We start from the raw sequence: 57,671 nt of genomic DNA on the forward strand, positions 1-57,671 counted from the left end.
CGGACGCACCCGTTGTCATTAGAGTTGATTCGCTGGTTAAGCGCTTTGTCTTAAGGCATACCCGCTCCATGAAGGAGGCCTTTATTTGGCTGATTAAGGGGCGCAAAGGGGACCTCAACGAGAAGTTTAATGCTCTCAACGGGGTTTCGCTGGAGGTCCGTGAGGGTGAGCGCATAGCTTTGCTGGGCTATAACGGTTCGGGTAAGTCTACTCTGCTCAAGCTGATCTCTGGGGTGATGCACCCCGATGAGGGTAGCATCTTGGCTGGGGGACGTATTGCTGGCCTGATTGAGGTAGGTGCTGGTTTCCACCCGGATCTGACCGGGCGAGATAACGTCTACCTGAACGCAGCTATCCTGGGCATGAGTAAGCAAGAGATTGAAGAGAAATTCGATCAGATTGTTGCTTTCTCAGAGATTGGTGACTTTATTGATACCGAGGTGAAGTTCTATTCTTCGGGTATGTATCTGCGCCTAGCTTTTGCTGTGGCTGTGCATACGGACCCTGAGATTTTCTTGGTTGATGAGATTCTTGCGGTGGGTGATGAGCCTTTCCAGAAGAAGTGTATTGCCAAGATTAAGGAGCTCAGTGCCGAGGGTAAGACCCTGGTGGTTGTCAGCCATGACCTTGATTTGGTGGCTAAGATTTGTGAGCGCGGTGTCGTGCTGGATCACGGTACTAAGGAGTTTGACGGCCCGATTGATCAGGCTATTGAGTTCATGAGAGCCAAGAACCAGTAGCTCGATTGCCCTGGTAAAGGTGCCCGCAGGATCTATGTCCTGCGGGCACCTTTCTGTGTTGTTACTAGTGAGTAATATATTGTGTGCCAAAATGTTACGTCACACACAAGGGAGGGCGTGAAAGAGGTGCTTGACTAGCTAAGCCGTGAGTATCACCTAGTCAGCTACGTCTTACAAATTTTAATTGCTTTCCTAGGAGTGTGCCTGATGCGGGTTATCCACAGGTGAGCTGAAAAATGCTTTGGTTGTTTACACTGATCAACTGTATCTTGTTGATGAATGTAGCAGCGAGTTGCAAGGAAGCGCAGGTGATGGCTCATGGGTCTCACAGAAGCCGAGCGTCTGATTGAGTCTGATGTGCGTGAGCTAATCCGCAAGAGCAGTATCGACCCGCTAGCCCAGCAGAATGAAGCGAAAGAGCTTATCTACAAGGCGCTGCGGTCTTATGAGCAACAGATGGTGCGTGGGCTGGTTCCCCGGATTGAAGGAACTGACCAGCTTGTTAATACCCTGTTTGACCGTGTCTGCGGTTTTGGTGAAATTCAGCAGTATCTTGATGATCCGTCCATTGAGGAGATTTGGATTAACTCACCAACTGAGGTCTTTGTAGCCCGTGCCGGCGAATCGGAGCTCACCGGGTTGATCCTCAGCGAAGAACAGATTAGGGCTTTGGTTGAGCGGATGCTTAAAACTTCTGGTCGCCGCCTAGACCTTAGTACTCCGTTTGTTGATAGCTCTTTACCAGATGGCTCCCGTTTGCATGTTGCTATTCCTGATGTCACCAGAAAACACTGGTCTATCAACATCCGGAAATTTATTGCCCGGGCGACTAGATTGACTGACCTGGTTAAGCTGGGGTCTTTGAGCCCTGACGCTGCTAAGTTTCTTGATGCGGCAGTTGCTAGCGGCCTTAATGTCCTGGTCTCTGGTGCTACCCAGTCTGGGAAAACGACCATGCTGAACTGCCTGGCTGCTTCGATTGGTATGCGCGAGCGCGTTATTACTTGTGAGGAAATCTTTGAGCTAAAGATTCCGTTACGCGATGTTGTGAATATGCAATGCCGCCAGCCAAACCTCGAAGGCCAAGGGGAGATTCCGCTCAGACGTTTGGTTAAGGAAGCACTGCGTATGCGACCTGACCGGCTGATTATTGGTGAAGTCCGTGAAGCCGAATCACTCGATATGCTCATAGCATTGAACTCAGGTCTACCGGGCCTGTGCACGATTCACGCAAATTCAGCACGCGATGCAATTACCAAGATGTGTACGTTACCTCTTCTTGCGGGGGAGAACATCTCAAGTTCCTTTGTCGTTCCGACCGTTGCATCCTGCTTTGACCTCGTTGTTCACTGTACCCGAGACCTGCATGGTAAAAGGCAGGTCCGGGAAATTATCGCAATTGGTAACCGTGTTGAGAACGGGGTTATCGAAACAACTACTCTGTTCAAACGTGATGGTGACAGACTGATATGCGTGGCCTCTGAGGTTCCTTCACCCGAGAAGTTCCACTATGCGGGTTTTGTGCCTGACCAGCTTCTTAACTTTGAGGAGGCAGACTGATGGGTGTTCTTCTCGGTATCTGCCTTGGGTTTGGCGGCTTGCTAACCTATATGTCGTTTTGGGACCTGCCGCCCAAAGCTAAAAAGCCTCGTCCAATCCCAGCTCTCGTGCAGCTCCTACGGCAGGCTGATCTTGAAAAGGTAACGGTGAGCATGTTCTACTCGCTCTCCACCTGTTCAGGATTTCTAGGTCTTGTTCTTATCTTTGCGCTCACCTCACTGATTCCCTTGTCTCTCTTGGCAGGGCTTATGGGATTTTTTGCACCTCGCATGATGGTCAAGCACCGGGCAAATAAGCGCCAGGCCCAGCTCCGTGATCTCTGGCCCGACGCTGTGGATCATCTCCGGTCCGCTATTCGCGCCGGTATGTCACTACCAGATGCCCTTATGCAGCTTCAGTATCGAGGCCCAGAACCTTTGCGTCCAGCATTTGCTTCTTTTGCCTCTGACTATCGTGCAAGTGGTGAATTCCTGCCAGCTCTCAACCGTTTGAAAGACCGGCTGAGTGACCCAACAGCTGACAATATTATCGAGGCACTCAAAGTAACGCGTGAGGTGGGCGGTACCGACCTGGGTAGATTGCTTGGAACTTTATCTAGCTTCTTACGTGAGAATAGTAGGACGCGTTCTGAGCTTGAAGCTAGGCAATCGTGGACAATCAATGCGGCGCGTCTAGCCTGTGTTGCTCCGTGGGTGATTCTTTGTCTGATGGCAACCCAGCCCAGCACTATCCGTATCTATAACAGCTTTGCCGGTTTTGCGGTGCTGGGTGGGGGCCTGGCTCTGACAGTTATTGCCTATCGCTTGATGATGAGGATTGGCGCTCTGCCTGAAGAAAAGAGGGTTCTACTATGAACTCCGCACTGCTTCTAGCTATGCTGCTCGCTACCGGAATGTGGCTTGTGTATTCAAGCGTTACTAGGCACCGAACTGAAGATTTTTCTGATCGTATTGCGCCACAACTTCGGGCTGCCGAGCTACGCAATAACCGGGGCTCTGAACCCTATGCGACATTACCTGAGGGGCTGTACGGTGCAAGCATGAGCTTGCTGGGGCCTTGGGTTGAGAAAGCCTATAAAGCTGTCGGCAGCTCAAGCTTTGACCTGGCCGGTCTTGAAAAGCGAATAGATCAGCTCGGGGATGGCCTTACTATCGCTGAATACCGGGTTCAGCAGGTACTTTGGTGCCTTTCTGCTCTCATGATGGGCACATGTCTTGTGGCCTTGGGGGCAGCACAGGGGAAAATCGGACTTATCCCCGGTCTTATTCTTATTGCTTTGGCAGGAATGAGTGGCTATCTTGGCCGGGACTACTGGCTAAGTCAGCAAATTAAGAAAAGGGAAAAAGCGATGCTGGCCGAATTCCCAGCACTTGCTGAACTTATGGCCCTCTCCGTTACTGCCGGTGAATCAGCACTAGGATCACTTGAAAGAGTGGTGAGGAGTTCCAACGGAGAACTTGCCCAGGAGTTTAAAGAGATTCTTGCCATGACTCGTACGGGGGAGCCTCTAGTCTCTGCACTACAAAACTTTTCTCAAAGAACCTCAGTAGCCGCTCTTGCCCGTTTTGTAGATGGGTTGGTTGTCGCTATCGAGAGAGGCACGCCGCTTGCCGATGTGCTGAGAGCCCAGGCTCAAGATGTCCGCGATAATGCCAAGCGGGAGCTCATGGAGACAGCTGGGAAAAAAGAAATCGGCATGATGGCCCCAGTTGTTTTCCTTATCCTCCCCCTCACTGTACTCTTTGCCATGTTCCCGGGGATATCACTCCTGAACCTTAATTTTTAGACCTTATCCACCAGTTGCCTATTAGGGCAGACCCATAGAGGAGAAACACTATGAAGAAGCTACTCACCGACACCTACATCAAGGCTCTGCTTGCAGTATTTGCGCCCCTTGACACCAAGGATGACACTGAACGCGGCGACGTTCCGGGCTGGGTCATGGTTACCATGATGACCGCAATTTTAGTTGCAGCTATCCTGGTCGTCGCTCAGGATGCCTTGATCAGCATGTTTAATAATGCTATGGCCATGATGAATCGCTAAGGCCGCGCCTACCATGCCATCACTAGCTCGAGAGAAGGAAAGAGGGAACGCCCCTGCTGAATTCGTGATGGTTTCAGCTATGGTGCTCATGCTCTTTTTGGGTGTTCTGCAAATAGCTTTTGCAATGTTTACCAAAAACGTGGTGCAGGACGCCGCCTCTCAGGGCGCACGGTATGGTGCCATGCTAGACCGCACCCCAGGTGATGGTGAAGAAAGAACTCGCGAGCTTCTCTATAGCGTTTTACCGGAGAGCTATTCCACAAGCGTGACTAGCTCTGTGACCCAGTGGCAGGGGGCAGAGGCTGTAGAAATCAGAGTTGCTGCGCCAATTCCTGTGATTGGACCTTTCGGTTTGGGCGGGACATGGGAGGTGACCGGACATGCTGTTCTTCAAGGTGACTGAATGTAGGCGCCGTGTGGAGCAAAGGTTAGGCCTGCTAAGAGAGGGCTGCTGTGCTTCTGGAACTGAGCGCTCCCATGAAGCCGGCAATGCACTGATCGAGTTCATCATGCTCGGTGCCCTGCTCATGGTTCCTACCGTGTATTTTCTACTGTCCGTTTTTGCCATGCAGTCAGCAGCTTTTGCGGCCTCTAATGCCAGCGCCCAAGCACTTCAGGTCATTCAGCAACTGCCTCCTGACCAAAGAAGTCAGGGCACCGCTAGCTCAGTTGCCGTCATGGCAGCAAGTGACTTTGGGCTGGACGGTAACCACATCACTACTAGGCTGGGCTGCGAAAACACCTGTGCGCAGGGCGAACGAGTCACGGTTGATGTTACGGTTCAAGTTGACCTGCCCTTGATTCCTTGGGCAGGGGCACCGACTATGGCTAATATGACCTCTCGGGCCATTAGCTGGGGAGGAAACTACTCATGATCGCTCTGCGCACTGTCAAAGTCTTGACCAGGGCAGCTTTCTGCTCAGGTAAGACCGGGGGCTTAGAAGAGGGGCCTAGGGCACTAGCTCAGTATTTTCCATTTGTCAGAAGCACCAAATCGGAATCTGAGCGGGGGAGTGTTCTCATCTTTATCGTGGGTTTATGCTTGGTTCTGCTCCTGGTGGCCTCGACTGTGGTGGGGGTAAGTTCTGTCTATTTGGAGCGGCATAGACTTCAGTCTTTGGCAGATCAGGCTGCAACGTCGGCGGCTCAGAGGGTTGAAGGGATCTCTGCGGCCTCGGAATCCGAGGCGCTTATCCACCTTAACAGCGCTACTGTCACCAGCACTACTCAGACCTTCCTCACCGAGAGCGGAGCGGCCGGTGATTTTTCTAATCTGGCGCTGAGCCCCGGTACCGGTGTATCGGGTAACAACACAGCTGTGGTGGTTCTCTCCGCAAGTGCCCACCCACCCTTGCTCTCCATTGTTGTACCCGACGGAGTGAATATAACGGTAACTGGTAAAGCGCGGGCAAGAGCTACCCAAGGGCAATAATCTATGAGGACTACTCACAAGGTATACCGGGCTTATGCTCTTTCTTGACCCTCTCCTCTGGTACGCTGGTGCTCACAAGGCACACTAGTCCTAAGCCAGCAACTTGGCTGTGTGACTGTCTGACCTACCCTGATGAATAAGCACCAATAAGTAGTAGACCGGGAGATAAATACCATCTGACCCCGCCGGCAGATATGCAGGATAAATTCATTCTCATATCATGTCTTAGAGAGAGATTATGGTTAAGGAAAATAATCCAATCCCATACAAGCTCAGGCTCAAGGAACTATTTTTCGACTATTTATTGATAGTTACTTACCTAGCCTTACTGTTGGCTGTGGCAATGACAGGCTACCTGCTGGTGTCTGGGGGCTTGCCCAGTAGGGGAGAGCTTGCATCTCAAGTCATCGCCTTTTTGAGCTCGGTTCTCCCGCTGATCCTCATTTTTTCCTACCTTGACTATTCCTCAGCTGGCAGCTGTGGTAAGCGAAAAGTCGGATTAAAGCTGGTTTACCGTAAAAAATCATTCAAGGCCAGTCTTATAAGGAACAGCGTGAAATTTCTACCCTGGCAAGTTGCCCATATGGGCATAATTCACGGAACATATTCAGAATTTGATGCTTTATCAATCATCCTCATGGAGGCCAGCATAATTGGGGCGGCGGTGCTGTTCTTTATGGCCCTGTTCAGAAAAGATAAACGGCATCTGGGAGATTTTCTGGCAAAAACACAAGTTCAAATGGGCGTTGAATAAGCTTTGGCTCACCCTACCTAACAGCAGATAAATTCTAGGAACAGTGATCAAGTTCGGGGGCGGTATGACAGTCAGCTGGGGTTGTGACTTTTGGTATAAGCCTCGTACTACTGAGCCAAAGCAAGGGCAAAGAACCAAAAGCCTAGTTGAACACCCAGACTGGTTAAGGCAATGGAAAAGGAGCCGGAAGGTTCAGAGTAGCTGATAAGAGGTAGCAGCTGATAGGTTTTAGATTCTGAGAAAGCTAGCCTTTTGCTACAAACTAGCCCCAAACCAAGCACCCGTTCAGGGTTTCCGATATTGTTAATAGCCATGGCTACTTTAGACTTCTCTGCCCAGATCAAAACCTTGCGCTCAACATACGCCTCCATCGAAGAGGTCAGCGATGTTGAGCACTTGCGTGCAAGCATCGCAGAACTCTCCCAAGCCGCCGGCGCACCCGAACTCTGGGACAACCCAGAAAGCGCCCAAAAAATCACCTCAGCCCTATCCCACAAACAGGCCGAACTCGATAAACTCATCAACCTCAAACAAGCCATTGACGACCTAGAAATCATGGTCGGCCTAGGCCAAGACGAAGAAGACGCTGAAGTCCTGGCCGAAGCCGAAACAGAGCTGCGCGCCATTGAAAAGAAGCTCAAAGAGCTCGAAGTTATCACCCTGCTATCGGGGGAGTACGACCAGCGCGAAGCCGTTATTACAATCCGCGCAGGAGCTGGCGGAGTTGATGCCGCAGACTTCGCTGAAATGCTCATGCGCATGTACCTGCGCTGGGCGGAGAAGAACGGCTTTGAAACAGCAATCATGGATACCTCCTACGCTGAAGAAGCCGGCCTGAAATCAGCGACCTTTGAGGTCAAAGCTCCCTACGCTTTTGGGCGGCTATCGGTTGAGGCAGGAACCCACCGACTGGTTCGTATCTCGCCCTTTAATAGCCAGGGCAAGCGTATGACTTCCTTTGCCGCTGTTGAGGTTATCCCGCTGATTGCCCAGACCGACCACATCGACATCCCTGACTCTGAAATCAAGGTTGATGTGTTCCGGTCATCGGGCCCAGGCGGCCAATCGGTGAACACCACAGACTCGGCTGTGCGCCTGACACACATTCCCACCGGAATCGTGGTCTCTATGCAGAATGAAAAATCACAGCTCCAAAACAGAGCCGCGGCTCTACGGGTGCTGCAGTCCCGCTTGCTCCTGCTCCGCAAAGAGCAAGAAGACGCCCAGAAAAAAGAAATGGCAGGGGATGTGAAAGCAAGCTGGGGCGACCAGATGCGCTCCTATGTGCTCAACCCCTACCAGATGGTCAAAGACCTCCGCACCAGCTACGAAGAAGGCAACCCCAGCGCTGTTTTTGATGGTGCCTTAGACGGTTTTATCGATGCCGGAGTGCGCTGGCGCGCCGGGCAACGACAGACACGAAAGAACGAAGAGTAAGACGTGGCAAAAAAGAAAAAAGTAACCAAAGAAGACCCCAATAACCATACCGTTGCCTCCAACCGCCGGGCCCGCCATAACTACAACATTCTAGAAACCTGGGAAGCCGGCCTGGTGCTCATGGGCACCGAGGTCAAATCTCTACGCGATGGCGGCGCATCAATCACCGACGGCTTTTGCCAGATGTACGGTGATGAGCTGTGGCTTGAAGGCATCCATATTGCCGAGTACGGGCGGGGCTCTTGGACCAATCACGCAGCCCGCCGCCGCCGCAAGCTCCTGCTTCACCGCAGCGAGATTAACAAGATTGCCCAAAAATTGCGCGAGAGCGGCTATACCGTGGTACCCCTCAAACTCTATTTCAGCAAGGGGCGGGCTAAAGTAGAAATAGCTCTAGCCACCGGTAAGCGAGACTACGACAAGCGCCAGGCTCTCAAGGAACGCCAGGATAACCTGGAAGCCCAGCGGGCTATGCGCTATAAAAACCTCGGCTAAAGAAAACATATTGGAGAGAACACCATGACAACCGGAAACAACAACAATTACAACCCCTACGGCCAGTACGGCAACAGCCAAGGCACCAACGGAGCTGACGCTGAACTCAATCAGCAAGCTACCAGCCAGCCCGCAACTGACTATGGTCAGCAAGCCAGTGGGGGGCAAACCTCCTCAGATAGTTATGGCCAAGCTCAGGCCAATGCACAGGGGGATACCGGCTACGGATCATCCCAGCCCCAGTACGGTAATACCTCGGCAGCCAACCAGCAGCAGCCCAATTATTCTGCTCCGGGATATGGCTATTCACAGTACCCTGCCGGTGGCTATCCTACGTACGCTGCTGCTGAGACCAATAAGCCAAAAGGGCTAGCTATCGCCTCTATGGTGCTGGGTATCATAGGCTTTATCTCAGGGTGGGCAGTAATCGGTGGCATTTTTGCTTTGGTGGCTATTGTCTTGGGTATTGTGGCCTTGGTCAAAACCAAGACCGGGGGTGGAGGAAAAGGGTTTGCAATTACCGGTATTGTTACCGGAGCCCTAGGTCTTCTCATCTCTATTCTCATGCTTATTCTTTTTGGGTGGATGTTCGCTGCCATCGGACCAGCTATGGAGAATTGCTCGCAGTACACAGATAATGAGACCCAGCTAGAGCAATGCCTCAATGAACAGCTGGGTCTTGAATTCGACTATTCTAGCGGTGAATATCAGAACTCCTAGCATCTATCGAACCTTTACAGCCAGGTAATACCAGTGATAGTATGAGGACCCTGAGATTGGTGGCCTGTCATCGCTCGTATGGGTTGCGGCCCGAGCGAGGAGCGGGAACATCAAACTTAGGGTTCTTTGATAAAAGAATATGGGGATGATCGGTTTCGACGATGTGAGTTGAGATGGATGAAGCGTGCCGAGGATGCAGGGTTATCTCGTAAACGCCCTCTGCAAAAAAATAAGTGCAGAATCTAAGCGCACTGACTTCGCACTCGCTGCCTAATTAACCCAGCGATGCAGTCTGGTAGCCTGAGCCTGCCTTTAGCTCAGCCCCTACCATCAGTTTAAAAGGCCACTGCTGGTAACTCTCTTCGTAGGGGTTGCCGGGACTTTTATACGAATAGGTTAGGCCTTGTAAGTGTTTGCGCAAGCAAGGTAGCCGAAAACACCGATTTCACAAACTGCGCACGGAGAAGACCCGTTGACGCCACATCGGACCGGGGTTCGATTCCCCGCATCTCCACCATTTGTACTACAAGCAAAAAAGTTTGGGTACAGCTGAAGCCCTTGAGCTAGGTTTTATGCTGACAAGCATTTGCCTAGCTTGAGGGCTTTTCTGCCCTGTGCTAGCGCCTCGGTGCTAGATTTTTACCTTCATTTCTAAACTGTCTTGATAGCCAGGGTCTCAGCCTAGCTGGCCGCTACAAAAGACCGCTGTCATAAACTGCAGAGCTGATAAGCTAAGTATGCCGGTATAACCAACCCGCGAAAGCGAGAAGCAAGCTGTGACTACTCAGAACCCTGCACCGAACTTGCCCCCTCAGCCGGGAGCAGTAGGGAACCTTCCTCCACAGGTACCGCTTGTGCCCGCTTTCGATATTGTGACCCCCGGCGAACCTCAAGAGTTTTTGGTACCACCCCAATTCCGCAAGCCCTACGGTGCTCTCGTCCGGGACAAGAGAGGCAAAGGCTACTACCTTGCGGTGATGTCTTTTTCTGCTGCCGTTACCAGCTATCTGGTTGTTTTCCTTGCCGGGATCCTGGCTCTTGCTGCCCTGATTCCGGCTGTGGGCGCTATCGTCCTGGGGATCCAGGCCCTGCGGTCTAAATCCCGCTCACCCCAGACGCAGTTAGCGGGCCAGACCTCCGGGTTTGCATGGGGCGGTATCGCCCTGGGTGCTCTTTGCCTGCCACTTACCGTGGGCATGTTCCTGCTTAATTCCTGGTTCCTGAGCTCAGCTGAGGCCGCTAACTGTGAATACATCTACCGAGGCGACGAAGCAGCTATCCAGCGTTGTATAGAAGCTAACACCTATTAGAGGTTAAGCCATCTTGACAAGGGCCTGCGCGGTCCATTGCCCCAGGGGCGCTAGGGAAAAGATTTGAGCCTGTGTGATAGAACTCATTCGGGTTAGTATAGGAGATAAGCTGGCCCTATGACAGCGGGGCTAGAAGCTGACATGTACCCACCAGGAGCGCCCCATGACTACCAGCAGTGGCTTTACCCCTCTTGACCCTGAGCACCCTACCACCGATGAGATCCCCTTCATCTACCCGGCACACTGGGAAGCGGATGTGGTGTTGCGGGACGGTGCCACAGCTAACCTCCGGCCCGTGCTACCCACAGACCGTGATGCCCTTGAGAAGATGTACGCAGGGCAGTCTGAGCGTACCATCTACCTTCGCTTCTTTACCCATAAGCCCAAACTCAGCGACAAAGAACTTACCCGCTTCACCACGGTAGATCACAATAACCGGGTCGCTTTTGTGATGATGCTGGGCGAGGAGATGATAGGTATCGGGCGGTACGACCGCACTAACGACCCAGCTGAGGCTGAAGTTGCCTTTATGATTTCCGACGCTCACCAAGGCCGGGGGATCGGGTCAATCCTCTTGGAACACCTGGCCGCTGCGGCCCACGAACGCGGGATTGATAGGTTCAGCGCGGAGGTCTTGCCACAAAACCGTAAGATGCTTAACGTCTTTACGGATGCTGGTTACGAGATTACCCGCGAGTTTGAAGATGGCCTGGTCATGGTTCACTTCAATATTGACCCCACAGACCGTTCACGAGGTGTCATGGAAGCCCGTGAACACCGTGCAGAAGCCAAATCCATTGCTGAGCTTTTAGCACCCCAAGTTCTTGCTGTTGTGGGTTCTGCCGATAACTGGGAAAGAACCGGGCACAAAGTTCTTAAGACGCTGGTCAAAGGGGGCTTCAAGGGCAAAATTTACGGGGTCAACGAAGCCGCACACCCCGCCGGAGATCTCCCTGTTCTGGAGAGCATCACCCAGGTACCTGAGCACGTGGACCTAGCCATTATTGCTGTGCCCATCAAAGATGTTCCGGCCGTAGTTGAGGCCTGTGGCCAGGCAGGAGCCAGGGGCGTACTCATCTACACTACCGGCTATGCAGATGATGGCGTGCGTGGCCGTGCCCGCCAAAAAGCCCTGGTCAAACTGGCTAGGAGCCACGGGATGCGGGTTATTGGCCCTGCTTCATTTGGTCTGCTCAACAACAACCCCGCTGTTCAGCTAGATGCCACTATCAGTTCACAAGATCCTGGCCCGGGGAGCCTGGGGCTCTTCAGCCAGTCCTCAGCTATCGGTGCCGTTCTTTCTAACTCCGCAGTGCGGCGTAACATCGGTGTCTCGTCACTGATTTCTGCAGGCAACCGGGCAGATGTTTCTGGCAATGACATTATGCAGTACTGGGAAGATGACGACGCCACCGGCGTATGTGCGCTCTACCTTGAATCCATTGGCAACCCCCGAAAGTTCTCGCGTATTGCCCGAAGGCTCTCACGGGCCAAGCCGGTTGTGCTCGCCAAAAATGCGGTAACCGGCCAGCAACTGCCGCCCGGTCACTCCGGACGCACCGCCATAACACCACCCTCCGCCTTGGACTCTATGTTCAAGCAGGCCGGTGTTATCCGCGCTGAAACCATTGAGCGGGCGCTCGACGTCACCCAGATTCTGGTCTCTCAGCCTTTACCTGCTGGCAGGCGGCTAGCTATTCTTTCGAATGCCTCAGCCCTGGGGCAGATTGTCGCTGACCGGGCCGAAGAGCTGCGTATCGAGGTTACTCTCACCGAAACTATGCTCAGGCTAACCGATGAGGCAGAGGATGGCCTTGAGATTTTGGAGGCCGTGGCAACCAGCGCCCTTGAATCTGCTGAGGTTGATGCTGTCATCGGCGTGTTTATTACGGGTGAATCAATTGACCCGCAGGACGTGGCGAGAGTACTTCATCGGGCAGGTCAGCAGAGCGGTAAACCTATCCTGGCTTCTTTCCCTGGAGCACTGAGCGATCAATCGACGCTACGCGGCATTTGGAGTGAAACAGCCCACAGCCAAGAGCAAGAGTCCGAAGGGGAGGGTGCCGCCTGCCTGCAGGAAGGGCTTGCCTGCTTTGAATCACCGGGTGAATCAATTCTGGCGCTCGGTGCGGTTATGGATTATGTGGAATGGCGAGATAAAGAAACCGGTGCTCTGGCGGTGCCCGAAGGTATCAGCCCCAAAGCCGCCGCCGCAGATATTGCCACCCACCTACAAGCTGAAGCTGGGGCAGGCAGCTCCGGACCGGTAACACTTGATGACCTTGCTGTTACCCGTTTACTCGGGCACTACGGGATTAGCGTTCTTCCGGAATACCGCTTTGATACCCCAGAGCAAGCAATTGCTGCTGCGGCCCAAGCCGGCGGCTACCCCGTAGTCCTCAAAACAACCGATAGCTTCCTGCGCCACCGGATTGACCTGGGAGGGGTAAGACTCGGCATAGAAAGCGACGAAGACCTGGTAAGCGAAATCGCCCAGATGCACAGAACACTTGAACCCTACGGACATTTTGACCTAGCCCTCCAAAAGCAGGTACCCGCAGGCCAAACTGCCGTCCTCAAAGCTGTGGAAGACCCGCTGATTGGCCCGGTTGTTTCTTTTGGTATGGCTGGTGATGCCACCGCCCTTCTCGATGACTGGGCCCACCGTATCCCACCTTTGACCGAGCGGGACGTCTACAAGATGGTTCGATCGCCCAAAGCCGCCAGTAAGCTATTTGACCCCGAGAACAGGCACACCGCGAGAACCGACTTGCTAGAGGACCTATGCGCACGGGTAGCGCTACTCAAAGACAACCACCCAGAAATTGCGCACCTTGAACTCAACCCAATTCTGCTGTCACCCGATACGATGACGGTAGTGGGTGCCAGCATACAGCTTGCCCAGTCCGCCCAGCGTACCGACTCAGTACGGCGTGCCATGAGTAGCTAAAAACGGTCAGCCCTCCGACGACTGTATAGCTGGCATACCCTAGAATAGGGGGAGCAGGAACTAGGCTCACTGGAATAAGGACCACCGTGAATGATATGAGGGGTGCAACCGCGCTCACCCAAGATATTCAGAAGGCAGGGTTTTACCCCGAGCTTGTACTCGATACTGTTTCTGAAGCACTTGACGGACTAGAACCTACCGCCCACCTGGTGCAGGTGGAAACCCACTTCGATCAGAACGAAGTCCACCGGCATATTACGGTCTTAGTGGTTGCGGGGGAGCACCTACTTGTTGCGCATCTTGATGATCAAAACCTCGATGATGAGGGGCAACAGGTACTCGCCCACGTTTCGGTTGAGACCCTTCACATTAGCAAACTGACCACCTTGACGGTCAGCTACAGCTACCCCCAGCCCCAAGACTATGCACCTGGGCACCCTGTCTCGGAGGTATCACTCTTAATTGCATGGACGGGGTCGCACAGGCTGGATATCCAACCCGCCGAATGCGCCGAGCCGAGCTGCGACGCTAACCACGGCTACACAGGTTTAGTGCCTCGAGAAGATATGCTCATCCGCATCAGCACTTCAGCAGATGGGGCAGAAGCCACCGAAAAGGCTCGGCGCTTCGCGCGTACCCTGCGTTCAGCCCACCTGAACCTGGGAAGGGGGCGCTAAGGTGAAAGATTTTTGCGGCTATGAGTTACCCCCCACACCGGGCTACAAAAGCCACAACGTGGGCGACCTTTTCGAATCATGCGGCAGCCTCACAGGCCAGGGCTCCTTCCAACCTGATGACCACCCCCTCTACGGTCCGGGACGTCATGACTTATTGGGCCTTGCTGACCGCCTCAAAGCTGCAGGGGCAGACCCAAACCGTTACCGGAGCGTCTGCCTGGTTATGGTTGATGGGTTGGGGCAATCCCTGCTGAACCGGTATGGTTCTTACGCCCCCTTCCTTAAAAGTGCTAGGCAACTTGGGCCTCTTCACTCGGCGGTTCCCTCAACAACGGTGGCTTCGCTGACCAGCTTAGGCACCGCATGCCCACCTGGCTACCACGGTATGGCAGGCTATGAGGTCAAGAACCCCGCAACCGGAAGGGTGATGAACCAGCTTTCTGGCTGGGATAAAGCTGTTTCACCCCGCGACTGGCAACCTTACCCCACAGTTTTTGAGCGCTACCAGAACCACCTTGACGTTGCTACGGTATCACTCAGCAAATACGCCGGATCGGGCCTGAGTGAGGCGGGGCTACGCGGTGGGCGCTTTGTGCATGCCGCCGGTTACGCGGCCCGCACCACCCTAGCGGCAAGCCTGCTGAACTCTCGTAAGCCGTCCTTGGTCTATCTCTACTGGGGAGAAATTGACCAGGCCGGTCACAAATACGGTACAGACTCTACCCAATGGCTTGAACAGCTTGAAGAGCTGAATCTAGCACTCAAATCCTTAGCCCGCCGCCTGCCACCCCACGTCCTGCTCTTACTCACAGCAGATCACGGCATGGTTGATATAGCACCAGAAGCGCGCATCGATTACTCGGGGGACAGCCAGCTCCTTGAGAATATTGAACTGACGGCGGGGGAGCCTCGCATGGTTCAGCTCTATCTCAAAGATAAGAGCCCAGCTGCAATCCAAGATACACTCGGGCGTTGGGGGGAATCTTGGGGAGAAAAAGCCTGGGTGGTTGAGACAGAAGAGATGTTCCAAGCCGGTTACTTTGGGGAGACTATCAGCGACACCGCGCGGGCACGTATTGGGGATATTGTGGTAGCAGCCCGGGAGCCCATTGCTCTCTACGATATGCGGCACTATAAGCCACACGCCCTGCAGATGGTAGGGCAACACGGGTCACTTACAGCAGAGGAAACACAGGTGCCTCTGCTTATGCTCCCCACCGGCTAAAGCTCCTACCAGAGCGCAGTAAAGCCCCGTCCAGCCCTAGCGAGAGGACGGGGCTTAATTCTTTTGGCTTGACACACTAAGGACTAGCAATCACAGTAGGTTCTTCCAAAGACGCCGCTGCAGTGGGGGCTTCAATAGGTGCGGTGGAGGGAGGCGGTAGCGGTGTCTCATCAATGACCTTGCCAGCGTCTGGGCCCGGCACCGTGGTCTCGATGGGGCGTTTGGGCTCATCGATAGGCGAAGCGTCGGCCGGAGGAGTAATCTCCGCTGGATCACTGGGGGACTCAGTAGGCTCTAAGGTAGCCTCTTCCGCCTCGGTGGGAGCTGGCTCAAGCGTAACAGGGGGTTCAGGCGCGGTCTCCTGCACTGTAGCCTCGGCTACAGGCTCGGTTGTTGCGTACTGGACGGTACCGGGAGGGACAGCGTTTTCCTGAGCTTGCTGCTCAGTGACGGTTGGTTCCTGAGTATTAAAACTGGGGGTCGGTGCCGGGTAAGTACTGGTAGGAGTTGCGGGTGCCGAGGTCGTGGGGCTGTCACCGCTGGGGGCAATCGAGGTGCCTGAAGCCGGCTGCGAGCTGCTACCCTGGCCTGGCAACAGCAAAGCAAAAGCAAGGACCGCGGCGGCAGCGGTGAGAACCGCAGAAGCTACAAAGAAAACCTTGGAACCAAGCTTTCGCTGAGCGGGCTCCTGAATCAGAGGACCCACCGGGGCTAAACGGTCCCGCTCGGCGGCAAAGGCAAGCTTCTGCTGTTCCTTCTCAGCCTGCTCAAGGGCCGCTGCGCGCTCAGCAGAGCGGTCAGCACGGCGCTCGCGCCGGGTTAGCTTCTCGAACTCATCACCGTTCTTCATGAGGCCGAGGGCCAGTGAGTCGTCTTCAATATCAATTTCTGTACGCTGTGAGCCGCTGTCGGCCGTGACGTATTCGTAGCCATTGGCTAGGGTCAAGACATCAGTAGCGTCACCCGATGCAGCTGGCGGCTCAGAATCAAGACTCGGGGTAGTCTCACCAGGGTTTTCAACCTTGGGCAGAGGTTCGGTGATGCTATCGGGCTCACCGGCAGTGCTGGAATCTTTAGGATATGAGTTAGGCAAATTTTCCTCATCAAATATTTATGCCCCACCGAGCGCCTAAGTTGGGGTATGGGTGGCGTCGGGCGAACTCTGGGTACGGGTGTCTGTATAAGTCTACGTTGTCTTACGGGTTTTTGGGGCAGTGGCGCTTGTAACCCTTCACGAGCCATGCCGGGATGGAAACTATAAGTCAGCACAAAAAAGTCCTTGTGCCCTGATATTTAGGGCACAAGGACCGTGCAAGATAAGGGTGACCTGGGCTAGCGGCGCTGGTTACCGAAGATAATGTCATCCCAGCTTGGAACGCTGGTCCTCTTACCGCGTGCAGGCTTAGCCTTAGGGCCAGAATCTGCATCGCTTTCATCGCTTGATTGCTCCGAACCTTCAGGGAGCGCCTGAGGGTCATCGCTTACTGCCTGAGAAGCATGGTCGGTATCTTCTGAATCAGCATTAGATTGGTGCTCGGAGGTAGCGCTCAGATCCGCCTCAGCCGATTGTTCTTCAGCAGCTGTATCCTGCTCCAAAGCTTCAAGATTCTCCTGCCCGTTTTCTTCTGGGGCACCGTTTTGAGGCTCAGCCACAGACTCATCTGCTATAGAAACTGCAGTGTGGTCTTTAGGTACCTTAGTTTCAGCGGCTTCCTGGGTATCGGGGGCAGGCAGGTCATGGAGCTCACCTACCGACTGAGAACCGCGTCGGGCTCGTTCCAACAAGTCTGCCAGCTTGCGCTCACTGGCTGGGTCAAAGGAACGGACACCACGGCGCGACGATAGCTCGTCAAGGAGCTCGTTCTGCTCCTTGTTCTGGGGCACACGAACAGGGGTGACCTTAGGAGGTGCTACCTGAACACCCAAACCGGGAGCCTTCTTCTCGTCTTCCTGAGCTGTAGTAGCGTCCGGTGCCTGAGGTGAAGAAGGGGTGAGTCCGGGAATGGGGGAGTCGTGCGAGTGGTCACGGCCCATGAGGAAGTAAGCGGCCTCGTTGGAGGCATAGATACTCTGGTTAGCAGGGTTAAAGTTCCAGCGTGCCGGGAACATAACGGCCCTCGGAAGCTCAGGCAAAATATCATCGCTGAGTGAAATATCGAGGGAGACAGTCCACTGACCTGATTCCTGCTGCCAGGTGGACCAATCCATGGGTGCTTCTTCAAAGCCAAAGCGTGCCGAGACTTCTTCAATGTGCTGGTTAAGGCTCTGAGCGTTCTTGCCCTGGCCCGGAGCCGGCGAAATCATGACAGAGCGGGCTGTATGAATGATATTGGCACGTTCAGCCACAATAGGCCACTCGTAACGACGAACCCTGTTAGGTTCCCATCCTGATTCTGCGGCGATTTCTTCGACCGTTGCACCCTGGCGGAAACGGGTCTGAATCTCTCGGGGTCCGAAGGTGCCCTTGCTGCCCCCTCGGAGGGGATTAATACGGCGGGCGCGGGCAATGCTCTGGCGTAGGTTTTGATCAATAGGCAACAGATAGGTTGTGCCATCTGCTGATTCGAGGACCAGATTTTCTCCATCGTCGTGGATGCCAGTTAGGCGCAGTTCGGGCACTACACGGTCTCCTTTATGGGCAACTGGCGTTACCAGAGGGGTAACGCGCTTCTTCAATCTTTACACTTACTTGAAAGATTACCGTCTCAAGCTGTGCTTGAGGCAGAAAGTGGCCTTTCATGGGGCGGAAGATTGAAAAAACAGCCATATCTCAGGATTATTCTCTTAATCTCAAGCACAACTTGAGATGCCCTGAATGATGCGCCTGGCGCTTCGAGCCAGTTTGTGACTCGCTGGGCCAGAACATGAACGTTCTACTTGCAATCTGAGAACTAATGGTGAACAATTCTACCCGTCACCTCATCAACTCTGAGGGCCTATGGGATTTGCCTAGACCGGCGCTAACGGAGTGACCTAACGAGGTGCAGGTACCTCACCGACCCTGGGGTATCTACCCTTCGCACAGTTTACGGAGAAAATATGGCAACCGATTACGATGCACCTCGCAAGCAGGATGAAGACAGCAAAGACCAGTCTTTTGAGGAATTGCGATCACGCCCCTCAGAAATGCAGTCAGGCGCTGTTGATGAGGATGAGAACGCAGCAGCCGAAAGTTTTGAGCTCCCCGGCGCTGACCTCTCTAACGAGGAACTGAACGTGGTAGTTCTGCCCGCGCAGGAGGACGAGTTCACCTGCGGCTCCTGCTTCCTAGTGCGTCACCGTTCGCAGATTGCCCGCGAAGAGGGCGATTTCAAGTTCTGCATCGAATGCGAGAGCTAACCCTTAGCCTAAGAACGAGTAACTAAAGAGCCGAATGCGCTGATTGCATCCGGCTCTTTCTGTATCTATTGACCTAGAAAGGTTAGTGCCTTGCATAACCCCAGACACGCGCAGCTGAGCACTTATGAGGCGTCTTGGTCAGCGGCTAGGCCCTGGTTCAGGATTTCTGCAATTTTTTCGGGGTGACGGCTTGAAGCGATCCAGTAGGGGGTGGGGTCAGCAGGATCGGTAATTTCCACCCGGATGACGGAAGTAATCCAGCCCCTGAAGCACATGTAGGCGCGGCCATCAAGCGCAGGGCCAGTGGCAACTCGCGCGTCTTCACCTCTGAAAGCCTCAGCGCGTCCTACAAATTCGCGTTCAATACGGGCACGGCCAAAGCGAACAGCCGACTCAGTAATTTCTAGAGTTGGCGAGGTCCCATAGAGTAGGGCACCTACCGACAGGGCAACAATGATACCCGCTACAATACCGGCGGCGATATTGATGGGAGCGCCCACCAGGAAGGAAGCAAGGCCAGCTCCTAGGCATCCCAGCCAGAGACCTACCCCGGGAGCAAGACGTTCTTTATAAAGCACGGTAGCGGGGCTAGCAGACATGGTTTCCTTTGCTAAATATTCGGTGGGGAGTCACCTATCCTGATGAATAAGTGCCGTTCACAAGTCTACGAGATAGAAGAGGAACTTGGGCTGATGTGCTGTTTTCAACCTGAAACCGGTCAAACCAATTTCTTGGTCAGTTAAGTCCTTGATCTCTGGGGAGAATCACTTTTAGCTCTATGCCGGGTACAGTATAGGGGTGATGAATCAGATACATGTTGAAATCAAGATGCTCGATGAAGGGCTTGAGCCTCCAGCCTATGCGCAGCCGGGAGATGCCGGAGCAGACCTGCGTTCGCGCATTGACCTGACCCTTGCCCCTGGGGAACGCGCCCTGGTCCCTACCGGTGTGGCTATCGCCCTGCCCGAGGGATATGTAGGGCTAGTGCACCCCCGCTCAGGGCTGGCTGCTAAGCACGGAATCACCATTGTGAATGCGCCCGGCACAGTCGATTCAGGGTACCGGGGTGAGCTGATGGTAAGCCTGCTCAACACCGACCGTGAGAAGAGCTTTGCGGTTAAGCGTGGTGACCGTATTGCCCAGCTGGTCATCCAGCGTTTTGAGACAGCCATCTTCAGCCTGGTTGATGAGCTTGATGAAACTGAACGCGGTTCTTCGGGCTTTGGCTCAACCGGCGTACAGTAGTTATCAGTAAAACTTTTACCCAGGAGAGTCAATGTTTGGTTTTGGCAAGAAAAAGCAGGAAGAGGTCGCGAGGGCAGATGCCGAGAAGGTAGAAGAGCCTGAGAACCCTTCACCCGAGCAGGAGGCTGCACTCGACGAGTCAGCTGACAAGGCTACCGGCCCGACGAGTGACGATACCCCTGTTGTTTTTAGCCGTGAGGACGGCCCCTGGGATATCTCCGAAAAGTCTACTGGCCATCAGTACATTGACTTAGGTGGCCTGTTCATCAAGAGCAACCCCGGTTTGAACCTGCGTCTTGAAGCAGATACAAAATCTCAGCAGGTGATCGCGGTGACCCTGCAGATGGGCGAAGGCTCACTCCAGGTCCAGGCATTCGCTGCCCCCAAGAGTCGCGGTATTTGGGAGGATATCCGTCATGAGCTCTCCGAGAGTGTTCGGCAACAGGGCGGCCAGGTAGAATTTTCCGACGGTGCTTTTGGGCGTCAGCTCATCACACGTGTACCTGCCGAACTGCCCGACGGTCGCAAGGGCTTTAGAATTGCCCGCTTTGTAGGCATCGATGGCCCCCGCTGGTTTGTTCGCGGTGTTTTCTCAGGCAAGGCTGTACTTCCTGGGCAGGACGCTAGCGCGCTTGAAGAAGTGCTCCGGAATATTGTTGTTAACCGTGGCTCCAAACCCATGGCTCCCCGCGACCTGCTCCCCATGCGCGTTCCCCAGAATATTCAGGAAGCCGCAGCCCAACAGCAGGCGGCTGCCCATGAAGGGGACTCATCTAAGCCTTCATTGGAAGTTCCCCGCCGCGGCCCTGAAATCACCGAGATCGGTTAAGCACTGTGGGCGAGACTGAACACCAGGGCACGGTGACCCGTCTTGAAGACTACCCGGAGCGGTTCAGAGCACGCGTTGCTGGCCGGGTAGAACTCGTTCGCATATCCCATGCCGGGATGAGCCCCCGGTTTGAGGTGACGCTAGGCGTTGAACGTTCTAAGCCGCTTCCTCCGGCAAAAACACACCCTATGACGGGTATGCCCATTGCAGAAACCGGTGAAGACCTGGATGACACTGCCGATGTCAGCACCACAGAGGATACCCCAACCGGTGAGATTTCGGTGCTGGATGCCGAAACAGGCTTTACTAGTCGTTTTAGTGTGACTAAGGCTGTTTCACGTGTCCTTTTTCCTGATTTTCCGCCGCTGAAACCGGGGGTGAGGCTGACCCTGATTTGGCTGGGCCAGCACCAGGTCCCGGGTATCGAAGCGGGTGGCTATCTGCGGGTCTCCGGCATGCTTAGCACCAGAGAAGATACACCCACCATGTATAACCCTCGCTACGAGATTGTGCCCAACATGTAGGGCAAGTCCCCAAGCCAAAGGCCCCCGATCTGACAGAGAACGGGGGCCTTACTGGTAAGAGAAACTGCCTCTAGCTGAAGAGGGCGCGGATGTCGTCCTCACCGGCAGGGGTGGTCACAAAGAAGAGCTCGTCACCTGCTTCTAGGACATCATCGCCGCTGGGCGCTATGGGGGAACCATCGCGGAGAATAGCGGTCAGGGTGGCTTCGTAGGGCCACTGTACGTTGTTAACGGTGTGCCCGATAATGGGATGATTGGCAGGTACGGTGTATTCGACCAGGGTGGCACTGCCTGATTTGAGGGTCAGCAGGCGGATCACGTCACCAACCTCTACGGCCTCTTCTACTAGGGCGGTCATCAGACGCGGGGTGGATACCGCAACATCCACACCCCAGGAATCGTCAAAAAGCCACTCATTCTTGGGGTTATTGACGCGGGCTACGGTACGGGGAACCCCGAATTCACTGCGAACAAGTAGGGAAACTACCAGGTTAGTTTTATCGTCGCCAGAAGCCGCGACCACTACGTCGGCGTTCTCTGGCTTGGCCTGACGCAGAACCGATAGCTCACAGGCATCACCGATAACCCAGTGGGCGTGCTGAATATCGCTCCGGCTAATGGCCTCGGGCTTAATATCTATAACAGTAACCGAGTGCCCGTGCGAAAGAAGTTCTCGGGCGCTCGATGAACCAACGGAACCTGCACCAATAACTATTACTTCCACTGCAGATCACCTTCGCTGTCTTGGGCAGGGGGCTCGCTTAAGATCCTCACGATATCGTTGATGTCTTCGGTGCGCATCATAGCGTGCAGAGTGTCACCCTGCTGGTAGGAGCTTTCTGGGGTGGGAAGCATACCCTCCCCAAAGCGGGTAATGTAGGCCATTCGCACGCCAGCTGCTTGTTCAATCTCGGTAATGGCATGACCAGCCCAGGCCTCGTGGAGCTGGAGCTCACCCAGCATGAGGCGGCCTGAGGCTTCACGGAAGTCACCAGCCATAGCCTGCTCCGGCAAGATACGGCGGAGCACCTGATCAGTGGACCACCGAACAGCTGCCACCGTGGGAACACCTAGACGCTGATAAAACTCTGCACGGTTGGGGTCATAGATGCGGGCAACAACGTGCCGAACGCCGAAGGTCTCACGAGCCACACGCGAGGCAATGATATTGGAGTTATCTCCAGAGGACACAGCCGCAAAAGCGTAGGCATGTTCAATTCCAGCTCGCTTGAGGGTTTCTCGATCAAAGCCGACACCGGTAACTTTCTTGCCCGCAAAATCTTTGCGCAGGCGGCGGAAAGAGCGGTCGTCTTGGTCGATAACAGCCACCGAGTGACCGGCGTCTTCCAAAGTATGGGCTAGCATGACTCCAACACGCCCCGCGCCCATAATTACAAAATGGGGCACACCGCACCTCATCACATCGTATAGGGAACACAAACTGGCTCCGCCACATGCCGAAGCCTCACCCTAGTCTACGCCCCTCAGAGCACCGAACCCATGGGCTAAGGGCTGTTCGCGGGCAATCGAGCTACTGTGTGCACAGAAAATGTGGTGTGTACGGCTGTTCTTTGAGGCGCCAAACGACTACGGTTACTACCTGTGAAGAATATTCGGAGTGTGTTCAGCCACCTAGTGCTTGGTGCGCCCGTCACCAGTAGACACGCAAAAAAAGGCAATCTGCCTAAGCGCCGCGCCCTGCCGCTCTTTGGTGCAGATGGGCTATCGTCTGTTGCTTACGCACCCGATGAAATCTTGCTCACTCTGCTCATTGCCGGTCACGGTGCCCTCGTCTACTCACCCTTTGTGGGACTGGGAATTGCTCTGATCCTCCTGATCGTGGTGGGAACCTACCGATACAACATCAATAGGGTAGGGGAGAAAGGCGACTTTGCCCTGGTTCACCAGAATTTGGGAACTGGTGCGGCAATGCTTCTGGGCGCGGCCCTCATGGTGGACTTTATCCTCACGGTCGCGGTATCTCTCTCATCGGCAGCCCAATACCTCGAGTCCATCACCCCCGCAATTCTGGGGCACCAAAGGCTTATTGCCTGCTCACTCATTGCGCTAGTAACCCTTCTGTGCTTGCGCGGGCTTAAATTTATGCTGGGAATCTCGCACCTCCCCTCCTATTTCTTCTTGATTCTTCTGACCGGCCTTATTGCTTGCGGCATCATTGCCGATAGCTCAGGTGACTTGGGCCTAGCTTCCTCAGCCTCCTACCGGCTAGTTAGCGATAAGGACGCAATGAACACTCTTACGACCCAAACCGGTATGGGGCTACTGCTGCTCCGGGCTTTTGCCTCCGGCTCTGTGGCTCTTACCGGTGTTAACACCATCAGTAATGCGGTGAACGCTTTTGCACCGCCACGCCAGCGCAATGCCGCAACCAGCTTGATGATTGTCGGTGGGCTTTCAGCGGTCTCTCTGCTTGGGGTGCTCTATCTAGCCCAAAAAACAGGTGTAGTTTTTGCGATTGACCCCAACCTCCTGATAATTGACGGTCAACCAGCAGGGGACGATTTCCACCAGGTCCCTGTTCTGCTCCAGATTACCCAAGCAATTTTTGCCCACCAGCTGGCAAGCGTCCTGATGGGTATTGCAACGGTAGGGGTCTTGATTGTGGCCGCTATGACAGCCTTTACCGGCTTCCCCATGCTGGCAACAACTATCGCAGCCAAACAGTACCTACCGGTGCAACTTTCAGCTCGCAGTTCCAGCTCGCTTTACGCCAACGGTGTGCTTGCCCTAGGCCTTAGCGCTATGTTCCTGGTAGCGGTGGTCGGGCCCGATGTCCACACGCTTGTACAGATGTACATCGTAGGTGTCTTTACTGCCATGACACTGACCCAGTACGCTGTGCTACGGAACAGGTGGAAAGCCCAACGTATCACCCTGGACCGTAAAAAACGACAGCATATCTGGCGGGACATAGCTATCACAGCAATTGGCGCTAGCGCATCTGTCATCGTTCTTACCGTCATTATCCTGACTAAATTCACGCACGGAGCCTGGGTTACCACCCTTCTCATACTTTTCTTGACTTGGACTATGAGCAAAATCAACAAACACTACACGCGTATCGACCAGCAGCTAGACCTGGACGGTAACCTGCAAGAACTAGCGCGTGACTGCGCCCTACCATCCCGCGTCCACGCCCTGGTGTATGTTGAGCGGGTACGCAAGCCCGTTTTGCGGGCTCTGGCCTATGCACGGGCCTCGCGCCCGTCGTCTGTTGAAGCCCTGCTCGTCAATGTTGATGAGGCCCGAACCCGCGAGAACATCGATACCTGGAACGCTCTGCAACTACCGGTGAACCTGACCGTTCTTGATTCGCCCTACCGCGATCCCGTAGCAAGTGTGCTCGACTACATCCATCATCGGAGGCAAAAATCACCCCGCGATGTTGTGGTGATTTACCTGCCTGAATATGTGGTGGCACACCGCTGGCAAAGGTTCCTGCACCGCCGAACAGCTCACAAACTCAGGGGTCGGCTACGCCATGAGCCCGGAGTAGTGGTAGCGTCAGTCCCATGGCAACTCGAACAATAAATGACTGAGCCTGCCTTCCCCTTTTCTGGCTTACTGGCCACCTGCCATGAGCCCTATTCCTGATACGAGAACATATGAACACGCAAAATCCCACCACAGACACCGCCAGCTTCGACATAGGTAGCCTCGTGCAGGTAACACCCGAGCGGCCGGCACACGGCGGTGCCATGGTGGCTAGAGTTGGTGAGCGTGTTGTCTTTGTGCGCCACGCTGTTGTAGGCGAGACCGCGCTGGCGCGGATTACCGGGCGCGGTCCCAAGGGGCGGTACTTCTTCGCTGATGTTATCGCTGTTGACCAGCCCTCACCCCACCGCCGCCCCCACCCCTGGGAACCAGCCGATGCGCTCGCCCAGGAGAACCCTCTGGGAGGAATGGAATACGGGCACCTGCTACCCGCTACCCAGCGAGACTACAAGCGCCAGGTACTGGCTGAACAGCTGGTACGATTGGGCGGTCTTTCGGCTGAGCATCCACTCATCACCCAGCTTCAGGTGCAGGAGTTACCCCTTGAGGGTGAGGGCCCAGCAGACCTCGGTTGGCGGACCCGCGTTCACTACACCGTTGAACGGGAGAGCGGGAAAATCGCCATGTTTAGGCACTCGTCCTCCGAACCTGTCCCCCTTGAGAGTTTCCCCCTGGCCGATATGCGTCTGCAAGAGCTTGAGCTTCACAAGCTCACCCTGGAGGGCCTTGCTCGGCTCGATGCAGCAGTTTCCGCCAGCAACATGGTGACCCTGGTTTTCTGGGTATCTGCTCAGACAAGACCTACCGACGTCGCCCCTGCAATCGAAGACCAGTGTCGCAAGCTGTGGGGCTCGCTGGAAGACCGCCAAATTACTCTCATCTTCCGCCCCGAAAAGCAGGGTGGACGCAAACGCGGCACCAAGCCCCAGGAGGTAGTTCTGGGTGCTGGGAACACCGAGCTGCTTGAAACGGCAACTGTCTATGCCCAAGATTTCTATTGGCTGGTTGATGCCACCGGCTTCTGGCAGATTCACCGTTCTGCCCCGGAGGTACTGGGGAATGCGGTACTTGAAGCTACCAAGCTGAAAAAGGGCATGACAGTCTACGACCTCTACGCAGGAGCTGGCCTCTTCACCGCCCTAGCGGCTGATGCGGTAGGGGATAAGGGCACGGTTCTTTCAGTAGAAGGGTCAGCTACCACTCACCGTAACGCCCTCACCAACTTTGCTGCCCAAGGTCCCTCCCGAACCCACCGATCAGAACGTACCAGTGTGCGACTTGAACGCGGTGACGTCTCAGCCGTCTTGGGCAAGCTCGGCCCTCAGGCGCTGGCCGGACGTTTTCCCACACCCGATCTTGTCATCTGCGACCCCTCCCGCGAGGGCGCAGGTAAAAAGGTCATGGAGCAGGTGAACGAGCTCAACCCCGCCACCATTGTTTATGTGGCCTGTGATCCTGCTGCTTTGGGGCGAGACACCGGCTACCTAGGCCAGGCTGGGTGGAAGCTGGCCTCTGTGCAAGGGTTCGATATGTACCCCAACACCCACCATGTGGAAGCTCTTGCTGTCTTTACTCGCAAGTAAACTTATGGCGGGTATATATCTCACCTTTTGAAGATAAGAAGATACATACCCGCCATAGGTACTTGGCTGGGGTGCGATACTGGTTCTCAAGGGATTGATCCACTTTCAGGCCAGCAAAATAAGCAGCTTCATGGGCACTTATCTGATTCTGCTTGTGGAACCTTACCTGAGGCGCTCGGTCTGGTCGTCCCACTCTCTAGCTAACTCGCGCAGAGCATCTTCTTTCTGACGGGCATGATGGCCGCAGAAGAGAAGGTCGTTGCCCGATGCCAGTACTACTCGCAGATAAGCCTGGGCACCGCAAGCATCGCAACGGTCGGCAGTGGTGAGTTCACGGGCTTCAAGAGTAGTAGCCATCGATAGCTCCTTTTCAATATAAGTTGGTTTACTCCCATACAACCACTTTCGGTGCCTTAAAGCTTGTCCTTTCGCCCACAGCACTTAAACGACACCCGCCCCGAAGCCAGCCCGCCCTTACCTGGGCGTGTACTAAACTAAATAGGCACGCCCCACCCGTAATCCCAGGAGAGTTCCGTGGCCGCAAACACCTATACCGCGCGCAACCTATCTGTGCTCGAAGGCCTTGAAGCTGTTCGTAAGCGCCCCGGCATGTACATTGGCTCTACCGATTCCCGTGGCCTGATGCACTGTCTCTGGGAGATTATCGATAACTCTGTAGACGAGGCACTAGCCGGGTATGGCCAGTCAATTCAGGTTGTTCTCTACAAGGACGGTTCCGTTGAAGTGCAGGACGATGGGCGTGGTGTACCCACCGATATAGAACCCCGCACGGGCCTATCTGGCCTTGAGGTGGTCTATACCAAGCTCCACGCTGGCGGTAAGTTCGGTGGTGGTTCCTATACTGCATCGGGGGGCTTGCACGGTGTTGGTGCATCGGTGGTCAACGCGCTGTCCTCCCGTCTAGATGTGCAGGTGGACCGCGGCGGCAAAACCTACCAAATGAGCTTTAGACACGGGGTACCCGGTATCTTCGAGGACGGACGGACCCCCAAACCGCAGGCTCCTTTCAAGCCCTCTGATCAGGCTCTTGAGATTATCGGTAAGGCCAAACGCGGTGTGACCGGTACCCGTGTGCGTTACTGGGCTGACCCCATGATTTTTACTCCGGACGCCCGTTTTAGCTACAGCGAACTGGCCGCCCGGGCCCGCCAGACTGCTTTCCTGATTCCAGGCCTGCGTATTGCCGTGCGCGATGAACGCCGCCTGCCCGGTACCCCCGGTGAGCACGAAACCCACGAAGAAGTATTTCAACATGACGGTGGTATCGCGGAGTTTGTGGACTACCTGGCCCAGGACCAGGCGGTTACCGATATCTGGCGCTTTAGCGGTAGCGAGACTTTTACCGAAACGGTCCCCGTCCTCGATGCAGAGGGGCACTCTCAGCTCACTGAGGTTGAACGGGAATGCGAGGTCGATCTTGCTCTGCGCTGGGGCACCGGCTACGAGACCAAACTCAGGACCTTCGTCAATATTATTGCTACCCCCAAGGGCGGTACACACCAGACCGGCTTCGAACAGGGTCTACTGAAAACTTTCCGCAAGCACATTGCCGATAATGCCCGCAAGTTTAAGGCTGGTAACGACAAGATCGAGAAGGACGACGTTCTTGCAGGCCTGACCGCCGTGCTGACTGTGCGCCTGGCGGAGCCCCAGTTTGAGGGCCAGACCAAGGAGATTCTGGGCACCCCCGCTGTGCGCCAGATTGTTTCTAAGGTTGTTGCCAAGGAACTGGCTAGCAAACTCAACTCAACCGCTCGCGGCGAAAAAACTCAGGCCGCCGCCGTCAGCGAGAAAGTCGTTGCCGAAATGAAATCGCGTATCTCCGCGCGAGTTCATAAGGAAACCCAGCGCCGCAAAAATGCCCTGGAAACTTCATCTATGCCCACCAAGCTGGTGGACTGCCGCTCCACCGACGTTGAAAAGTCCGAGCTCTTTATCGTTGAGGGCGACTCGGCTTTGGGGACGGCCCGCCTGGCCCGTTCCTCCAACTACCAGGCCCTGCTCCCTATTCGAGGCAAGATCCTGAATGTCCAGAAGGCTTCCCTGACAGATATGCTGGCCAACGCCGAGTGCGCGGCCATCATTCAGGTAATTGGTGCCGGGTCGGGGCGTACCTTTGACCTGGAGCAGAAACGCTATAACAAAATCATTATGATGACCGATGCGGACGTGGACGGTGCCCATATCCGAACCTTGCTCCTGACACTCTTCTACCGCTATATGCGGCCTCTGGTGGAACAAGGGCATGTCTATGCGGCTGTGCCGCCCCTGCACCGGGTAGAGGTGATTAAGCGCGGGACCGCCAACGAGATGATTTACACATACAGCGAGAAGGAACTGCACGAACTCCTTGCCCGCCTAGAATCTGAGGGTAAAAGCTATAAGGAACCTATCCAGCGCTATAAGGGGCTGGGCGAGATGGACGCTGACCAGCTAGCAGAAACCACCATGGACCCCCGCCAGCGTATGCTACGGCGCGTGCGGGTGGAAGATGCTGAAGCCGCCGAACGGGCTTTTACCCTGCTGATGGGATCAGAGGTTGCGCCCCGTAAGGACTTTATTATCAGCGGCGCCCATAAGCTGGACCATACAGCAATCGACGCCTAAGCCTCTTGATGCCCGGTGCAGGGTAAAGTGTTATGCATGACACATACAATGAAGCACCCCGTTACTGTCACCGTTACCGGCGCAGCCGGTCAGATCGGCTACGCCAGCCTCTTCCGTATTGCGGCGGGGGAGATGCTGGGCGCTGACACCCCCGTCCGCCTGCGGCTACTTGAAATACCTGCCGGTCTCAAAGCGGCAGAAGGTACCGCGATGGAACTTGCCGATTGCGCCTTCCCCCTGGTGGAATCAATTGACGTCACCGATGACCCCAATACCGGTTTTGAGGGCGCAAACCTTGCTTTACTGATTGGTTCCCGCCCCCGCACCAAGGGAATGGAACGGGCTGACCTGCTGGAGGCTAACGGCGGTATCTTCTCCGTGCAGGGCCGGGCAATAAACGATCGTGCGGCCGATGACATCAAGGTCGCAGTCGTGGGCAACCCTGCTAATACCAACGCGCTCATTGCCGCCAGCCACGCTCCCGATGTGCCTCTGGAGCGATTTACCGCTCTGACCCGTCTGGATCACCACCGCGCCGTCGCTCAGCTGGCTTTGGCTACTGGCAGCCCTGTAGATCAGATTGAGGGAGTTGCTATCTGGGGTAACCACTCAGCTAGCCAGTACCCGGACCTCTTCCACGCGACTGTTGCCGGACGGTCTGCTGTGGACCTGCTGACCCAGCAGGGACTGGGCCAGGACTGGGTAGAGAACACCTTTATCCCCAAGGTCGCCAACCGTGGGGCTGAGGTTATCTCGGTACGAGGGGGCTCTTCTGTAGCTTCTGCGGCCCATGCTGCCCTCATGCATGTACATGACTGGGTGCTGGGAACGGGGGAGAGCTGGACCTCTATGGCTGTTCCCTCGGACGGCTCCTATGGGGTAGCCGAAGGGATTATTAGCTCATTCCCGGTACGTTGCACCGGTGGGGTGTATGAGATTATTCACGGTCTAGAACACTCAGATTTCTCTCAAAAGCGCATAGCGGCTTCTGTCGCTGAGCTGGTTGAGGAGAAACAGGCCGTGGCCTCCTTGGGGCTGCTGGGTCCTCGATAGAAGAAAGCTCAGGCCTGTGACTATGCTCCATACCCTCAAACCCTTGAAGAGGGATAAGTAGAAGGTTAGGCTCCCGCTGGTGGATTTCATACCAGCGGGAGCCTTAGCGTTTAAATGACCTTTTCATGCCCGTCAAATCACTGTTATTTCGGGTCAAATACACCCTAAGTTAGCGCTCATCAAGGTCAGTTATTCTAAAGCAAGTTACTCAAAGAGGGCCTGCCTGCCCAGACTGCTGGGTTGTCTTTCAAACAGGGATAGTTCAGCCCTCCACCCACACCACCTTTAGGATTGTTCATGGACCCCCTCGAAATAGCGCGGTGGCAATTCGGTATCACCACCGTCTACCACTTCATGATGGTGCCGCTAACCCTGGGCCTGGGCGCGGTTGTCGCCGGCTTCTACATCGCCTACGTATGCACCCAGAAACACCAATACAAGCGAATGACCAAGTTCTGGGGCAAGCTCTACCTGATTAACTTCATTATGGGCGTGGCCACCGGCTTGGTCCAAGAATTCCAATTCGGCATGGCCTGGAGCGAATACTCACGCTTCGTAGGCGACGTATTCGGTGCGCCTCTGGCCATGGAAGGTCTGCTGGCCTTCTTCGTCGAATCCACCTTCTTGGGCCTCTTCATTTTTGGCTGGGACAAACTCAAGCCCAAAGTACACGCCACCTGCCTCTTCCTGGCAGTAGCCGCCTCCTGGCTCTCGGCCTATTTCATCATTGTGGCTAACTCCTGGATGCAGCACCCCGTGGGCGTTGAACTGGTTGACGGCCGCCCCGTCATGACCGACGTATGGGCAGTGCTCACCAACAACACTGCCCTGGTTGCCTACCCCCACGCTATCTTCGGCTCTCTCCAGGTAGCTGGTGGTTTTCTGGTCGGTATTGCCTGGTACAAGCTCTGGAAGCGCCGCCAGGACGGCATCGACACCATGGGCGAAAACGGTAGGGTTCTTGTGGGCGAGAGCATCGAGGGCGCACGCGACAAAGCTGACTTTTCCGTCTGGTTCAAGTCACTACGCATCGGTGCAATCGTTGGTTTCGCGGCCTTTATCGGTACAGCTTTTACCGGCCACCACCAGGCCCAGCTCATGATTGAGCAACAGCCCATGAAGATGGCCGCCGCAGAAGCTGCCTGCCACGACGGGACAGGCTTCTCCCTGCTCTCCCTCTCCTCGCCCGGCGCCCAGGATTGCGATAAGGTACAAGCCGTTATCGAAATTCCCGGCCTGCTCTCCTTCCTGGCCTACAACAACTTCACTACCGATGTCGCCGGTATCAATACCCTGCTCCCTCAGTACCAGCAAACCTACGGCACTCACCTGCCCGATAACCCAGAACTTTACGGTGACCGTGCAGGCAACGAAATCAACTACCTACCCCTCATGGAAGTTACCTACTACGGCTTCCGCGGCATGATTACCTTCGGTGGTATCAGCGCCCTTTCCTTCCTCTACGTCCTGTGGGTCACCCGCAAGAAAGGGGAAGGTACCGTGCCCGGAGCCCGCTGGATATCAAACCTGGCTATTGCCGGTATCCTCGCCCCTTTTGGTGCTAATGCTACTGGCTGGATCTTCACCGAAATGGGCCGTCAGCCTTTCGTCGTTGCCCCCAACCCCGAAGGTAACCCCGCCATCATGATGTTCACCGCCGCCGCCGTCTCACCGGGAGTATCCGGCTTTGAAGTGCTCTTCTCCCTGATCTCACTGGGCCTGGTCTATGGTGTGCTGATGGTGGTTGAAATCTACCTGCTAGCTAAGTACGTCAAGGCTGGCCTTGTAGCAGCCATGCCAGAGCTGGTAGAAGATCCTCACGAAACTGACCTCAGCCAGGACCGAGACGTCCTCGCTTTTGCCTATTAGGAAAGGGGCTTGCACACCATGTTTGAGCTTTTTGCTAACCAGCCTCTTCTACCCACCATCTGGTTCGCCGTCATTGGTTTCTTCTGGGTGGGCTACATCATTCTGGACGGTTTTGACCTGGGTGTAGGTATGCTCATGAGCCCTTTCTTTGCCAAAGACGAAAAAGAGCGCCGCCTGCTCCTGAACACTATCGGACCGGTCTGGGACGGCAATGAGGTATGGATCGTGACCGCAGGTGCCGCCACCTTCGCGGCCTTCCCCTTCTGGTATGCTGCTCTCTTCTCGGCTCTCTATATTCCCCTGACCCTTGCTCTTTTAGCACTCATCTTCCGCGCTGTGGCTATTGAGTACCGGGGCAAGAAGAAGAGCGAGCGCTGGATTGCCGGTTGGAATACCGCCATTACTCTGGGATCTTTCGTGATTGCCTTCTTAGTGGGGGCACTGCTGGCCACAACCTCAATGGGCTTACCCCTTGACGCTAACGGCGACCGTGTAGGCGGCGCCTTTGCCTGGGTCACCCCAGCCGTATTTCTGGGCGGATTCTCTATGGTCGGGCTGTCACTACTGATGGGCCTGGCATTTGTAGCCCTCAAAACCGATGGGGATGTTCGCTACCGTGCTGGCTCAGCGCTGGTCAAGCTGACGCCCGTCCTAGCTCTCCCGGCTATCCTCTGGGTCCTGTACATGCAGGTAACCACAGGCAATATGGTGTCCTACCTGCTCACAGGCTTAGCCCTTATTGCGCTAGGGGCTGGCTGGCTGGGCGCTATTGGTTCTTATGAGGGGCGGGCATTTGCCGGGTACGCCAGCTTTATCGGTTTCGCTATTCTGGCGGTTTTCCTAGCTCTTTACCCCAAGGTCCTACCCTCAACCCTGGATTCAGCTTTTGACCTGACCATTACCAAGGCATCGAGCTCCGAGTACACTCTGAGAATCATGTCTGTGGTAGCGGCCTGTGGTATTCCTATCCTGCTGGTCTACCAGGGATGGACCTACTGGGTATTCCGCAAGCGTCTGCTGGTTGAGAGCATTCCTGCTGCGCACGATGTTACTGAACTCGCCCAGCAGCCTACCCGCACTAGTGCCCACACAAGGGGCCTCTAAAAAGAACTCGAACATCCACTCATATCTACACCCTTGCTACCACCTGTTGGGTGTTGACCAAGAGGGGGGCTGGGAGACTACCCCCAGCACCCCCCTTGTGGGCGGAATCAGTCTTGATGTGTGCCTATACCCACTAGCTGTAGTCTAAAAAGCTTGCCGTGTAGCGGCATAAGAACGCACTAGAATGATGAACAAATGTTCGCGGCACCAAGGACACCACAGCCTATGAAGACTCCCGTTTCAAGCAAACGGCCCCCACTGGGGCCCCACGCCAGGCGAAATCTCACTGTCTTCGCGGTCTTAACTGCGGTGAAGACTCTCGCACTGGTTATTTTTGCGGCGGTTTTGGGTACAGCACTGACCTTGCTGGCTCGCATGACCTACTCGGTATTTCACGAGGGTGCAACCTACTCAAGTGCGCACCAGGAACAGCTTGCCATTTTTGCAGGTAATGGACAGGCCCAACTCACGGGTATTCTCTGGGCCAGCCCTTTCATGGAACCCGGCTTGCTCTCCCTTTCACTCACAGGTCTGCTGGCTCTCTTGATTCGAGCTGGTGCCGACTGGTCACTGACCTTTTATGCTCAGAAAGCTGCTACCGGCGCTAAAACGGTCATCCGCCGTAAGATGATTCGACGTGTCCTGGCAACCGGCGGTATGGACACCCCCGATGGTACCGGCGCAACAGCAGTGCTCCTGTCACGCGGACTAAACTCCTTGGACGACTACTACACCAAGACTCTGACAGCTTTTGTTTCTAGCGCGGTCATACCGGCTCTGCTGCTGATCTTCATTGCTATCTACGACTGGGTTTCAGCCCTGGTCATTGTGTGCACTTTGCCCCTTATTCCGCTTTTCATGGTGCTTATTGGTCGCACTACTCAGGAGGACACCGCCCGCGCTCAGCGCGATTTGCTGCGCCTCTCCGACCACATTGTTGAGCTGGTCAAGGGCTTGCCCGTGCTCGTTGGCCTGGGCCGATCACGGGCACAGTCAAAGGCGCTGGGTGAACTGGGGGAGCGCTACCGGCGAGCAACCATGTACACCCTACGCAGTGCCTTCCTTTCCTCCCTTGCGCTGGAACTTATTACGACTATTTCCGTAGCTCTTGTTGCTGTACTCATTGGTCTGCGCCTGATTGAGGGCAACCTGGGCCTGGACGTCGCTCTCTTCGCTCTACTCTTAGCCCCCGAGTGCTACCAGCCCCTGCGTGATGTCGGCACCGCCTACCACCAATCGGAAGAAGGAATTGCTTCCCTCCGCCGAGCACAGGCCATTATCGACCAGCCGATAGCACCCGCCACGGTTGCCCCTGCTGGCGATGTGATTTCGGTTCGTCAGCTATCGGTTTCCTACCCGGGGCGCGCCAAAACCTTGACGAGTGTTAACTTCAGCCTGGTCCACGGAACAACGACTGCGATTACCGGCCCCTCAGGGTGTGGTAAAACCACGCTACTGTCCGTCTTGGGCGGTGCCCTGCGCAATGGGCTGGTCCCAACAGGCGCAACCGGCCCCGTTGAGGTGCAGGGCTTGGTTTCTGGCCTGGGTAACACCGTATGGATTAGCCAATCACCTACTTTCATTGCTTCTACAGCCTTGGCAGAAGTAGCCCTCTACGCAACTGTGACCCGTGGCGAGGGTGCCCTCGATGGCATCAACTACGCAGCTGGGCTACTTGATGAGTCGATCAAATTTACCGATGAGGACCGTGAATACTTTGGGCAGTACCTCGAGGCTGTCGGGCTGGGTAACCTGGCCGAACTTCCGCCTGAGTCCCTCTCTTCGGGCCAGATGCGCCGCCTGGCAATTGCGCGTGCGCTTGCGCGGGTAGCTATGCTCCAGACACAAGAGCAAGGTGTCACAGTCCTGATCGATGAGCCAACAGCTCACCTTGATCCAGTATCAGCGGCCAAAGTGAACGTCGCCCTTGCAGCGCTTCAGGAAACCGGGGCAACCCTGATTATTGTCACTCACGACACGGAACTTGCTGCCGCAACGAATCATGTCCTCGAAGCCACCCCCAAGCCGCACGGGGTGGATTGGGAACTCCGAGCGCAGAATGCTCATAGCCTCGGCAAATTTGCTCTGGCATCACTTGCGACCGCTCTTGAGAACGGCCAGCTGGCTGACTCAGAGCCCTCTACTGTGCCGGTTGCGTCTGCCTCACCTCAGCTAAAGCGCCGCAAGCCCGGTATCTTCAAAACCCTGCGAACATTGGGCTCAATTACCGGCCTGAGCCTACCAAGGGCGGTAGTACCTGTACTTCTTTCGGTTCTTACCCTTGTTTTTGCGGTAAGCCTGACCGCCCTGTCGGGCTGGCTGATTGTTCGTGCCGCTGAACAGCCAGCTATGATGTATCTTCTTCTTGCCGTGACGGGTGTCCGTTTCTTTGGTTTGGGCCGAGCTTCGAGCCGTTACGCTGAGCGCCTGCGCACCCATAACCTGGTCCTCGATGCAGCCAATAGGCTCCGGGTCAGTGCCTGGGATGCCGCCGGGCGAACCGTCCTTTCAGTGCGTTCCCTGCTCCGCGGTGACAAGATTCTGGACCGTTTGGTGGGAGATATCGATGAGCTGCGTGATGCCATGCCTCGCGTTATCCTGCCCGTGGCATCACACCTTATCGTGATGGTACTTGTCGTGGGAGTAACCGCTTGGGCTACCCCGCAGGCAGTCGTTCCCGTTGTCCTCGCTACACTTAGTGCAACCTTGGTCATCCCTGCTTTCGTTCTCAGGGCCGATGCCCGCGCAGACTTTGTCGCGCGCCGGGAAACCTCGGCTATGCTCCGCTTGGGTGTTTCAGCACTTGATGCTGCCAGCGACCTGCACAATAACGGGCTAGACCAGACCGTTGCCCTGGCAATCTCTCGCCAAGATGGTGCCGGCACAGCTTCCAAGCTGAGAAGTTCACGAGCTGTTGGCTTGGGCCAGGGCCTGATGGTTGTCACCTGGTGGGGCGCTGCCCTCGCTGTGCTGGCTTCGGTATGGTCTGCTGTGGAAAGCGGTGAGGTCACCGCTCCTCTTGCCGCCCTTGTCGTTTTGATGATGACCGGGCTGTTCGAGACTACCTCTGGTCACCTTGAAGCGGTACGTTCATGGCCTGCCTTCGCGGCTCTTGTGGAACGTACTCGAGCTAACTTTGAAGTAGTTCACCACAAGGACGATGTTGAAGCCGCTAGGTCCGGTGAAATCCGTGACATCCTGGGTGATCCAGGGGTGGGTGCAAAGAACAGGTCTGCACACAGCTCCATTACTTTGGAACTTGACTCGCTTTCTGCCCGTTGGCCCGATATGAACCAGCCGGTATTCAAGCAGCTGAGTGCTTCTGTATCGTCGGGGCAGTGGCTGGGTATTACGGGGCCGTCTGGCTCAGGTAAAACTACCGCCCTTGCTACACTCCTGGGCTTCCTGCCGGCGGAACAGGGGCAGATTCGTGTCAACGGCAAGATCTTTGATGCGCAGTCACTGCGTGGCTATGCGGCCTGGTGCCCGCAGTCAGCTTATATCTTTGAATCGACCATTGCTAATAACCTGGCGATTGCGCGGGCAACCGATGAACGCCCCACCGAAGAAGAAATGTACGAGGTGCTGGACCGTGTTGGGTTAGGCGACTTTGTGCGTTTGCTACCTGCTGGTTTGAACACCCCGGTGGGTGCCGGTGGCTCCTACATGTCGGGTGGACAGCGTCAGCGTATCGCTATTGCCCGTACCCTGCTGGTGGACTCTCCTCTGCTCTTGATGGATGAGCCCACCGCTCACCTGGATGCCCCCGCTGCCGTGGCCCTGATCAATGAGGTAGCCAGGGGGACAAAACGCAACCCCGGACAAGCTCTCGAAGGCAAAACCAAGCTCCCCGCTGTGGTGCTGGTCTCGCACAGGGCAGAGGACATAGAGGCCTGCGACACCCTGGTGAGCTTGCGCTAGAGTCACTGAAGTTTAAGGAGCACAATCATTGGGCCTGCCAGCTGGAGTGGGTCTAGGAGGCTACTGCCCGCTTCTCTCCCACGGATTCTAGCAACTGCTCCTGAGCCACTCAATACCTTTGGGCCTATCTGGTATGAGATAGGCCCGGCCAGATGCTAAGTTTTGCTTCTTCTAGAAGAGCGGGTCGATAAGGGGGGTAGCCGTGGGCCTACCGGGGTCCTCAGCTACCTCCACTGGCTCTTGCTCAACCGATTGGCTGACGGCAGGCTGTGCCGGAAGCTTCTGTTCCGTGACAGCCTGGTAGTTAGGGCCAATCGCATCAATCCCCTGGGTCAGTAGGACACCGGAGCCATCTCGGGGCCCGAACTCTGTGGGCAGGGTGCGCGCAACACCGGCGGTAGAGACCGCCTTGGCAGGGCCAAGACCTACCCAGGCGAGGGCAAGAGCATCTTCACCCTTGAGGAATCGGTGGGCCCGTACACCCGCTGTAGCACGGCCCTTCTGCGGGAACTCGGTGAGCTCCGTAACCTTGGCCGTAGCGCCCTCATCCCTGCCATTGGTAATAGTGACAACGTGCGCGGTATCCGTGGGGGCGGTAACACCTAAGGCAATGAGCTTATCGTCATCTGCAACCTTCATACCGGCCATACCGCCACCGGTACGGCCCTGGGGGCGGACCTTGCCCGCATCAAAGGTCAGAAGCTTGGCCTGTTCGGTAACAAAAGTCAGCACAGCATCGTTGGAGTCGCATACAGCGGCTGCCACAACCGTATCCTTGGGCTTGAGCTTGATAATCTCAAACTCCGTGGCGTTAAGCGGGTAATCGGGGTTGACCCGTTTGATGACACCGCGTTCGGTGGCAAGAGCTACAACAGCGTTGAGGGGAACCATGCCGATGAGCTTTTCACCCCGTGCCAGAGAAATAGCCTCGGTGGCCTTAACACCGCTGGCAAGCTGGGGAGCGCCAGAACTTTCTTCCAGAACCGGGATATCAATGACCGGTACACGCACCAGGCGACCGCGAGAGGTCACCGCACCGATTTCACCCCGGGCGCTGGTGGGGACCACCGATAGGAAAGCATCGTGTTTGAGGCGCTTGCCGGGGTCAACAAGCGCTTGGCGCTGGCCTTTGACACCTCGAGTACGGCCCAGCTGGCCGGAGGTAGAGAGAATAACCCAGCAGGGGTCATCGGCAATTTCCAGGGACAGCGCGGCCTCTTTCTTGGCCTTAGAAGCGCTGGCGGCAAGAGCCGCAACAGCATCGGCCAGCTCGTCCTTGCTCACAATCTTGGTGCGGCGGTCGGTACCGTACTCATCGGCTACAGCTTGGAGTTCGTCGGAGACCAGAGCGCGGAGCTTGGTATCGGAGGCCAAGATTTCCTGGAGCTGGGCAATCTCAGCCAGTAGCTCTTCACGCTCTTTTTCAAGCTCAAGACGGGAGTACTTGGTGAGCTGGCGCAGGCGCAGCTCCAGGATGTGGTTGGCCTGAATCTCTGTCAGGTCGAAAATATCCATCAACCGGGTACGAGCCTGAGCGGTTTCGTCCGAAGTGCGAATAATCTGAATGACTTCGTCGATATCCAAAATGGCAACCAGCAGACCCTCCACCAGGTGCAGGCGGTCCTGGCGTTTGCCCAGGCGGTGGCCGGTGCGGCGGCGGACCACATCGATGCGGTGATTTACATAGACGTGAAGTAGGTCCATGAGCCCCAGAGTCTGCGGCTGGCCGTCAACCAGGGCAACATTGTTGATGCCAAAAGAGTCTTCAAGCGGGGTGTGCTTGTAGAGTGCGGCTAGAACAGCCTGGGGGTTAAAGCCGTTCTTGATTTCAACGACCATGCGCAGGCCGTTTTTGCGGTCAGTCAGGTCAACAACGTCAGAGATGCCCTGAATCTTTTTAGAGTTAACCCCGTCCTTGATTTTTTCGATGACCTTTTCGGGGCCAACCAGGTAGGGGAGCTCGGTAATGACGATGCCCTGTTTGCGGGCGGTGACCCGTTCAATGGATACCTTGGCGCGGGTCTTGAAGATACCCCGCCCTTTTTCATAGGCATCCTTGATACCGCTGGTTCCCACGATCGTGCCACCGCTGGGCAGATCGGGCCCGGGAACAAACTTCATGATGTCTTTGAGGATGGCATCGGGGTGTTCGAGCAGGTGCCGAGCTGCGGCAATGACTTCGCGGAGGTTGTGCGGGGCCATGTTGGTGGCCATACCCACGGCAATACCGGAGGACCCATTAACTAGCAGGTTGGGGTAGGCCGCCGGTAGGACGGAGGGCTGCATGAACTGGTTGTCGTAGTTGGGTACAAAATCTACGACGTCTTCATCGAGGTTGGCGGTCATAGCCAGTGCGGCGGGGGCCATGCGTACTTCGGTGTAGCGGGAGGCCGCCGGGCCATCGTCCAGGGAGCCGAAGTTGCCGTGGCCATCGACTACGGGTAGGCGCATAGCGAAGGGTTGGGCCAGGCGCACCATGGCATCGTAGATTGCGCTGTCGCCGTGGGGGTGGAGTTTACCCATGACTTCGCCAATGACGCGGGCTGACTTGACGTGGCCCTTGTCGGGGCGCAGACCCATCTGTTGCATCATGTAGAGGATCCGGCGCTGGACGGGCTTGAGGCCGTCGCGGGCATCCGGAAGCGCGCGGGAGTAGATGACTGAGTAGGAGTACTCCAGGAAGCTGGTTTCCATTTCGCTGGTGACATCGATGTCGACAATGTTTTCGGTGATGTCGGTGGGGTAGTCATCATGCACTGTTGCGGTGCGGCGTGCCATTCAAACCTCTTGGTATCAGTGACTGGGCAGGGTGCCCTCTATCTTACCGCCTAGGTTGTGGTCAGGGGCTTTTATAGGGCTGTTTCTTCTTCCCACTGCTGTGGCCGGTGGCTCCGTATGGGCTTGAATGTAAAGTACAGTGCGGATAGGAAAAGGACCATCAGGGCCAGAGGCATAAAGATTCTGGTGGGGGCGTAGTCACCTCCGCCAATACCGAAGGTGTCGGCTATGCCCATTGCCATGTACCAGCCCCAGCCAAACAACAGGTTGGTCAGGCTCAGCGTGGCAGCGGCAGAGCACAGACCAACAGCACGAGCTGGCGAATACGCAATATTCTTACGCAGACGCATGTGCAGGGGGACCAAAACGGCCAGGGGTATGGCCGATACAAGGCCCTGGAACACCACAACCCGCTGGGAGAACTCACCTGCTTCTTTCAGCTGGCGGTATATCTCATCCAGTTCTAGGCCGGGCCGAGCCACCAGCGGGTTCCACATAAAGACGTGGGCTGTATAGAAAACAGCTAGGGCCAGGGTAAGAGTAATAAAGAGCAAGGGAAGTTTTGCGCCGGGTACCGGGTTAACCTTGTGCCGACGCTCTAGAACCTCTACAGGGTCCTGTGGTCTGATTGCCTCTGTCACAGCAAATGTGATGAACGATATGGCTTCAGCCAAGATGCAGAGCGCTAAAAAAATCAGCAGAGCATCCGCAGCTTCTGTGGGTATAGGTAAGCCGCCGAAGGCAGCTCCGCCAGTCAGAGCTAGCGCGCTTCCGCAGATAATCGTTGCCCAGCGGGCAATTGTATTAATGCGGGTTGAAGGGGTGTGGAGATCTGGCATAGGTCTGATTTTACTGGGGGGAGAGACCCCCACGGGTAGTTTCTTTCTCACCCAGATGCAAGGTTTAGGGGTGACCTGTCTGCTGGGCAGTCAGCATGGGGTGTAAATGGCCCATATAATCTGCAACTGGCTTGCCCCTCACGAAACATTTACTAACGCTTTGTCTTCAAAATATGTGAACAACGTGATACGGGGTACACTAAGATGCAGTGGCTTTACGCCTTCCGGCTCACACTGAGCATCACACACCCACTGCACGGACGCGGTGGTACCGGAAGCGGGGAGCCGATCATAAGACAGTGTCGAGAGGAGTCCCACATATGAGCACTGTGGACAGCTTCGGTTCAAAGGGCGTTTTGAACGTCAACGGAACCGACTATGAAATTTTCCGTCTAAAGGCAGTAGAAGGCTCGCAAAAACTGCCCTACTCTCTTAAGGTTCTCCTAGAAAACCTTTTGCGCACCGAAGACGGCGCCAACATCACCGAGGGCCACATCAAGGCTCTTGCAAACTGGGATCCCAGCGCCGAACCGGACACCGAAATCCAGTTCACCCCTGCCCGCGTTATCATGCAGGACTTCACCGGCGTACCCTGTGTCGTTGACCTAGCTACCATGCGTGAGGCTGTCAAGGAACTGGGCGGAGATCCCTCCAAAATCAACCCCCTGGCACCTGCTGAACTGGTCATCGACCACTCCGTTCAGATCGATAACTTCGGTACCGCTGATGCCATTACCCGCAACATGGATATCGAGTACCAGCGCAACGGCGAACGCTACAAGTTCCTGCGCTGGGGCCAGACCGCTTTTGATGACTTTAAGGTCGTTCCCCCGGGCATGGGTATCGTGCACCAGGTCAACATCGAGTACCTGGCACGCACCATTATGGCCCGCGAAGTAGGTGGCGTCCTGCGTGCCTACCCCGACACCGTTGTCGGTACTGACTCCCACACCACCATGGTCAACGGCCTGGGCGTTCTGGGTTGGGGCGTTGGCGGTATTGAAGCTGAGGCAGCCATGCTGGGCCAGCCCGTATCCATGCTGATTCCGCGCGTCGTTGGCTTCAAGCTCACCGGCTCTATTCCCGCCGGTGCTACCGCAACCGACGTTGTTCTGACCATCACCGAGATGCTGCGTCAGCACGGTGTTGTCGGTAAGTTCGTTGAGTTCTACGGTGACGGTGTTGGCCAGGTACCTCTGGCTAACCGCGCCACCATCGGTAACATGAGCCCCGAGTTTGGTTCAACTGCGGCCATGTTCCCCATCGACGAGCAGACTCTGGAATACCTGCGCCTGACCGGCCGCAGCCAAGAGCAGGTTGCACTGGTTGAGGCCTACACCAAGGAACAGGGTCTCTGGCACGATCCCTCAGCAGAGGTCGAGTACTCCGAGTACCTGGAACTGGACCTGTCCACCGTGGTGCCCTCCATCGCCGGGCCCAAGCGCCCCCAGGACCGTATCCAGCTCACCGATGCCAAGGAACAGTTCGCAAACGATATTAAGAACTACGCGGCTTCTGGCGAAGACGCTAAGTCTGTTGCCGTTTCAATGGCCGATGGCCGCGAGTTCGAGCTCAAGAACGGTGCAGTGTCGATTGCGTCGATTACCTCCTGCACCAACACCTCGAACCCTTCGGTCATGATGGCCGCCGGTGTACTGGCTCGTAACGCAGCAGCCAAGGGCCTGACAGCTAAGCCCTGGGTCAAGACCTCTATCGCACCGGGCTCCAAGGTTGTCACTGACTACTACGAGAAGGCTGGCCTCCTGCCTGACCTGGAGAAGCTGGGCTTCTTCGTTGTAGGCTACGGTTGCGCTACCTGTATCGGTAACTCCGGTCCGCTGGAACCAGAAATCTCCGAGGCCATTCAGGAAAATGACCTGTCCGTCACCGCGGTACTCTCCGGTAACCGCAACTTTGAGGGTCGTATCTCACCTGACGTCAAGATGAACTACCTGGCTTCACCGCCACTGGTTATCGCCTACGCCCTGGCCGGTAGCATGGACTTCGACTTTGAGAACGATGCCCTGGGTACCGACGCAGATGGCAACCCCGTCTACCTCAAGGACATCTGGCCTGACCCCGCCGAAGTACAGCAGATTATCGACGCCTCTGTCGATACCGACATGTACACCAAGGAATACGGCACCATCTTTGACGGTGACGAGCGCTGGCAGGCCCTGGACACTCCCACCGGCTCCACTTTCGAGTGGGACCAAAAGTCAACCTACGTGCGCAAGCCCCCATACTTTGAGGGCATGACCATGGAGATCACCCCCGTAGAGGACATCAAGGGCGCTCGCGTTCTTTTGAAGCTGGGCGACTCTGTGACCACCGACCATATCTCACCTGCAGGTTCCTTCAAGGCAGATACCCCTGCTGGCCGTTACCTGATTGAGAACGGGGTAGAGCGTAAGGACTTCAACTCCTACGGCTCACGCCGTGGTAACCATGAGGTCATGATTCGCGGTACCTTTGCCAACATCCGCATCAAGAATCAGCTGCTGGACGGTGTTGAGGGCGGTTTCACCCGCGACTTCACCGCTGGCGGTGAGCAGACTACCGTTTACGATGCTGCACAGAACTACCAGGCTGCGGGTATCCCGCTGGTTGTACTGGGCGGTAAGGAATACGGCACCGGTTCATCACGCGACTGGGCAGCTAAGGGCACCACCTTGCTGGGCGTCAAGGCTGTTATTGCTGAGTCCTTCGAGCGTATCCACCGTTCTAACCTGATCGGTATGGGTGTTGTTCCCCTGCAGTTCCCTGCGGGTGAATCCCACGCCTCACTGGGCCTGACCGGTACCGAAACTTTCGATATCACCGGCCTGACCGAGCTGAACGAGGGGACTACCCCCAAGACCCTTAAGGTCACCGCTACTGCCGAAGATGGCACCGTCACCGAGTTCGACGCTGTAGTACGCATTGATACCCCAGGTGAAGCCGACTACTACCGCAACGGCGGTATTCTGCAGTATGTTCTGCGTAACCTGGTGCGCGGATCCTAACCACCGCGCAACCTAGGCTGGCTCTAGCCAGTTAGTCTGGAGGGCCTGCTCTACCTATCGTGGGGCAGGCCCTCCTCTATATCCAAACTGCGGGTAGCTACTGTAGCCTATCGGTATGACCCAGAATAATTCACAGTACAAAGTGAGCGCAGGTCCCGCATCACGAGAAGGGCCGGCTGTCGTTCTGTGGCTGGGGCTTGTCTTGATAGTAGCGGGGCTTGTGGATGCCTTCCTGCTGGTACCGCTCACCGGTGGGGTAGCTAGCGGATTGTCGGCCTATCTGATATTCGTAGCCCTGGGCTGGGTCTTCTTTGCGCTGTGTCTTGTGGCCTTTGCCTGGTATCTTGTCAGCGGTACTCCTCTTCTCAACAGGCCTCAAGCCGGTGGAGCACTGGGCGCAGGGCGCTATCTGGCTAAAGTGGGGATTGCTTCTTGGATGTCGGCCTGGATAAGCCTGACCTATATTTTGCCCGGGATGCTAGCCAGGGAACCCTCGCGTGATGCTACGGGTGACCACGATGCCCTGCAACATTTTGCCTTAGGGGATTTTCTGGTTTCGCTTGGTATGCCCGCACTGCTTCTAGGTCTTATTGCCTTCTTGAGCGCCGCTGTGTGCTTTGCTTTGGCAAGGATAAAAGCCTCCTAGTCGCTATATGCCCCGCCTACTGGTTCTCTTTAAAAATTAAAGAGGCTGTTTTCCTCCCGCCTGGGGAGGAAAACAGCCTCTACGGTTGTAGCCGGCCTGGAGCCTACTTCTTCTGAACCGGGATTGCACCGGTTTTCACATCGTAGTAGTTCTCCCAGAAGTCGGCGTTTCTAATGTCAAGAGCCCGCGGATCAAACAGGGGATCCTGGCCCTGCTTGCGTTGCTGTTCGTAGTCACGCAGGGCCTGCAGCGCAGGCTTCTGAATGACCAGAATACCGACGACGTTCAGCCAAGCCATGAGCCCTACACCGATATCGCCTAGGGCCCAGGCCTCACCAGCACTATTGACGCAACCTACTACTGTGGCAACCAGAATGAGGAGCTGTAACAAGCGTAGGAGACCATTAGAAACTGTTTCATTTTTGAGGTTCCTGGTCAGGTAACGCAGGTTGGTTTCAGCCATGTAGTAGTAAGCAATGATGGTGGTGAAGGCAAAGAACCCCAGCGATACAGCGATAAAGATGGTGCCGGCTCCAGGTAAGAGAGTATCAAAGGCGGATTGCGCAAAGGCTGGCCCCACAGTTGCCTCTGGATCTAGCGTCCCCGATCCTTCTGCAAGCACGGGGGTATCTGCTGATCCCCCCTGGTAGACCCGGTACATGCCGGTTGAAAGAATCAGGAAAGCAGTAGCAGAGCAGACGAAGAGGGTGTCAATGTAGACGGCCATAGCCTGAACAAAGCCCTGGGATGCGGGGTGCTTGACCTCGGCGGCAGCTGCAGCGTGGGGGCCGGTGCCCTGGCCTGCTTCGTTGGAGTAGATGCCTCGTTTGACGCCCCATTCAACAGCAGTACCCACAATGGCACCGAAGGTTGCATGCAGGCCGAATGCTGAGCTAAAGATGAGGTTAACGACGTCCCCCAGCATGCCAATATTAATGAAGCAAACAATGACTGCGAGAATGATATAAATAACGGCCATGATAGGAACGACCACTGAGGCAAAGGCCGCGATACGCTTGACGCCACCCACCACGATAAAGGCAAGAAGAATGGTGATACCGGTTGCAGTCATCCAGGGGTGAATCTGAGGGAAAGCGCCCTGCATGGAGGTAGCGATACCGTTAGCCTGAACTCCGGGCAGGAAGAAGCCGCAGGCTAGCACGGTAGCGCAAGCAAAGAGAGAGGCGTAGACCTTGAAAAGCCCCGAGTACTTGGTGTGCCGGTAGGCCTTTTCGAAGTAGTAGGCGGGGCCGCCGCGGTATTCACCGGTGACCTTATCGCGTTCTTTGTAGATCTGCCCTAGGGTGGACTCGATAAAGGAGGTTGCAGAGCCCAGGAAGGCAACCGCCCACATCCAGAAGACGGCACCCGGGCCACCAAAGGCGATAGCAGTTGCCACGCCTGCGATGTTACCTGTACCCACACGCCCTGCCAGCGACAGGGCTAGTGCTTGGAAGGAGGAAACGCCATCTTGCGAAGACTCGCCCTTGAAGGTAGCTCGAAGCATAGAGGGAATCTGGCGAATCTGGAGGAGCCGGGTTCTGATGGTGAAGTAGACGCCTACGGCCAGGCACAGATATACCAGCACTGGAGACCAAATGATCTCGTTCAGCCAGGTGATGAATGCGGTCATGATGTGTACAAATCCGTTCGTGCGGGGTCAGCTGCTAGCTAACTGCGTAATGATTCACCCCAAATATAGCAAGTAATGTGTGCTGTCACACATTTGGGTCTTGAGTAATGATACTAATACGCCCCCTGGTCTCTTAGGGTGTAATGACGCGGCCTGTAACTTAGCTGAAATGAAAACGGCGCTTTTGCTCTCATAGTGCGAATCGCTAAACGACCACCAAGCGGGTAAAGTTACTTAACTGCAAGACACCAGAGACTGTAACTACTGGCTCGCTCCGTAGCTCCTTACCAGGAGACTCAGCCGGCCGGTCAGGTTGTGAGGGAGACATCGTGGGATTACTAGAAACTATCCGGGAGCCGGGGCACCTGAACTCCTTGAGCTCGCAGCAGCTGACGGAGCTGGCTCAGGAAATCCGCGATTATCTGGTTGCCAATGTCTCTCAGACCGGGGGGCATCTTGGCCCCAACCTCGGTGTTGTTGAGCTGACTCTTGGGATTCACCGGGTCTTCGATTCACCGCAGGACTCCATCATTTTTGATACCGGGCACCAGTCTTATGTCCACAAGCTGGTTACCGGTCGGCAAGATTTTTCGACCCTGCGCCAGAAAGGCGGTATCGCTGGCTACCCTGAGCGGGCTGAGTCTGAGCACGATATCGTTGAGTCCTCACACGCTTCGTCATCTCTGTCATGGGCTGACGGTGTTTCCCGCGCCTACCAACTCACCGGCCAAAAGGACCGTTACACTGTTGCCCTCATCGGCGATGGTGCCCTAACCGGTGGCATGGCCTGGGAAGCTATCAACAATATAGCGGCTGATAGGTCCCGCAAGGTCGTCATTGTTGTTAACGACAACGGTCGTTCCTACGCGCCGACCGTGGGTGGGTTCGCTAACCACCTGGCTGCCCTGAAACATGAACTTCAGAATAAGGTCGATAAGGTTCGCCTGGACTCGCGCTACGAGCGCACCCTCGATATTGCCCGCACCAAACTTCAGAAGAGCGGCCCCCTGGGACAGATGGTCTACCGTGGGTTGCACGGCATGAAAGCGGGCATTAAGGACGTCATGGTGCCCGGTGGCATTTTTGAAGACCTGGGGATGAAATACGTGGGACCGATTGACGGCCATGATCTGCAGGAAATCGAGCAAGCCCTAGAATCAGCTAAGAACTATGGTGGCCCCGTTATCGTTCACGCTATGACCGAGAAAGGCCACGGTTACGCCCCGGCAGTAAGCGATAAAGACGATATGTTCCACGCTGTGGGGGTGATTGACCCTGATACCGGTGAAGCCCTAGCTAAGTCCTCTGGTAAATCCTGGACCAGTATCTTTGCTCAGGAAATCAAAGATATTGCCGATGAGCGCGAGGACATTGTCGGAATCACCGGCGCTATGCTCATTCCTGTTGGGCTCAAACCTATGGCTATGGCCCACCCGGGCCGCGTGATTGACGTAGGAATCGCTGAACAGCACGCTCTTGCCATGAGCGCGGGTCTGGCCTACGGCGGCCAGCACCCTGTCATTGCCCTCTACGCCACCTTCCTCAACCGTGGTTTTGATCAGCTCCTCATGGACGTTGCCTTGCATAAGGCTGGTGTAACCCTCGTCTTGGACCGTTCCGGCGTGACCGGCCCCGATGGCCCCAGCCACCACGGCATGTGGGATTTGGCTCTTCTGCAGTTTATTCCGGGCCTGCATCTTGCAGCTCCCCGTGACGCAGTGACCCTGCGTGAGGAACTGCGAGAAGCCGTGGCTATCTCCGATGCTCCTACGGTTGTGCGCTACCCCAAGGGCTCAGTAGGCCCCGATATTCCCGCCCTTGAACGGACCGCAGACGGGGCCGATATTCTCAGGCGGCTAGGGGAGCCTCACGCTGAAAGCGGTCAGCGCGACGTGCTTTTGATTGGCGTGGGTGCTTTTGCCCGCCTAGCGCTTGATGTAGCCGAACTGCTGGGTAGCCAGGGGGTGAGCCTAACGGTGGTAGATCCCCGCTGGGTCATGCCTGTACCTGCCAGCCTTATTGAGCTGGCAGGGGAGCACCGCATCGTGGTTTCCCTTGAAGACGGCGTCCGGGCCGGTGGCGTAGGTTCCCGGATTCGCCAGGAAATGCGCGCAGCTGGTATCGACACAGCACTGAACGAGCTGGGTCTGCCCGCCGAGTTCATCAAGCACGCTGAGCGCGGTGAAATTCTTGAGGAAGTGGGGCTGACACCTCAAAAAATTAGCGCCGATATTCTCGCTCAGCTTTCGGGCGATATGGTGCCTTTCGCGCGAACAGAGGGCGAACGGCCTAAACACACCTCCTAACCCTCCAATTCCCAGCGCAGGGACACTCAAAGCGGCTCTTTCTTCAGCAGAAGAAAGAGCCACTTTAGTTTTTCTATTGTCTACCGGTAACCTTAGCCGACCCAGATACGTCCGTCTTTAACCTCGACCGGGAATTCCGCGATCGGAGTCTCAGCCGGACCACCAAGGACAGATCCATCCTCCAGCGAAAAAACTGAGGAGTGGCAGGGGCAGGAAATACTTTTATCTTTCAAGGCCTTGAGCTGGCACCCCTGGTGGGTGCAGACCGATGAGAAGGCATGGAAAGCGCCCTCGGTGGGCTGGCTAATCATGACGACGCTCCCCTTTGCTGTAGCCTGAATTACCCCGCCGACCGGTACGTCGCTGGTGGCGGCCATGTCGGTTGGTTCGGCAGGGCGACCGTCGCTTTCGGTGAGTGTTTGGCCATCCTTGGAGCCGCAGGCAGAGAGCAGAACCGCGCCTGCCCCCAGGCCACCAGCACCAATAATCGCTGTGCGGCGGGAAAACCCTGAAGGGTTACTCGCGGCTAGCTCCTGGGGAGCATCAACAATGGGTTTTTCTTCTTTATTCTGACAGCCGCATGTGGTGCACATGGGTACAATCCTTACTGTGAGTGTTGGGCTCTGACCCGGGTGAATACCGTGGCTAGATGCCCCGCTACACGTTCAATCTGCCACTGACGCGCCCCAAGTTCAAGCAGGGCTAACCTAAGTTCTTGCTCACCCGAACCCGCAGGCGGGTCCCAGCACAGCCTCCGCAGGATATCGGGGGTCAGCAGGTTTTCTTGAGGCATACCGAGTTGCTCACTGATCTCAATAACAAGGGGCTTAGCTTCTGCAATCAGTTCAGCGGAAAGCGGCCTCTTAACCTCCCAGGCCTTCAGCGGCGGCGGCCCAGATGCAGGCAGAGTGAAAGGAACCGGGCTGGGTTCCTTCTTCGCCTCGGTAATGGCCTTGACCCAGCGGGGAGCCTCTCGTTTGAGGGAACGAGTCTGAAAACCCGGTATCGCCAACACCGCTGGAACTGTCTGCGGCATGATACGCGCCGCAGCAATCAAGGACGAATCGGGAAGCAGCCGCTTGGGGGCCACATCTTTTTTCTGCGCAAGGTGATCACGCTCGTACCAAAGATTACGCAGAGCGGTGAGCTGGCGGCGGGTTTTCAAATCCCTGATGCCCTTGGTCTTGCGCCAAGGATCAGGTTTCTGCTCAAACCCGGTGCGCTCGCGAACTGCGTTGAATTCTTCCCGGGCCAGCTCGAGTTTGCCCTGTGCCCTGAGCTCAGACTCAACGGCATCGCGCAAATCGAGCAGAATATCAACGTCAAGAGCTGCATAGTTGAGCCACTGCGCGGGCAGGGGCCGATGGGACCAGTCCACCGCTGAGTGCTCCTTGGCGAGCTTATAACCCAGCAAATGCTCGACCATATAGCCCAAGCCAACCCGCTCAAAGCCAGCAAGACGACCGCCCAGTTCGGTATCGAAAAGCACATCGGGGCGCATCCCCAGCTCTGCCAGGCAGGGAAGGTCCTGGCTTGCGGCGTGGATAACCCACTCAGCGCCGGCTAAGGCCTCGTTGATGGGGGAGAGATGGGGGAAGCTCTCCGGGTCAATGAGGATGACCCCGGAGTTACCTCGTTTGAGCTGTACCAGGAAAGCTCGCTGACCGTACCTGATGCCCGATGCTCGTTCGGTGTCGACTGCTACCGGACCGCTCTGGGAGGCAAGGATGTCGGCAACTCTCTGCAGGCCACGGTCGGTGGTAATAACGCTGGGAGTGCCACCGTCGGGTTCATCGAGAAAGACAACCTCGGGAATCGTGATTCCCTCGGGTATCTCAAAACCCCCGGTGGAGGCGCTTAAAGGTGCTGCCACCTTGTCAGTTTGCGCCACAATAAAACTCCCTCCCGGTGGAAAACTACCCCACTATTATGTCAGCTAACCCTGTTACCCGGTTATGTCGCGAGTGTGAGATTGAACGGTAGAAGATTACCTCATGCTTAAATATTTCTTGCTGTCCTGTTTCTCAAGCTAGGGCTCAAGCGGTTTCTCATTCAGAGTGAGGCAGACAGAATTGATGCAGTAACGCAGGTCTGTGGGGGTATCGTAGCCCTCACCCTTAAAGACGTGGCCAAGGTGAGAATCACAGGCGGCACAGCGCACTTCAACACGAACCATTCCCAAAGACCGGTCCTCTATATAAAGCACTCGGTTTTCTGCCAAGGGCTCGAAGAAGGAAGGCCAACCGCAGTGGCTCTCAAACTTCTCGCTGGACCGGAAGAGCTCGGTGCCGCAAGCCCTGCAGGAGTAGATACCCTCGGTGGTGGTATCCCAGTATTGGCCGGTGAAGGCAGGCTCGGTACCGCCCTCTCTGAGCACAGCGTACTCAGTAGGGGTCAGAACCTCTTTCCAGTTTTTTGCGATTTTTCCTAGGCCCGGTAGATGCTCAGACATTTTGTATAGTCCTTACCCGTATCGATAACACAGTATGTATATTCAGCCAGATTACACCCAGTGGAATAAGGCATCAGCCTTGTCCCTGATATTCCTTACAAGGTTACTGGTTGGTAACATCACGGGTGTGCCGTTCCCGCTAGTAGCAATACCTCCCCTAGACTGGTCATTATGAATACAGAGCAGGACACATCTTCAACGGCGCGCACCCTCACTCTAGCTACCGTCGCAGGAGTTGCTGGTGCCGCAGGTGCCACCCTTGCTATGGCTGGTGCACTGGGGGCGGCAGGACTGGCAACACACTTTGCCCGCAAAATTGTTGTCCCGCCCAAAGCACCCCACGAAGATGTTCGTGTTTATTCGGTGGGCTACGGAACCGCTGAAAATATAGAAGACCAACAGCCCACCAGTATCTGCCTAGACGCGACGGAACGGACTCAGGCTCCAGGCCGCTACGGGTTTTATTTTGCCGGGGGAGCAGGGTTCGCCCTGCTGGGCGAGGTAATCTCCTACCTGCCGACCGAGCAGACCGTAGTACGGTCCATCGAAGGGGTCTATCGAGGCGATATCACCACCTGCAAACGCGGCAGACTCACCGGTGTTGTAGCCACCGACCCCCAGATGGCTGGCTACCGCTACCAAGACATCGAGCTTAACCTGCCTGTTGGTCCTGCCCCCGCCTGGGTAGTGCACCCTAATGCCTGGCTTGATAGCGCTACTGAATCTGATTCATCAGCAGTCCCCAGTAGCACTTGGATTGTGATGGTTCACGGCATGGGGTCAACACGTGCAGAAACCCTGCGCTCACTGACAGTGACTCAAAAGCTAGGGCTTACCAGCCTGCATGTTAGCTACCGTAACGACCGTGAAGCTCCGGCCAGTGAAGACGGCCGCTACGGCCTAGGCTTTACCGAATGGCGCGATATTGAAGTTGCTATCGACTACGCACTTTCTCATGGTGCTGAAGATGTAGTGCTCTTTGGCTGGTCTATGGGTGGCTCTATCTGTATGCAAACAGCTGACCTTGCCTCTAACCGCCGCGCTATCCGGGGCCTTGTGCTTGATGGGCCCGCCCTGGACTGGCTTGAACTCATCCGTTACCATACTCAGCTCAACAAGATTCCCCTCTCGATAGGAAAGCTGGGTGTGCACATGATTTCTCACCCTGCACTGACCGGGTTTACCGGCTTGCACGAGCCGATTCGGCTTGAACAGATATCCTGGCCTAACCGTGTACAGGACATTGTTCTACCCACCTTGATTCTGCATTCCCGCGATGACACCTACGTGCCCTATCAGCCATCAGAACAGTTAGCGCAGGCTTCACCGCTGGTGGATTTTGTTCCCTTTACAGGGGCACCCCACACCCGCGAGTGGAACGTGGACCCTGAGCTCTGGGAGAGCACCGTGGAAAAGTGGCTGGGGGATAAGCTGGGGCTGACCCTGCCAGTACATCAGGCTAAGTCGGCAGAATAAGCTCAGGCAGTGATGGGGGGCAGCGGCTGGCTGCCCCCTCCTATCTCTTGAGGTGTTAGGGTGCCGCAATATCGGCGTAGGAGCCGCCGGTTAGCCTGACCAGATCATCAGCAGCCAACTCAAGATCGAGGCCACGCCGCCCACCCGAGACCAGAACGGTGTCAAAAAGCTGGGCTGTTTCATGGATCAGGGTGGGGTGGGCTGTCTTTTGGCCCAGGGGAGAAATGCCGCCCACAACATACCCGGTACGCTTCTCAGCTACTTTAGGTTCGGCCATCTTGGCGCTCTTCCACCCTAACTGGGCGGCGGCGGCCTTAGTGTTGAGTTTGCCTGCTACCGGAACCAGGCAGACCGCAAAATCTTTGTCGTGATTAATCATGAGTGTCTTGAAAACCTGTTCGGGGGAGCGGCCTAGCTTCTGAGCGGCCTCCAGACCAAACTGGGTTTCACCCTGGACGTGCTCGTATTCGCGCATGGTGAAGGCAACCCCGCTTCCTTGCAAGAGAGCAACTGCGGCAGTAGATGCTCCGGCTTTCTTTTTACCCTTGGCCACGAGAAACCCTTTCTTTTTGCTTCCGATTAACCTTTACTAGCCTAAAAGGAACACGCCAGCGGAAGCTGCCGGACAGCGGAAAACGCTACGAACTGTGAAGAATTCAACCGCCTTAGTGTCATCACCCCCCAAAGTCTTAACCGCTACCGGCCCTTACCTCCCGCACCCATTACACTGGTGCTGTACATGTAACCCGCGCACCCTTGCGCTCAAGGAAAGTTAGGCACGTGGCCACCTACACCCACCTCACCGAACGTACCCCCCAGGTTTCTGCTGATGAACTTTTGGCGGGTTTTCGCCCCTCAGAACGCTTTGGTGAGGTGTCCTTTGATACCTACCGCCCGGACCCAGCGCAGCCCTCACAACAGGCGGCAGTCGATGCCTTACGAGCCTTCGGGGATAGTATCAATGGTGGCGTCGCTAGTGGCGGTGGATTTTTAAGCAAGCTCTTTGGCGGGGGCAAGAAAAAGGACGTCGGTAAGCCAGGTCTTTACCTAGACGGTGGTTTTGGTGTGGGTAAAACCCACCTGCTTGCCTCCCTCTGGCACGCAGTAGAGGGCCCCAAAGCTTTCGGTACCTTTGTCGAATACACCAACCTGGTCGGTGCACTCACCTTCCGCAAGACGGTTGAAGCCCTCTCAGGCTACAAGCTGGTCTGTATTGACGAATTTGAACTCGATGACCCCGGTGACACCGTGCTGATGTCCCGACTCATGCGTGAGCTAGCCGAAGCAGGGGTGAAGCTGGTCGCCACCTCCAATACTCTGCCCGGCTCACTCGGTGAGGGGCGCTTTGCCGCCGCAGACTTCAAGCGTGAAATTCAGGTACTCTCAGACCAATTTGATGTGATTCGTGTAGATGGCGAGGACTACCGCCACCGCGGGCTTGACCCGGCACCGGACCCCCTTGCACCTGAGCAGTTTGATGCCGCTGTTGAAGCAGGTTTTGGTGCACTTGGCACCGTTGCAATCGATAGCTTTGAGGACCTCATTGAGCACCTGTCCAAGGTTCACCCCTCTCGTTACCGCCAATTTATTGAAGGGCTTGATGCTATTGCCTGGCGCAATGTCACAACCATTACCCAGCAGGCCGTGGCCCTCCGCTTCGTGGTGCTGGCTGACCGTCTTTACGATAAAGACCTGCCCATTATCGCCTCCGGACTTCCCTTTGACAGGGTCTTCACCGAAGAAATGATGACAGGCGGCTACCAGAAAAAGTACTTCCGAGCCGTTTCTCGTCTAACCGCTCTTGCCCGCGAAGGCCACACAGCAGGGCAGAAGTTAGCTTCCTAGAAGAGCACACTTTAAACACCAGCCCCGGTTCCTTCTGGCGGCGAAGGAGCCGGGGCTTTTGCTCTTGAGCGCCTAGGGCAGGGGCCGCTTTAGCCGGGGAAACCAACCTCAGCCCACCGCTGGCGAGTCAGCTCCGCCTGACGCGCAGTCTGCATGAGGGCAACTCCATCAAAGCCTGGGCGACCGGGCGTGCCCTCAGGAAGAGTGCGGAAACCCTCAAAGCCAACCTTGCGGGCAACCTTCTCCGAGGAGCTGTTCCCCTGCAGGGCAGTCCACACTAGCCTATCCAAGCCCAAGCCCAGAGGATCCAGTGCAAAACCGGTGACCGCTCCCAAAGCCTCAGCCATAAAACCTTGACCTCTGCTATCGGGAGCAAGCCAAAAGCCAACCTCGGCTGAAGACCTCGACACATCGAATAAGCTGACCACCCCGGCGAAAACACCACTGGCATCAATAGCCCAAATGAACTCAGCCTCTGCAAGGGCAGCATCATGTGAGTAACTGATAAAATCCAGGGCATCCTGCTCCGTGTATCCCAGCGGAATTGACACACACCAGCGGACAATCTCCGGGTCCCTGCAGGCTGCAACCAGGGCAGACAGATCCCCTAAACGTAAAGCCCTCAAGGTCAAACGCTCTGTCAGAAGACTGGGTAGCACAGTTCAAACCTCCCTTGGCACCACCACAACAATGCAACATATCCTAACCCGCCAATAACTGTGGCACAGTCCATAGAATAAAAATAATAAAGCGCCCCCATGAAAACCGGCCCAAAACCCCTATAAATCAAGGAAAAACCGGCCAAACAACACCACAAAATAACAATTTTGCGTAAACCAAAACACCGTGTATAGTATTTACTCGTTGGTTCGGTTCCCCAAGGAATCAGCAAACATGCGGTTGTAGCTCAGTTGGTAGAGCACCACCTTGCCAAGGTGGATGTCGCGAGTTCAAGTCTCGTCAACCGCTCGCTAACCCTCAGGCGAGGGTTCTAGCGCGATTGGCGCAGCGGTAGCGCACTTCCTTGACATGGAAGGGGTCACTGGTTCGATCCCAGTATCGCGCACGCAAGATACATTGCGTATCCAGCACAGGGTGAAGCCCTGCATAGAAATGCAACTGCGGTTGTAGCTCAGTTGGTAGAGCACCACCTTGCCAAGGTGGATGTCGCGAGTTCAAGTCTCGTCAACCGCTCCAGACAAACCCCCGGTTATGGCCGGGGGTTTTTCCATACCCCTCTCCATTACAAGCCAACCCAAACACCCCAGGTTGAAACAGGCCCTGCCCTTGTGTATAGTTGTTCAAGTTGCGGTTGTAGCTCAGTTGGTAGAGCACCACCTTGCCAAGGTGGATGTCGCGAGTTCAAGTCTCGTCAACCGCTCTCTCGGAAACACTAGTTTTCGCAACTCAGGCCCCGGCCTGAGCGTGTGGTGGGGTGGTCGAGTGGTTAGGCAACGGTCTGCAAAACCGTGTACGCGGGTTCGAATCCCGTCCTCACCTCCACGCGCGATTGGCGCAGCGGTAGCGCACTTCCTTGACATGGAAGGGGTCACTGGTTCGATCCCAGTATCGCGCACAAAGAGAAGCCCGGCCTCCTAGGAGGTCGGGCTTTTTGATGCCCAGTGATCAACAGGGGACTTAGCCAGAAGACAGCAGCAAAGCAGTATAGGGGTAGCCGAGCTTACCTACGGGTGCCCTCGTATTGAGGTGACCAGGCGCGTATAATCGATAGAGCGCCGGCAGCCCAGATTGATGCAAGGTACCCGGCGCCTGAATCTATCGCCAATCCCGCCCCACCACGTCAGGACGTTTCTTTGACCACTCCCATGCTCGCGCAGGCCACCGACCACGGTCGAATGTATGCGCGCACCGTGGGCGGGGAGTTGCTGGTGCCTTCCATTACTACAGTTATTGGGCAACAGGCCAGTGACTTGAGTGGTTGGCATGGCTACATGGCAGCCAAAGCTGCTCTTGAAGATCAGCGAGCCTACCGAGCATCAAGTAGCGCTGGGCTCAAATTTGCCATTATCCGTGACGCGGCGAGCGCATCAGAGCGCTACCGAGACGATGCCGCAGCCCGCGGGGACCGTGTGCACAACTATGCGGAGCAGGTCGCCCTACGAGCCATGGGCCTGCCTCATGAGCTGGAAGGCTACCGTGAAAACCTGATAGCCCACGGTGAGCAGGCCTACGCTGACCGTTTTGATGAGTGGTGGGAACAGTACCGCCCTCAACCCTTAGCTACCGAGGTCACTATCTGGAACCAGACAGTGGGTTATGCTGGCACCCTTGACCTGGTAGCAGAAATAGCGGGCCACACCTGCATCATTGACTATAAAACCAAGGGCACCGACCGCAAAGGTCGGGTCAAGCCTCTGGACGATAAGGTCGTTATGCAACTGGTGGCCGGGCTCAAAGCTGAAGAGGCTCTTATCGACGCTGAAAACGGTGAGTGGGAGCCTTGGAAACACGGTGGAGCTAGCATCTTGATGGGGGTAGCCGTGGGCCAGACCCAGGTTGTTCCCCAGCAAGCCAACCCACAGGTACTCAAAAGCAACTGGTTCAAATTCTGTGCCCTCAAAAGAGTATGGGATCTGAACCGAGAGCTGACTGAGAGTACCGAAGAGTCACTGATGCCCCTGGTGCCGCCACCGTTTGCTGATTCTGCCGAGCACCCCGGTAAAGCTGCCTCATAGACCCCTGTACCCTAGCCCAAGAGAGCTCATGACCATTCTGACTATCCGCACCGTAGGTGACCCGGTTCTCCGCACTCCCTGTGACCCCATTACCGTTTTTGACCAGGACCTGTGCAGGCTGGTCCATGACATGCTCGAAACCATGTACGCCGTTGAAGGCGTGGGATTAGCTGGCCCCCAGGTGGGGATTGCCAAGCAGATTTTTACCTTTGGCAACATTGATGGGCTTGAAGGGCACGTCATTAACCCGGTGATTGAGATAGGGGACGAACCCCAGGAGGGTGGCGAGGGGTGCCTTTCCGTTCCCGGTTTATCTGCTGCGACTCCGCGCAAGAACTGGGCGCGAGTTACGGGTCTTACCTGTGAGGGGCAGCCTGTGACTTACGAGGGCCAAGGCCTTTTTGCTCGCATGCTGCAGCACGAGACTGACCACCTGCACGGCACTATGTTTATTGATCGCTTGGTGGGCGAAGACAAGAAAAACGTCTGGCGTAAGATCCGCCAGTCTAGCTACAACGAGGTAGCCGCCGCCGTCCAAGGGGAGAGGGCCGCTCAGGCCTCATCGGTTTTTGGTGCCCTCGGCGGTTCGCTGGGCGCAGGCCAAGGAAAGGCCGCGCGCAAGCCGGGTTCCTTTGGTATCTAGTCGGTCCTCACAAGAAAGTTGATATGAAGGTTTTATACGCTGGCACGCCTGAACTCGCGGTTGCCCCGCTTGATGCCCTGCTCCAAGCTGGGCACGACGTTGTTGCTGTGCTGACCCGCGAAGATGCTCCGGTGGGGCGTAAGAGGGTTCTTACTCCCTCACCCGTAGCCCAGCGTGCTCAGGAGCTGGGAGTACCCGTTATTAAGGCCAGCCGCTGGGACGACGAGATTCACGCTGCTGTAGCTGACACCGGGGCGGAGATTGCGGCTGTTGTTGCCTTTGGAGTCCTGCTCCCTCAGCGAGCGCTGGACCTTCTTCCCCACGGCTGGATTAACCTCCACTTTTCCGCGCTTCCTAACTGGCGCGGTGCCGCACCGGTTCAGCGGGCGCTGATG

49 protein-coding genes, 6 tRNA genes and 1 other RNA gene (2 of these 56 cut by a window edge) are annotated in these 57,671 nt (G+C 55.9%); 42 read left to right on the plus strand and 14 right to left on the minus strand.

What is annotated here, in order from left to right; translation table 11 throughout:
- From ACN08V_RS01595 to ACN08V_RS01675, 17 genes are all read left to right on the plus strand, one after another.
- Nucleotides 1-740, plus strand: partial view of an ABC transporter ATP-binding protein gene (locus tag ACN08V_RS01595; RefSeq protein ID WP_419104284.1) — the 3' portion only. 16 nt of this gene lie to the left of the window's left edge; only the last 740 of its 756 coding nucleotides appear in the window; its start codon lies off the left edge, out of view; its stop codon occupies nt 738-740.
- Between the two features lie 318 nt (nt 741-1,058).
- Nucleotides 1,059-2,300, plus strand: coding sequence for a CpaF family protein (locus ACN08V_RS01600; RefSeq protein ID WP_419104285.1), 1,242 nt, complete (start codon nt 1,059-1,061; stop codon nt 2,298-2,300).
- Nucleotides 2,300-3,154 carry a type II secretion system F family protein gene (locus ACN08V_RS01605; RefSeq protein ID WP_419104286.1) on the plus strand — a complete coding sequence of 285 codons (855 nt, stop codon included), beginning with the start codon at nt 2,300-2,302 and terminating at the stop codon, nt 3,152-3,154. Before ACN08V_RS01600 ends, ACN08V_RS01605 begins: the two co-directional genes overlap by 1 nt.
- A complete protein-coding gene (locus ACN08V_RS01610; protein WP_419104287.1) occupies nt 3,151-4,086 on the plus strand; it encodes a type II secretion system F family protein in 936 nt (311 codons plus the stop codon). Before ACN08V_RS01605 ends, ACN08V_RS01610 begins: the two co-directional genes overlap by 4 nt.
- A 50-nt stretch (nt 4,087-4,136) precedes the next feature.
- On the plus strand, nt 4,137-4,346 hold the full coding sequence (locus tag ACN08V_RS01615; protein ID WP_419104288.1) for a hypothetical protein: 210 nt from the start codon (nt 4,137-4,139) through the stop codon (nt 4,344-4,346).
- A 13-nt stretch (nt 4,347-4,359) separates the two neighbouring features.
- A complete protein-coding gene (locus ACN08V_RS01620) occupies nt 4,360-4,749 on the plus strand; it encodes a TadE/TadG family type IV pilus assembly protein (protein ID WP_419100522.1) in 390 nt (129 codons plus the stop codon).
- Nucleotides 4,727-5,221, plus strand: a complete 495-nt coding sequence (locus ACN08V_RS01625; protein ID WP_419100521.1) for a hypothetical protein — start codon at nt 4,727-4,729, stop codon at nt 5,219-5,221. Before ACN08V_RS01620 ends, ACN08V_RS01625 begins: the two co-directional genes overlap by 23 nt.
- A complete protein-coding gene (locus ACN08V_RS01630; RefSeq protein ID WP_419100520.1) occupies nt 5,218-5,778 on the plus strand; it encodes a pilus assembly protein TadG-related protein in 561 nt (186 codons plus the stop codon). Before ACN08V_RS01625 ends, ACN08V_RS01630 begins: the two co-directional genes overlap by 4 nt.
- A gap of 238 nt (nt 5,779-6,016) precedes the next feature.
- On the plus strand, nt 6,017-6,532 hold the full coding sequence (locus ACN08V_RS01635; protein ID WP_419104289.1) for an RDD family protein: 516 nt from the start codon (nt 6,017-6,019) through the stop codon (nt 6,530-6,532).
- Between the two features lie 312 nt (nt 6,533-6,844).
- Nucleotides 6,845-7,969, plus strand: coding sequence for a peptide chain release factor 2 (gene prfB, locus ACN08V_RS01640; protein ID WP_419104290.1), 1,125 nt, complete (start codon nt 6,845-6,847; stop codon nt 7,967-7,969).
- 3 nt (nt 7,970-7,972) lie between these two features.
- Nucleotides 7,973-8,464 (plus strand): SsrA-binding protein SmpB, encoded by a 492-nt coding sequence (smpB, locus tag ACN08V_RS01645; RefSeq protein ID WP_419104291.1) that lies wholly within the window; start codon nt 7,973-7,975, stop codon nt 8,462-8,464.
- Between the two features lie 24 nt (nt 8,465-8,488).
- Nucleotides 8,489-9,184, plus strand: coding sequence for a DUF4190 domain-containing protein (locus ACN08V_RS01650; protein ID WP_419104292.1), 696 nt, complete (start codon nt 8,489-8,491; stop codon nt 9,182-9,184).
- A 141-nt stretch (nt 9,185-9,325) separates the two neighbouring features.
- Nucleotides 9,326-9,701, plus strand: a transfer-messenger RNA (tmRNA) gene (gene ssrA / locus ACN08V_RS01655).
- Nucleotides 9,702-9,960: 259 nt separating this feature from the next.
- Nucleotides 9,961-10,494: a hypothetical protein gene (locus ACN08V_RS01660; RefSeq protein ID WP_419104293.1), complete on the plus strand. Its 534-nt coding sequence runs from the start codon at nt 9,961-9,963 to the stop codon at nt 10,492-10,494.
- 163 nt (nt 10,495-10,657) lie between these two features.
- Nucleotides 10,658-13,444, plus strand: a complete 2,787-nt coding sequence (locus tag ACN08V_RS01665) for a GNAT family N-acetyltransferase (protein WP_419104294.1) — start codon at nt 10,658-10,660, stop codon at nt 13,442-13,444.
- A gap of 95 nt (nt 13,445-13,539) precedes the next feature.
- Nucleotides 13,540-14,121: a DUF5998 family protein gene (locus ACN08V_RS01670; RefSeq protein ID WP_419104343.1), complete on the plus strand. Its 582-nt coding sequence runs from the start codon at nt 13,540-13,542 to the stop codon at nt 14,119-14,121.
- 1 nt (nt 14,122) lies between these two features.
- Complete coding sequence (locus tag ACN08V_RS01675) at nt 14,123-15,346, plus strand: alkaline phosphatase family protein (protein WP_419104295.1); 1,224 nt, start codon at nt 14,123-14,125, stop codon at nt 15,344-15,346.
- A gap of 76 nt (nt 15,347-15,422) precedes the next feature.
- Here ACN08V_RS01675 and ACN08V_RS01680 read toward each other — a convergent pair whose 3' ends face one another.
- Both ACN08V_RS01680 and sepH read right to left on the minus strand, forming a co-directional pair.
- Nucleotides 15,423-16,439 carry a hypothetical protein gene (locus ACN08V_RS01680; protein ID WP_419104296.1) on the minus strand — a complete coding sequence of 339 codons (1,017 nt, stop codon included), beginning with the start codon at nt 16,437-16,439 and terminating at the stop codon, nt 15,423-15,425.
- A gap of 239 nt (nt 16,440-16,678) precedes the next feature.
- On the minus strand, nt 16,679-17,965 hold the full coding sequence (gene sepH, locus ACN08V_RS01685) for a septation protein SepH (protein ID WP_419104297.1): 1,287 nt from the start codon (nt 17,963-17,965) through the stop codon (nt 16,679-16,681).
- A 420-nt stretch (nt 17,966-18,385) separates the two neighbouring features.
- On the opposite strand from sepH, the gene ACN08V_RS01690 reads away from it, so the two are divergent.
- Nucleotides 18,386-18,685: a DUF4193 domain-containing protein gene (locus tag ACN08V_RS01690; protein WP_419100511.1), complete on the plus strand. Its 300-nt coding sequence runs from the start codon at nt 18,386-18,388 to the stop codon at nt 18,683-18,685.
- A 122-nt stretch (nt 18,686-18,807) separates the two neighbouring features.
- On the opposite strand, the gene ACN08V_RS01695 is transcribed toward ACN08V_RS01690, so the two are convergent.
- Entirely contained in the window at nt 18,808-19,284 is a 477-nt protein-coding gene (locus ACN08V_RS01695) for a DUF3093 domain-containing protein (RefSeq protein WP_419104298.1), read from the minus strand.
- 202 nt (nt 19,285-19,486) lie between these two features.
- On the opposite strand from ACN08V_RS01695, the gene dut reads away from it, so the two are divergent.
- From dut to ACN08V_RS01710, 3 genes are read left to right on the plus strand one after another with little or no spacing between them, the layout of a single operon-like run.
- The gene (dut, locus tag ACN08V_RS01700) at nt 19,487-19,930 is read left to right on the plus strand and encodes a dUTP diphosphatase (RefSeq protein ID WP_419100509.1); all 444 of its coding nucleotides are present in this window, start codon (nt 19,487-19,489) and stop codon (nt 19,928-19,930) included.
- A 31-nt stretch (nt 19,931-19,961) separates the two neighbouring features.
- The gene (locus ACN08V_RS01705) at nt 19,962-20,759 is read left to right on the plus strand and encodes a DUF3710 domain-containing protein (RefSeq protein ID WP_419100508.1); all 798 of its coding nucleotides are present in this window, start codon (nt 19,962-19,964) and stop codon (nt 20,757-20,759) included.
- 5 nt (nt 20,760-20,764) lie between these two features.
- Entirely contained in the window at nt 20,765-21,283 is a 519-nt protein-coding gene (locus tag ACN08V_RS01710) for an asparaginase (RefSeq protein ID WP_419104299.1), read from the plus strand.
- Between the two features lie 70 nt (nt 21,284-21,353).
- On the opposite strand, the gene ACN08V_RS01715 is transcribed toward ACN08V_RS01710, so the two are convergent.
- Both ACN08V_RS01715 and ACN08V_RS01720 read right to left on the minus strand, forming a co-directional pair.
- A complete protein-coding gene (locus tag ACN08V_RS01715) occupies nt 21,354-22,007 on the minus strand; it encodes a potassium channel family protein (protein ID WP_419100506.1) in 654 nt (217 codons plus the stop codon).
- Nucleotides 21,998-22,690, minus strand: coding sequence for a potassium channel family protein (locus ACN08V_RS01720; RefSeq protein WP_419100505.1), 693 nt, complete (start codon nt 22,688-22,690; stop codon nt 21,998-22,000). The genes ACN08V_RS01715 and ACN08V_RS01720 overlap by 10 nt, the downstream gene beginning before the upstream one ends.
- A 213-nt stretch (nt 22,691-22,903) precedes the next feature.
- Here ACN08V_RS01720 and ACN08V_RS01725 point away from each other — a divergent pair, with 213 nt between their 5' ends.
- The gene (locus ACN08V_RS01725; protein ID WP_419104300.1) at nt 22,904-24,835 is read left to right on the plus strand and encodes an APC family permease; all 1,932 of its coding nucleotides are present in this window, start codon (nt 22,904-22,906) and stop codon (nt 24,833-24,835) included.
- Nucleotides 24,836-24,909: 74 nt separating this feature from the next.
- The gene (locus ACN08V_RS01730; RefSeq protein ID WP_419104301.1) at nt 24,910-26,382 is read left to right on the plus strand and encodes a class I SAM-dependent RNA methyltransferase; all 1,473 of its coding nucleotides are present in this window, start codon (nt 24,910-24,912) and stop codon (nt 26,380-26,382) included.
- A gap of 162 nt (nt 26,383-26,544) precedes the next feature.
- On the opposite strand, the gene ACN08V_RS01735 is transcribed toward ACN08V_RS01730, so the two are convergent.
- Entirely contained in the window at nt 26,545-26,739 is a 195-nt protein-coding gene (locus tag ACN08V_RS01735) for a DUF7455 domain-containing protein (RefSeq protein WP_419104302.1), read from the minus strand.
- A gap of 177 nt (nt 26,740-26,916) precedes the next feature.
- Here ACN08V_RS01735 and ACN08V_RS01740 point away from each other — a divergent pair, with 177 nt between their 5' ends.
- The 5 genes from ACN08V_RS01740 to cydC all read left to right on the plus strand — a co-directional run bounded on the left by ACN08V_RS01740 (nt 26,917) and on the right by cydC (nt 36,957).
- Nucleotides 26,917-29,010: a DNA gyrase/topoisomerase IV subunit B gene (locus tag ACN08V_RS01740; RefSeq protein WP_419104303.1), complete on the plus strand. Its 2,094-nt coding sequence runs from the start codon at nt 26,917-26,919 to the stop codon at nt 29,008-29,010.
- A 36-nt stretch (nt 29,011-29,046) separates the two neighbouring features.
- The gene (locus ACN08V_RS01745; RefSeq protein ID WP_419104304.1) at nt 29,047-30,063 is read left to right on the plus strand and encodes a malate dehydrogenase; all 1,017 of its coding nucleotides are present in this window, start codon (nt 29,047-29,049) and stop codon (nt 30,061-30,063) included.
- Nucleotides 30,064-30,360: 297 nt separating this feature from the next.
- Nucleotides 30,361-31,932 (plus strand): cytochrome ubiquinol oxidase subunit I, encoded by a 1,572-nt coding sequence (locus tag ACN08V_RS01750; RefSeq protein WP_419104305.1) that lies wholly within the window; start codon nt 30,361-30,363, stop codon nt 31,930-31,932.
- An 18-nt stretch (nt 31,933-31,950) separates the two neighbouring features.
- Nucleotides 31,951-33,036, plus strand: a complete 1,086-nt coding sequence (gene cydB / locus ACN08V_RS01755; protein ID WP_419104306.1) for a cytochrome d ubiquinol oxidase subunit II — start codon at nt 31,951-31,953, stop codon at nt 33,034-33,036.
- Between the two features lie 225 nt (nt 33,037-33,261).
- A complete protein-coding gene (cydC, locus tag ACN08V_RS01760) occupies nt 33,262-36,957 on the plus strand; it encodes a thiol reductant ABC exporter subunit CydC (RefSeq protein WP_419104307.1) in 3,696 nt (1,231 codons plus the stop codon).
- Between the two features lie 171 nt (nt 36,958-37,128).
- Here cydC and ACN08V_RS01765 read toward each other — a convergent pair whose 3' ends face one another.
- Both ACN08V_RS01765 and ACN08V_RS01770 read right to left on the minus strand, forming a co-directional pair.
- Nucleotides 37,129-39,735: a DNA gyrase/topoisomerase IV subunit A gene (locus tag ACN08V_RS01765; RefSeq protein ID WP_419104308.1), complete on the minus strand. Its 2,607-nt coding sequence runs from the start codon at nt 39,733-39,735 to the stop codon at nt 37,129-37,131.
- A 71-nt stretch (nt 39,736-39,806) separates the two neighbouring features.
- On the minus strand, nt 39,807-40,574 hold the full coding sequence (locus tag ACN08V_RS01770; protein ID WP_419104309.1) for a hypothetical protein: 768 nt from the start codon (nt 40,572-40,574) through the stop codon (nt 39,807-39,809).
- Between the two features lie 320 nt (nt 40,575-40,894).
- Between ACN08V_RS01770 and acnA the strand changes: the two genes are divergently transcribed.
- Together acnA and ACN08V_RS01780 are read left to right on the plus strand one after the other, a co-directional pair.
- Nucleotides 40,895-43,579 (plus strand): aconitate hydratase AcnA, encoded by a 2,685-nt coding sequence (gene acnA, locus ACN08V_RS01775; protein ID WP_419100494.1) that lies wholly within the window; start codon nt 40,895-40,897, stop codon nt 43,577-43,579.
- Nucleotides 43,580-43,694: 115 nt separating this feature from the next.
- Nucleotides 43,695-44,225, plus strand: a complete 531-nt coding sequence (locus ACN08V_RS01780) for a hypothetical protein (RefSeq protein WP_419104310.1) — start codon at nt 43,695-43,697, stop codon at nt 44,223-44,225.
- A gap of 103 nt (nt 44,226-44,328) precedes the next feature.
- Here the strand turns inward: ACN08V_RS01780 and ACN08V_RS01785 are convergent, their stop codons facing one another.
- The gene (locus ACN08V_RS01785) at nt 44,329-45,858 is read right to left on the minus strand and encodes an alanine/glycine:cation symporter family protein (RefSeq protein WP_419104311.1); all 1,530 of its coding nucleotides are present in this window, start codon (nt 45,856-45,858) and stop codon (nt 44,329-44,331) included.
- Between the two features lie 329 nt (nt 45,859-46,187).
- Between ACN08V_RS01785 and dxs the strand changes: the two genes are divergently transcribed.
- Nucleotides 46,188-48,164: a 1-deoxy-D-xylulose-5-phosphate synthase gene (gene dxs / locus ACN08V_RS01790; RefSeq protein ID WP_419100491.1), complete on the plus strand. Its 1,977-nt coding sequence runs from the start codon at nt 46,188-46,190 to the stop codon at nt 48,162-48,164.
- Between the two features lie 92 nt (nt 48,165-48,256).
- Here dxs and ACN08V_RS01795 read toward each other — a convergent pair whose 3' ends face one another.
- From ACN08V_RS01795 to msrB, 3 genes are all read right to left on the minus strand, one after another.
- Nucleotides 48,257-48,757: a Rieske (2Fe-2S) protein gene (locus ACN08V_RS01795; RefSeq protein ID WP_419104312.1), complete on the minus strand. Its 501-nt coding sequence runs from the start codon at nt 48,755-48,757 to the stop codon at nt 48,257-48,259.
- Nucleotides 48,758-48,768: 11 nt separating this feature from the next.
- Entirely contained in the window at nt 48,769-50,055 is a 1,287-nt protein-coding gene (locus ACN08V_RS01800) for an HRDC domain-containing protein (RefSeq protein ID WP_419104313.1), read from the minus strand.
- 138 nt (nt 50,056-50,193) lie between these two features.
- Entirely contained in the window at nt 50,194-50,616 is a 423-nt protein-coding gene (gene msrB / locus ACN08V_RS01805) for a peptide-methionine (R)-S-oxide reductase MsrB (protein ID WP_419104314.1), read from the minus strand.
- 171 nt (nt 50,617-50,787) lie between these two features.
- Between msrB and ACN08V_RS01810 the strand changes: the two genes are divergently transcribed.
- Nucleotides 50,788-52,092, plus strand: a complete 1,305-nt coding sequence (locus tag ACN08V_RS01810; RefSeq protein ID WP_419104315.1) for an alpha/beta hydrolase family protein — start codon at nt 50,788-50,790, stop codon at nt 52,090-52,092.
- Between the two features lie 55 nt (nt 52,093-52,147).
- On the opposite strand, the gene ybaK is transcribed toward ACN08V_RS01810, so the two are convergent.
- Nucleotides 52,148-52,645 (minus strand): Cys-tRNA(Pro) deacylase, encoded by a 498-nt coding sequence (gene ybaK, locus ACN08V_RS01815; protein ID WP_419104316.1) that lies wholly within the window; start codon nt 52,643-52,645, stop codon nt 52,148-52,150.
- Nucleotides 52,646-52,872: 227 nt separating this feature from the next.
- On the opposite strand from ybaK, the gene zapE reads away from it, so the two are divergent.
- Complete coding sequence (zapE, locus tag ACN08V_RS01820) at nt 52,873-53,937, plus strand: cell division protein ZapE (RefSeq protein ID WP_419104317.1); 1,065 nt, start codon at nt 52,873-52,875, stop codon at nt 53,935-53,937.
- A gap of 89 nt (nt 53,938-54,026) precedes the next feature.
- Here zapE and ACN08V_RS01825 read toward each other — a convergent pair whose 3' ends face one another.
- Complete coding sequence (locus ACN08V_RS01825) at nt 54,027-54,596, minus strand: GNAT family N-acetyltransferase (RefSeq protein ID WP_419100484.1); 570 nt, start codon at nt 54,594-54,596, stop codon at nt 54,027-54,029.
- A 237-nt stretch (nt 54,597-54,833) separates the two neighbouring features.
- On the opposite strand from ACN08V_RS01825, the gene ACN08V_RS01830 reads away from it, so the two are divergent.
- The 9 genes from ACN08V_RS01830 to fmt all read left to right on the plus strand — a co-directional run.
- Nucleotides 54,834-54,906: transfer RNA gene (locus ACN08V_RS01830), tRNA-Gly, on the plus strand.
- 25 nt (nt 54,907-54,931) lie between these two features.
- Nucleotides 54,932-55,003, plus strand: a tRNA-Val gene (locus ACN08V_RS01835).
- A gap of 55 nt (nt 55,004-55,058) precedes the next feature.
- A tRNA-Gly gene (locus tag ACN08V_RS01840) sits at nt 55,059-55,134 on the plus strand.
- Between the two features lie 111 nt (nt 55,135-55,245).
- Nucleotides 55,246-55,318, plus strand: a tRNA-Gly gene (locus ACN08V_RS01845).
- A 48-nt stretch (nt 55,319-55,366) separates the two neighbouring features.
- A tRNA-Cys gene (locus tag ACN08V_RS01850) sits at nt 55,367-55,440 on the plus strand.
- Nucleotide 55,441: 1 nt separating this feature from the next.
- Nucleotides 55,442-55,513, plus strand: a tRNA-Val gene (locus tag ACN08V_RS01855).
- A 238-nt stretch (nt 55,514-55,751) separates the two neighbouring features.
- The gene (locus tag ACN08V_RS01860; RefSeq protein WP_419104318.1) at nt 55,752-56,633 is read left to right on the plus strand and encodes a cytochrome; all 882 of its coding nucleotides are present in this window, start codon (nt 55,752-55,754) and stop codon (nt 56,631-56,633) included.
- A 28-nt stretch (nt 56,634-56,661) separates the two neighbouring features.
- Nucleotides 56,662-57,276 (plus strand): peptide deformylase, encoded by a 615-nt coding sequence (def, locus tag ACN08V_RS01865; protein ID WP_419104319.1) that lies wholly within the window; start codon nt 56,662-56,664, stop codon nt 57,274-57,276.
- Between the two features lie 23 nt (nt 57,277-57,299).
- Nucleotides 57,300-57,671, plus strand: the beginning of a protein-coding gene (gene fmt, locus ACN08V_RS01870) for a methionyl-tRNA formyltransferase (protein ID WP_419100481.1). 555 nt of this gene lie beyond the right edge of the window; the window shows 372 of its 927 coding nt (coding positions 1-372); the start codon lies at nt 57,300-57,302; the stop codon falls past the right edge of the window.

Origin of the sequence: Rothia sp. P5766 (assembly GCF_048513555.1) — a bacterium.
In the GTDB taxonomy this organism is placed as follows: domain Bacteria; phylum Actinomycetota; class Actinomycetes; order Actinomycetales; family Micrococcaceae; genus Rothia.

Coding starts and splice junctions, on each gene's coding strand:
- ACN08V_RS01600 (WP_419104285.1), top strand. CDS start 1,059: ATGGGTCTCACAGAAGCCGAGCGTCTGATTGAGTCTGATGTGCGTGAG.
- ACN08V_RS01605 (WP_419104286.1), top strand. CDS start 2,300: ATGGGTGTTCTTCTCGGTATCTGCCTTGGGTTTGGCGGCTTGCTAACC.
- ACN08V_RS01610 (WP_419104287.1), top strand. CDS start 3,151: ATGAACTCCGCACTGCTTCTAGCTATGCTGCTCGCTACCGGAATGTGG.
- ACN08V_RS01615 (WP_419104288.1), top strand. CDS start 4,137: ATGAAGAAGCTACTCACCGACACCTACATCAAGGCTCTGCTTGCAGTA.
- ACN08V_RS01620 (WP_419100522.1), top strand. CDS start 4,360: ATGCCATCACTAGCTCGAGAGAAGGAAAGAGGGAACGCCCCTGCTGAA.
- ACN08V_RS01625 (WP_419100521.1), top strand. CDS start 4,727: ATGCTGTTCTTCAAGGTGACTGAATGTAGGCGCCGTGTGGAGCAAAGG.
- ACN08V_RS01630 (WP_419100520.1), top strand. CDS start 5,218: ATGATCGCTCTGCGCACTGTCAAAGTCTTGACCAGGGCAGCTTTCTGC.
- ACN08V_RS01635 (WP_419104289.1), top strand. CDS start 6,017: ATGGTTAAGGAAAATAATCCAATCCCATACAAGCTCAGGCTCAAGGAA.
- prfB (WP_419104290.1), top strand. CDS start 6,845: ATGGCTACTTTAGACTTCTCTGCCCAGATCAAAACCTTGCGCTCAACA.
- ACN08V_RS01650 (WP_419104292.1), top strand. CDS start 8,489: ATGACAACCGGAAACAACAACAATTACAACCCCTACGGCCAGTACGGC.
- ACN08V_RS01665 (WP_419104294.1), top strand. CDS start 10,658: ATGACTACCAGCAGTGGCTTTACCCCTCTTGACCCTGAGCACCCTACC.
- ACN08V_RS01670 (WP_419104343.1), top strand. CDS start 13,540: ATGAGGGGTGCAACCGCGCTCACCCAAGATATTCAGAAGGCAGGGTTT.
- ACN08V_RS01690 (WP_419100511.1), top strand. CDS start 18,386: ATGGCAACCGATTACGATGCACCTCGCAAGCAGGATGAAGACAGCAAA.
- ACN08V_RS01695 (WP_419104298.1), bottom strand. CDS start 19,284: ATGTCTGCTAGCCCCGCTACCGTGCTTTATAAAGAACGTCTTGCTCCC.
- dut (WP_419100509.1), top strand. CDS start 19,487: ATGAATCAGATACATGTTGAAATCAAGATGCTCGATGAAGGGCTTGAG.
- ACN08V_RS01705 (WP_419100508.1), top strand. CDS start 19,962: ATGTTTGGTTTTGGCAAGAAAAAGCAGGAAGAGGTCGCGAGGGCAGAT.
- ACN08V_RS01730 (WP_419104301.1), top strand. CDS start 24,910: ATGAACACGCAAAATCCCACCACAGACACCGCCAGCTTCGACATAGGT.
- ACN08V_RS01735 (WP_419104302.1), bottom strand. CDS start 26,739: ATGGCTACTACTCTTGAAGCCCGTGAACTCACCACTGCCGACCGTTGC.
- ACN08V_RS01745 (WP_419104304.1), top strand. CDS start 29,047: ATGACACATACAATGAAGCACCCCGTTACTGTCACCGTTACCGGCGCA.
- ACN08V_RS01750 (WP_419104305.1), top strand. CDS start 30,361: ATGGACCCCCTCGAAATAGCGCGGTGGCAATTCGGTATCACCACCGTC.
- cydB (WP_419104306.1), top strand. CDS start 31,951: ATGTTTGAGCTTTTTGCTAACCAGCCTCTTCTACCCACCATCTGGTTC.
- cydC (WP_419104307.1), top strand. CDS start 33,262: ATGAAGACTCCCGTTTCAAGCAAACGGCCCCCACTGGGGCCCCACGCC.
- ACN08V_RS01765 (WP_419104308.1), bottom strand. CDS start 39,735: ATGGCACGCCGCACCGCAACAGTGCATGATGACTACCCCACCGACATC.
- ACN08V_RS01770 (WP_419104309.1), bottom strand. CDS start 40,574: ATGCCAGATCTCCACACCCCTTCAACCCGCATTAATACAATTGCCCGC.
- acnA (WP_419100494.1), top strand. CDS start 40,895: ATGAGCACTGTGGACAGCTTCGGTTCAAAGGGCGTTTTGAACGTCAAC.
- ACN08V_RS01780 (WP_419104310.1), top strand. CDS start 43,695: ATGACCCAGAATAATTCACAGTACAAAGTGAGCGCAGGTCCCGCATCA.
- ACN08V_RS01785 (WP_419104311.1), bottom strand. CDS start 45,858: ATGACCGCATTCATCACCTGGCTGAACGAGATCATTTGGTCTCCAGTG.
- ACN08V_RS01795 (WP_419104312.1), bottom strand. CDS start 48,757: ATGTGCACCACATGCGGCTGTCAGAATAAAGAAGAAAAACCCATTGTT.
- msrB (WP_419104314.1), bottom strand. CDS start 50,616: ATGTCTGAGCATCTACCGGGCCTAGGAAAAATCGCAAAAAACTGGAAA.
- ACN08V_RS01810 (WP_419104315.1), top strand. CDS start 50,788: ATGAATACAGAGCAGGACACATCTTCAACGGCGCGCACCCTCACTCTA.
- def (WP_419104319.1), top strand. CDS start 56,662: ATGACCATTCTGACTATCCGCACCGTAGGTGACCCGGTTCTCCGCACT.